57 protein-coding genes and 1 pseudogene (1 of these 58 running past the window's edge) are annotated in these 57,671 nt (G+C 43.4%); 9 read left to right on the top strand and 49 right to left on the bottom strand.

What is annotated here, in order from left to right:
• The 6 genes from hemB to hemA form a co-directional block, all read right to left on the bottom strand.
• Nucleotides 1-817: the 5' portion of a porphobilinogen synthase gene (gene hemB / locus ACPW7N_RS13955; protein WP_425651713.1), read on the bottom strand. Its footprint begins 167 nt before the window's first position; the window shows 817 of its 984 coding nt (coding positions 1-817); the start codon lies at nucleotides 815-817; the stop codon falls past the left edge of the window.
• 11 nt (nucleotides 818-828) lie between these two features.
• Entirely contained in the window at nucleotides 829-2,337 is a 1,509-nt protein-coding gene (gene cobA / locus ACPW7N_RS13950; RefSeq protein WP_425651712.1) for a uroporphyrinogen-III C-methyltransferase, read from the bottom strand.
• Nucleotides 2,334-3,278 (bottom strand): hydroxymethylbilane synthase, encoded by a 945-nt coding sequence (hemC, locus tag ACPW7N_RS13945; protein ID WP_425651711.1) that lies wholly within the window; start codon nucleotides 3,276-3,278, stop codon nucleotides 2,334-2,336. The genes cobA and hemC overlap by 4 nt, the downstream gene beginning before the upstream one ends.
• Nucleotides 3,275-3,928 carry a precorrin-2 dehydrogenase/sirohydrochlorin ferrochelatase family protein gene (locus tag ACPW7N_RS13940; protein WP_425651710.1) on the bottom strand — a complete coding sequence of 218 codons (654 nt, stop codon included), beginning with the start codon at nucleotides 3,926-3,928 and terminating at the stop codon, nucleotides 3,275-3,277. Before ACPW7N_RS13940 ends, hemC begins: the two co-directional genes overlap by 4 nt.
• Nucleotides 3,929-3,942: 14 nt before the next feature.
• Nucleotides 3,943-4,758, bottom strand: a complete 816-nt coding sequence (locus ACPW7N_RS13935) for a cytochrome C assembly family protein (RefSeq protein ID WP_425651709.1) — start codon at nucleotides 4,756-4,758, stop codon at nucleotides 3,943-3,945.
• 74 nt (nucleotides 4,759-4,832) lie between these two features.
• Nucleotides 4,833-6,206, bottom strand: coding sequence for a glutamyl-tRNA reductase (gene hemA / locus ACPW7N_RS13930; RefSeq protein WP_425651708.1), 1,374 nt, complete (start codon nucleotides 6,204-6,206; stop codon nucleotides 4,833-4,835).
• A 276-nt stretch (nucleotides 6,207-6,482) separates the two neighbouring features.
• Here hemA and ACPW7N_RS13925 point away from each other — a divergent pair, with 276 nt between their 5' ends.
• Nucleotides 6,483-7,424, top strand: coding sequence for a DMT family transporter (locus ACPW7N_RS13925; protein ID WP_425651707.1), 942 nt, complete (start codon nucleotides 6,483-6,485; stop codon nucleotides 7,422-7,424).
• A gap of 50 nt (nucleotides 7,425-7,474) precedes the next feature.
• Here ACPW7N_RS13925 and ACPW7N_RS13920 read toward each other — a convergent pair whose 3' ends face one another.
• The 13 genes and pseudogenes from ACPW7N_RS13920 to racE form a co-directional block, all read right to left on the bottom strand.
• Nucleotides 7,475-8,833 carry a protein O-GlcNAcase gene (locus tag ACPW7N_RS13920; protein ID WP_425651706.1) on the bottom strand — a complete coding sequence of 453 codons (1,359 nt, stop codon included), beginning with the start codon at nucleotides 8,831-8,833 and terminating at the stop codon, nucleotides 7,475-7,477.
• 40 nt (nucleotides 8,834-8,873) lie between these two features.
• Nucleotides 8,874-9,518 carry a ribosome biogenesis GTP-binding protein YihA/YsxC gene (gene yihA / locus ACPW7N_RS13915; RefSeq protein WP_425651705.1) on the bottom strand — a complete coding sequence of 215 codons (645 nt, stop codon included), beginning with the start codon at nucleotides 9,516-9,518 and terminating at the stop codon, nucleotides 8,874-8,876.
• Nucleotides 9,499-11,853, bottom strand: a complete 2,355-nt coding sequence (gene lon / locus ACPW7N_RS13910) for an endopeptidase La (RefSeq protein WP_425651704.1) — start codon at nucleotides 11,851-11,853, stop codon at nucleotides 9,499-9,501. Before lon ends, yihA begins: the two co-directional genes overlap by 20 nt.
• Before the next feature lie 119 nt (nucleotides 11,854-11,972).
• Entirely contained in the window at nucleotides 11,973-13,673 is a 1,701-nt protein-coding gene (gene lonB, locus ACPW7N_RS13905) for an ATP-dependent protease LonB (protein WP_425651703.1), read from the bottom strand.
• 96 nt (nucleotides 13,674-13,769) lie between these two features.
• Nucleotides 13,770-14,078 (bottom strand): YqzG/YhdC family protein, encoded by a 309-nt coding sequence (locus ACPW7N_RS13900; RefSeq protein WP_425651702.1) that lies wholly within the window; start codon nucleotides 14,076-14,078, stop codon nucleotides 13,770-13,772.
• Between the two features lie 122 nt (nucleotides 14,079-14,200).
• Nucleotides 14,201-15,466 (bottom strand): ATP-dependent protease ATP-binding subunit ClpX, encoded by a 1,266-nt coding sequence (gene clpX / locus ACPW7N_RS13895; RefSeq protein WP_425651701.1) that lies wholly within the window; start codon nucleotides 15,464-15,466, stop codon nucleotides 14,201-14,203.
• Nucleotides 15,467-15,486: 20 nt separating this feature from the next.
• A pseudogene (gene clpP, locus ACPW7N_RS13890) lies at nucleotides 15,487-16,074 on the bottom strand (ATP-dependent Clp endopeptidase proteolytic subunit ClpP); the annotation flags it as partial.
• Between the two features lie 103 nt (nucleotides 16,075-16,177).
• Nucleotides 16,178-17,470 carry a trigger factor gene (tig, locus tag ACPW7N_RS13885; protein ID WP_425651700.1) on the bottom strand — a complete coding sequence of 431 codons (1,293 nt, stop codon included), beginning with the start codon at nucleotides 17,468-17,470 and terminating at the stop codon, nucleotides 16,178-16,180.
• 220 nt (nucleotides 17,471-17,690) lie between these two features.
• On the bottom strand, nucleotides 17,691-18,215 hold the full coding sequence (locus ACPW7N_RS13880) for a metallophosphoesterase family protein (protein ID WP_425651699.1): 525 nt from the start codon (nucleotides 18,213-18,215) through the stop codon (nucleotides 17,691-17,693).
• Nucleotides 18,212-18,826, bottom strand: a complete 615-nt coding sequence (locus ACPW7N_RS13875; protein ID WP_425651698.1) for an XTP/dITP diphosphatase — start codon at nucleotides 18,824-18,826, stop codon at nucleotides 18,212-18,214. The genes ACPW7N_RS13880 and ACPW7N_RS13875 overlap by 4 nt, the downstream gene beginning before the upstream one ends.
• Nucleotides 18,819-19,622, bottom strand: a complete 804-nt coding sequence (gene rph / locus ACPW7N_RS13870) for a ribonuclease PH (RefSeq protein ID WP_425651697.1) — start codon at nucleotides 19,620-19,622, stop codon at nucleotides 18,819-18,821. Before rph ends, ACPW7N_RS13875 begins: the two co-directional genes overlap by 8 nt.
• A gap of 245 nt (nucleotides 19,623-19,867) precedes the next feature.
• Nucleotides 19,868-20,932: a GerMN domain-containing protein gene (locus ACPW7N_RS13865; RefSeq protein ID WP_425651696.1), complete on the bottom strand. Its 1,065-nt coding sequence runs from the start codon at nucleotides 20,930-20,932 to the stop codon at nucleotides 19,868-19,870.
• 127 nt (nucleotides 20,933-21,059) lie between these two features.
• A complete protein-coding gene (racE, locus tag ACPW7N_RS13860; protein WP_425651695.1) occupies nucleotides 21,060-21,875 on the bottom strand; it encodes a glutamate racemase in 816 nt (271 codons plus the stop codon).
• 149 nt (nucleotides 21,876-22,024) lie between these two features.
• On the opposite strand from racE, the gene ACPW7N_RS13855 reads away from it, so the two are divergent.
• The 3 genes from ACPW7N_RS13855 (at nucleotide 22,025) to ACPW7N_RS13845 (ending at nucleotide 23,882) form a co-directional block, all read left to right on the top strand.
• The gene (locus tag ACPW7N_RS13855) at nucleotides 22,025-22,954 is read left to right on the top strand and encodes a superoxide dismutase (protein ID WP_425651694.1); all 930 of its coding nucleotides are present in this window, start codon (nucleotides 22,025-22,027) and stop codon (nucleotides 22,952-22,954) included.
• Nucleotides 22,955-23,202: 248 nt separating this feature from the next.
• The gene (locus ACPW7N_RS13850) at nucleotides 23,203-23,499 is read left to right on the top strand and encodes an antibiotic biosynthesis monooxygenase family protein (protein ID WP_425651693.1); all 297 of its coding nucleotides are present in this window, start codon (nucleotides 23,203-23,205) and stop codon (nucleotides 23,497-23,499) included.
• Nucleotides 23,500-23,522: 23 nt separating this feature from the next.
• Entirely contained in the window at nucleotides 23,523-23,882 is a 360-nt protein-coding gene (locus ACPW7N_RS13845) for a hypothetical protein (RefSeq protein WP_425651692.1), read from the top strand.
• A 3-nt stretch (nucleotides 23,883-23,885) separates the two neighbouring features.
• Here ACPW7N_RS13845 and ACPW7N_RS13840 read toward each other — a convergent pair whose 3' ends face one another.
• The 7 genes from ACPW7N_RS13840 to ACPW7N_RS13810 all read right to left on the bottom strand — a co-directional run bounded on the left by ACPW7N_RS13840 (nucleotide 23,886) and on the right by ACPW7N_RS13810 (nucleotide 28,030).
• Nucleotides 23,886-24,206 (bottom strand): immunity protein TriTu family protein, encoded by a 321-nt coding sequence (locus ACPW7N_RS13840; RefSeq protein ID WP_425651691.1) that lies wholly within the window; start codon nucleotides 24,204-24,206, stop codon nucleotides 23,886-23,888.
• A gap of 104 nt (nucleotides 24,207-24,310) precedes the next feature.
• Nucleotides 24,311-24,931 (bottom strand): hypothetical protein, encoded by a 621-nt coding sequence (locus ACPW7N_RS13835; protein ID WP_425651690.1) that lies wholly within the window; start codon nucleotides 24,929-24,931, stop codon nucleotides 24,311-24,313.
• Nucleotides 24,932-25,028: 97 nt separating this feature from the next.
• Complete coding sequence (locus ACPW7N_RS13830; RefSeq protein ID WP_425651689.1) at nucleotides 25,029-25,499, bottom strand: contact-dependent growth inhibition system immunity protein; 471 nt, start codon at nucleotides 25,497-25,499, stop codon at nucleotides 25,029-25,031.
• Between the two features lie 95 nt (nucleotides 25,500-25,594).
• Nucleotides 25,595-25,762 carry a hypothetical protein gene (locus ACPW7N_RS13825; RefSeq protein WP_425651688.1) on the bottom strand — a complete coding sequence of 56 codons (168 nt, stop codon included), beginning with the start codon at nucleotides 25,760-25,762 and terminating at the stop codon, nucleotides 25,595-25,597.
• A 382-nt stretch (nucleotides 25,763-26,144) separates the two neighbouring features.
• The gene (locus tag ACPW7N_RS13820; RefSeq protein WP_425651687.1) at nucleotides 26,145-26,441 is read right to left on the bottom strand and encodes a hypothetical protein; all 297 of its coding nucleotides are present in this window, start codon (nucleotides 26,439-26,441) and stop codon (nucleotides 26,145-26,147) included.
• 47 nt (nucleotides 26,442-26,488) lie between these two features.
• Nucleotides 26,489-27,262, bottom strand: coding sequence for a tetratricopeptide repeat protein (locus ACPW7N_RS13815; RefSeq protein ID WP_425651686.1), 774 nt, complete (start codon nucleotides 27,260-27,262; stop codon nucleotides 26,489-26,491).
• Nucleotides 27,263-27,718: 456 nt separating this feature from the next.
• Nucleotides 27,719-28,030, bottom strand: coding sequence for a hypothetical protein (locus tag ACPW7N_RS13810; protein ID WP_425651685.1), 312 nt, complete (start codon nucleotides 28,028-28,030; stop codon nucleotides 27,719-27,721).
• Nucleotides 28,031-28,862: 832 nt separating this feature from the next.
• Between ACPW7N_RS13810 and ACPW7N_RS13805 the strand changes: the two genes are divergently transcribed.
• From ACPW7N_RS13805 to ACPW7N_RS13790, 4 genes are all read left to right on the top strand, one after another.
• A complete protein-coding gene (locus ACPW7N_RS13805) occupies nucleotides 28,863-30,551 on the top strand; it encodes a cytochrome D1 domain-containing protein (RefSeq protein ID WP_425651684.1) in 1,689 nt (562 codons plus the stop codon).
• Nucleotides 30,552-30,768: 217 nt separating this feature from the next.
• Nucleotides 30,769-31,953, top strand: a complete 1,185-nt coding sequence (locus tag ACPW7N_RS13800; RefSeq protein WP_425651683.1) for an aminotransferase class V-fold PLP-dependent enzyme — start codon at nucleotides 30,769-30,771, stop codon at nucleotides 31,951-31,953.
• A 98-nt stretch (nucleotides 31,954-32,051) separates the two neighbouring features.
• Nucleotides 32,052-32,222, top strand: coding sequence for a hypothetical protein (locus ACPW7N_RS13795; RefSeq protein WP_425651682.1), 171 nt, complete (start codon nucleotides 32,052-32,054; stop codon nucleotides 32,220-32,222).
• Between the two features lie 228 nt (nucleotides 32,223-32,450).
• On the top strand, nucleotides 32,451-33,197 hold the full coding sequence (locus ACPW7N_RS13790) for an SDR family NAD(P)-dependent oxidoreductase (RefSeq protein ID WP_425651681.1): 747 nt from the start codon (nucleotides 32,451-32,453) through the stop codon (nucleotides 33,195-33,197).
• Between the two features lie 49 nt (nucleotides 33,198-33,246).
• Here the strand turns inward: ACPW7N_RS13790 and ACPW7N_RS13785 are convergent, their stop codons facing one another.
• Entirely contained in the window at nucleotides 33,247-34,263 is a 1,017-nt protein-coding gene (locus ACPW7N_RS13785; protein WP_425651680.1) for a copper amine oxidase N-terminal domain-containing protein, read from the bottom strand.
• Between the two features lie 159 nt (nucleotides 34,264-34,422).
• On the opposite strand from ACPW7N_RS13785, the gene ACPW7N_RS13780 reads away from it, so the two are divergent.
• Nucleotides 34,423-34,587 carry a hypothetical protein gene (locus tag ACPW7N_RS13780; RefSeq protein ID WP_425651679.1) on the top strand — a complete coding sequence of 55 codons (165 nt, stop codon included), beginning with the start codon at nucleotides 34,423-34,425 and terminating at the stop codon, nucleotides 34,585-34,587.
• Between the two features lie 68 nt (nucleotides 34,588-34,655).
• Here the strand turns inward: ACPW7N_RS13780 and ACPW7N_RS13775 are convergent, their stop codons facing one another.
• The 22 genes from ACPW7N_RS13775 to ACPW7N_RS13670 form a co-directional block, all read right to left on the bottom strand.
• Nucleotides 34,656-35,297: a hypothetical protein gene (locus tag ACPW7N_RS13775; protein WP_425651678.1), complete on the bottom strand. Its 642-nt coding sequence runs from the start codon at nucleotides 35,295-35,297 to the stop codon at nucleotides 34,656-34,658.
• A gap of 155 nt (nucleotides 35,298-35,452) precedes the next feature.
• Complete coding sequence (locus ACPW7N_RS13770; protein ID WP_019120228.1) at nucleotides 35,453-35,674, bottom strand: helix-turn-helix domain-containing protein; 222 nt, start codon at nucleotides 35,672-35,674, stop codon at nucleotides 35,453-35,455.
• Between the two features lie 283 nt (nucleotides 35,675-35,957).
• Nucleotides 35,958-36,881: an ABC transporter permease gene (locus tag ACPW7N_RS13765; RefSeq protein WP_425651677.1), complete on the bottom strand. Its 924-nt coding sequence runs from the start codon at nucleotides 36,879-36,881 to the stop codon at nucleotides 35,958-35,960.
• Nucleotides 36,874-37,740, bottom strand: coding sequence for an ABC transporter permease subunit (locus ACPW7N_RS13760; RefSeq protein WP_425651676.1), 867 nt, complete (start codon nucleotides 37,738-37,740; stop codon nucleotides 36,874-36,876). Before ACPW7N_RS13760 ends, ACPW7N_RS13765 begins: the two co-directional genes overlap by 8 nt.
• A gap of 142 nt (nucleotides 37,741-37,882) precedes the next feature.
• Complete coding sequence (locus tag ACPW7N_RS13755) at nucleotides 37,883-38,341, bottom strand: chemotaxis protein CheX (protein ID WP_425651675.1); 459 nt, start codon at nucleotides 38,339-38,341, stop codon at nucleotides 37,883-37,885.
• A 46-nt stretch (nucleotides 38,342-38,387) separates the two neighbouring features.
• Complete coding sequence (locus tag ACPW7N_RS13750) at nucleotides 38,388-38,789, bottom strand: hypothetical protein (RefSeq protein ID WP_425651674.1); 402 nt, start codon at nucleotides 38,787-38,789, stop codon at nucleotides 38,388-38,390.
• 29 nt (nucleotides 38,790-38,818) lie between these two features.
• Nucleotides 38,819-39,154 (bottom strand): hypothetical protein, encoded by a 336-nt coding sequence (locus ACPW7N_RS13745; RefSeq protein WP_425651673.1) that lies wholly within the window; start codon nucleotides 39,152-39,154, stop codon nucleotides 38,819-38,821.
• A gap of 42 nt (nucleotides 39,155-39,196) precedes the next feature.
• Nucleotides 39,197-43,036, bottom strand: coding sequence for a S8 family serine peptidase (locus tag ACPW7N_RS13740; protein WP_425651672.1), 3,840 nt, complete (start codon nucleotides 43,034-43,036; stop codon nucleotides 39,197-39,199).
• A gap of 130 nt (nucleotides 43,037-43,166) precedes the next feature.
• Complete coding sequence (gene sdhB, locus ACPW7N_RS13735) at nucleotides 43,167-43,916, bottom strand: succinate dehydrogenase iron-sulfur subunit (RefSeq protein WP_425651671.1); 750 nt, start codon at nucleotides 43,914-43,916, stop codon at nucleotides 43,167-43,169.
• A 2-nt stretch (nucleotides 43,917-43,918) separates the two neighbouring features.
• Complete coding sequence (sdhA, locus tag ACPW7N_RS13730) at nucleotides 43,919-45,682, bottom strand: succinate dehydrogenase flavoprotein subunit (RefSeq protein ID WP_425651670.1); 1,764 nt, start codon at nucleotides 45,680-45,682, stop codon at nucleotides 43,919-43,921.
• 21 nt (nucleotides 45,683-45,703) lie between these two features.
• Nucleotides 45,704-46,312 (bottom strand): succinate dehydrogenase cytochrome b558 subunit, encoded by a 609-nt coding sequence (locus ACPW7N_RS13725; protein WP_425651669.1) that lies wholly within the window; start codon nucleotides 46,310-46,312, stop codon nucleotides 45,704-45,706.
• A gap of 772 nt (nucleotides 46,313-47,084) precedes the next feature.
• A complete protein-coding gene (locus ACPW7N_RS13720) occupies nucleotides 47,085-48,284 on the bottom strand; it encodes a TerD family protein (RefSeq protein WP_425651668.1) in 1,200 nt (399 codons plus the stop codon).
• Between the two features lie 10 nt (nucleotides 48,285-48,294).
• A complete protein-coding gene (locus tag ACPW7N_RS13715; protein WP_425651667.1) occupies nucleotides 48,295-49,317 on the bottom strand; it encodes an ATP-grasp domain-containing protein in 1,023 nt (340 codons plus the stop codon).
• 174 nt (nucleotides 49,318-49,491) lie between these two features.
• The gene (locus ACPW7N_RS13710) at nucleotides 49,492-50,178 is read right to left on the bottom strand and encodes a TerC family protein (protein ID WP_425651666.1); all 687 of its coding nucleotides are present in this window, start codon (nucleotides 50,176-50,178) and stop codon (nucleotides 49,492-49,494) included.
• A 24-nt stretch (nucleotides 50,179-50,202) separates the two neighbouring features.
• Nucleotides 50,203-51,441, bottom strand: a complete 1,239-nt coding sequence (locus ACPW7N_RS13705) for a TerD family protein (protein ID WP_425651665.1) — start codon at nucleotides 51,439-51,441, stop codon at nucleotides 50,203-50,205.
• An 82-nt stretch (nucleotides 51,442-51,523) separates the two neighbouring features.
• Entirely contained in the window at nucleotides 51,524-52,108 is a 585-nt protein-coding gene (locus ACPW7N_RS13700) for a TerD family protein (RefSeq protein ID WP_425651664.1), read from the bottom strand.
• Nucleotides 52,109-52,188: 80 nt separating this feature from the next.
• On the bottom strand, nucleotides 52,189-52,770 hold the full coding sequence (locus ACPW7N_RS13695; protein ID WP_425651663.1) for a TerD family protein: 582 nt from the start codon (nucleotides 52,768-52,770) through the stop codon (nucleotides 52,189-52,191).
• A gap of 72 nt (nucleotides 52,771-52,842) precedes the next feature.
• Nucleotides 52,843-53,439 carry a TerD family protein gene (locus ACPW7N_RS13690; RefSeq protein ID WP_425651662.1) on the bottom strand — a complete coding sequence of 199 codons (597 nt, stop codon included), beginning with the start codon at nucleotides 53,437-53,439 and terminating at the stop codon, nucleotides 52,843-52,845.
• 176 nt (nucleotides 53,440-53,615) lie between these two features.
• Nucleotides 53,616-54,425, bottom strand: coding sequence for an HAD family hydrolase (locus ACPW7N_RS13685; RefSeq protein WP_425651661.1), 810 nt, complete (start codon nucleotides 54,423-54,425; stop codon nucleotides 53,616-53,618).
• Nucleotides 54,422-55,570, bottom strand: a complete 1,149-nt coding sequence (locus ACPW7N_RS13680) for a cysteine protease StiP family protein (protein WP_425651660.1) — start codon at nucleotides 55,568-55,570, stop codon at nucleotides 54,422-54,424. Before ACPW7N_RS13680 ends, ACPW7N_RS13685 begins: the two co-directional genes overlap by 4 nt.
• Nucleotides 55,571-55,669: 99 nt before the next feature.
• Complete coding sequence (locus ACPW7N_RS13675; protein WP_425651659.1) at nucleotides 55,670-57,052, bottom strand: phosphoribosyltransferase family protein; 1,383 nt, start codon at nucleotides 57,050-57,052, stop codon at nucleotides 55,670-55,672.
• On the bottom strand, nucleotides 57,003-57,671 hold a 669-nt coding region (locus tag ACPW7N_RS13670), incomplete at its 5' end, for an HpcH/HpaI aldolase/citrate lyase family protein (protein WP_425651658.1). The genes ACPW7N_RS13670 and ACPW7N_RS13675, both read right to left, overlap by 50 nt.

Genomic DNA, 57,671 nt, shown 5'->3' with positions numbered 1-57,671 from the left:
CATTATAGACAACAACAGGCAGATCAAAGCTTTCTTTGAGACGCAACACCATATCCATATAAGCAAGACCAGGCTTCACCATCAGGAAGTCTGCTCCCTGGGCAACGTCAGCATCCGCTTCACGAAGTCCTTCGCGAGCATTGGCTGGGTCCATTTGGTACGTTTTCCGATCGCCAAACTGAGGCGTCGAATGAGCCGCATCACGGAATGGTCCGTAGTAAGCTGAAGCGTATTTCACCGCATAGGACATAATCGGAATTTCAGTAAAGCCAGCTTCATCCAGCGCATCACGAATCGCTGCTACGAATCCGTCCATCATGTTAGACGGGGCAATAATATCCGCCCCTGCTTTTGCTTGGGAAACAGCAGTCTGGGCCAACAAGCGCAGTGTCTCGTCGTTTTGTACATAGCCTTCATGAATCACACCACAATGTCCATGGTCAGTATATTGGCACAGACACGTATCGGCGATCACCACGAGGTGTGGATGGCGTTCCTTGATCATGCGGATAGCTGCTTGCACAATCCCTTCATCTGAATAGGCTTGTGAACCAACATTATCCTTATGCTCAGGTACCCCAAACACTAGCAATGATTGAATGCCTGCTGCTACAATTTCCTCTAGCTCCGCTTCAAACAGATCAAGAGAAAAATGATAGACACCTGGCATGGAAGGAATCTCTTCCTTAATACCGGTTCCCTCTACAAAGAACAATGGATAGATCAAATCTTCCACGCGGACATGATTTTCTCGAACAAGCTTCCGCATCGCATCGCTTGTACGCAAACGACGATGTCTGTCAAAATGCAAAGACATGTTACTCCTCCTTACCCACGTGTAATACTGTCAACTAGCCCTTGAATTGTATAGTCTTCGGCAACCATATCAACGGTTAAGCCAAGTTGTCGTGCTGTGTCAGCAGTGATTGGTCCGATACAAGCAATCTGAACTCCCTCCAAGAGTTGCGTGAGGTCCTGATCACCCATTGCTTGCACAAAGTTTTTCACTGTAGAAGAACTAGTAAACGTTATCACATGGATCGCTTTCTCTTTTAGCAGGTCGACAGTTTCTTCGACGTTGCCTGCATCTATAACCGTATCATAAGTATCGACTTCCGTCACTTCCAGTCCGAGAGTTTGCAGTTCTCGTGGAAGTGTCTCACGGGCAATGTCAGCGCGAGGAAGAAGTACTTTTTCACCTGCATTCAACTGACCAGTAAGGCTGTTCAACAAGCCTTCTGCACGGAACTCCCCAGGGAGCACATTCACAGTCAGCCCTTTTTCTTCTAAAACTTCTTTCGTTTTCGGTCCAACAGCCGCAATCTTTGCTTTCATCGTGCGGATGTCTACCTTCAACTCGCGCAGTCGCTTGAAGAAGAATTGAACCCCGTTTGGACTGGTAAACATCACCCAATCAAATTTGCCAAGGTTTTGCAAGGCATCATCGAGTGGTTGACTCTCTTTTGGTGGAAGCATTTTTACAAGCGGGAACTCGTAAGCCTCTCCGCCCAGTTCACTGATTTGCTCAGACAAGTCGCTCGCCTGACTTCTTGCACGGGTAACAAGCACACGTTTGCCGAACAACGGCTTTTTCTCGAACCATTGCAGCTTGTCACGAAGGCTGACTACTTCACCTACAACAATAATGGCCGGGTTGGTAAGCCCGATTGCTTGACGTTTCTCTTCGATATCTTCGAGCGTACCGACAAGTGTCTCTTGATCGATCGTGGTTCCCCAACGCACCAAAGCAACGGGCGTCTGTGGAGAACGACCGTTTTTGATTAATTGTTCACGAATAAACGGAAGGTTGCCAACGCCCATATAAAAAATAATGGTACCTACTGCCGTAGCAAGCTTTTCCCAGTTAATGCTTGACTCTGTCTTCTCCGGGCGCTCATGACCTGTCACGATCGCAATGGAAGAGTTGAAGTCACGGTGTGTTACGGGAATACCTGCATACGCTGGCGCTGCGATGCCGGAAGTAATACCTGGTACGATTTCAAAAGGAATATCGTTTTTCACCAGTTCTTCTGCTTCTTCTCCCACACGACCGAAAATGGAAGGATCGCCACCTTTGAGGCGGGTAACCACTTTGCCTTCCAATCCTTTTTCCACCAACACTTGGTTAATCTCTTCCTGTGTCAGGGTGTGTCGGTCTGGCAGCTTACCGCAATAGATCAATTCTACATCCGGTTTCGCATAGGCCAACAGGCGTGGGCTGGCAAGACGGTCATATACAATACAATCTGCCATTTTAATCGTTTCCAGTCCTCTGAGAGTAATCAGCTTCGGATCTCCGGGACCTGCCCCAACCAAATAAACTTTCCCTTTACTCATGAGCGATTCTCCTCCAATACCTTCGCCAGCACTTCGCCAGCACCGCTTGCCAGTAATCGTTCAGCCACCGAAATTCCAATGCTGACCGGATCATGTCCTGTTGCGGTCTCTTTAAAAATCTGTTTGCCATCAGGTGAGCCGACCAAGCCGGTTACTGTGATCAGCGGTTGTTCTGAATCAGCAGATTCCTCAACCGTCGCATACGCACCGATTGGCACTTGGCAGCCTCCCTGCATCTTGTGCAAGAAAGCTCGCTCAGCCGTTACAGCCAAGCGTGTAGGCAAGTGATCGAATTTCTGTAATAACGCTAACATTTCTTCATCATCAGAGCGACATTCAATGGCAAGTGCGCCTTGTCCGACCGCGGGAAGGCTGATTTCCACTGGCAAGAACTGCGTGATCTCGCCATCCCAGTTCACTCGCTCCAAACCTGCAGCGGCAAGAACAATCGCATCGAAGTTATCCTCTTTGAGACGACGGATGCGTGTATCGATATTTCCCCGGATTGATTCAATTTGCAAATCAGGACGATAGGCGAGAAGCTGTGAAGAACGGCGCAAGCTGCTTGTTCCCACAACGGCACCCTGTGGCAGCTCATCGAGTGTCTTTCCGTCTTTGGAGATCAGCACATCACGTGGATCAACACGCTTTGGAATCGCTCCGATCACCAGACCCTCTGGCAATTCAGAAGGCATATCCTTCAAACTGTGGACAGCCATATCTGTCTCATTATCTAGTAATGATTGCTCGATTTCCTTGACGAACAATCCTTTTCCACCCACTTTAGAAAGGGTCACTTCGACAATTCGGTCACCTTTCGTGACGATTTCATGTGTCTTGAAAGAGGAATCTGGATCAAGTGCTTTTAACTGATCAATGACCCAATTCGTCTGTGTCAAAGCGAGCATGCTTCTGCGTGTTCCAACTACCCAGTTTTTCATGATTGCCTCCCTGTGCCCTCTTGCATATTTGAATCAAGTAAGGCTTCTATCATTCTTTTACGTTCCTCATCAGTTGCGTATACATATTCATCATCCAGCATTTGACGAAAGATTTCCCTGCGCTCTTTGGCATCACATACTTCAAGTAACACTCGTTGTCTCATTTCTGCCAAAAAGTCAACATATCCTTCATATTCGGCGCCATAGTCCTTTTCAATTTTTCGCTTGATCTTGCTGGCCAAGCCGGGGCTCGCTCCCGATGTGGACACGGAGATCACTAATTTGCCACGATGAACAGTCGAAGGAACAATGAAATTGCACAGATCGGGACGGTCCACAATATTGATCCACCCGTTGGTTCTCTTGACTGCCTGATAGACGGTCATGTTTACGTCTGGCTGATTTGTTGCTGCAACGACAAGATCATAGGCGTGGACATCTTCATCGGCCTGAAATTCGGTCTGTTTCCAGGTGATTCTTCCTGACCTCGCCCAATCTTCCATGCCAGGCATCACATGAGGAGCGATCACAGTGACATTTGCTCCTGCTTCCATTAGTGATTCTGCCTTGCGTGTCGCTACTTCTCCGCCCCCTACGACCAGACAAGAACGCTCTGTCAAGTCCAGGATGAGGGGATAGTAATTATGCACGACCAATTGCCCCCTTACAACCAATAATGAAATCTAGACAAGTCAGTCAATAAGAAGTTAATGATTAGTGCTGCGCACGCAATCACATTCCAGGTAGCCAATTTCCGACCTTGCCATGCATTGGTAATGCGTTTATATAACCAGAAGGAATAGAACAGTAACACGATCACAGACATCCAGACTTTCGGATCAAGCCAGAAACTGCCATGCAGAACGATATGACCCCAAATCGCTCCGAGAATAATGGAGAGTAAAAGTAAAGGAACTCCCATCATATTCATTCGATGAGCAAAGACCTCGAGCTTCTCCAGACTCGGCAAACGCTGCATCAGTGGAGACCAGCGTTTTTGCTTTAACATGTTATGCATGATGAGGAACATACACGAGCCGATCATCGACAATGAGAATGCTGCATAGCTGAACATCGCCAGCATGATGTGAATAAAGAGCAATTCTGAAGTAACAGCCTCTGGTTGCGGTGTAGCTGGACTCTGGACAAACATGGAAAATGCCAATACAGCAAAACCGATGACGTTGGTAAAGAAGACGAGCAGGTCAATCCGGAAGAAATAATTGATGATTAATGAAAGTGTTACCAGTATCCACGAATAAAAAAAGAGTGTCTCAAACAAGGTAAGCACCGGAAAGTACTCCTTGGCAGACATCTGTGAAATGAAAAATGCCGTCTGGAAAATCCAGACAACAGCAAGTAGTCCAAATGCGATCCGATTTGCCTTCTGATTACGATGAAGGAAGTCATGAAAATAAAAGAGGACACTCGCCGCGTAGAGAAAGATCGTCAAGTCGTAGATCCATCTCGCTTCCGCCATATCTGTCCCCTCTCTTTCTGTCTATTATTGGGCCCGGCAATGCTCCCATCACCGGGCAAAAATTCTATATCAATCTAATCACGAATTTGATTAACCGCTGTCTGTGCAGCCAATCCTTTGTCACGAACGGTTTGCCTTTCCTTCTCTTGATCCCAGACATTTTCTTGCTGCTTGCGCTCAAGAATTTCTTCCAGGGCAAAAATAGTTGAGAAGATATCCAAAACCTCACCGCCGCCTTTTTCAACCGCTAATTCCTTCAGACGAACGACAGGATCATGTAAAAGTTGATTAATAATTCCCTTGGTATGCTTGCGAATGATATAAAGTTCACGTTCAGTCAGATCAGGAAGCTTGTTCTCGATTTTGTGCATAGCGTCAGCATGGATATCGAACGCCTTCTCACGCAAAGCCGAGATCAACGGGACGACTCCGAGGGTTTGGAACCATTGCTTGAATGCTACAATTTCATCACGAACCATTTCGCCAATGCGTTCGGCTTCTTTGGAACGCTCCGCCAGGTTGCTGGCAACAATTCCTTCCAGATCATCAATATCGTACAGGAAGACGTTGTCCAGTTCGTTGATGGCAGGGTCTAAATCTCGTGGTACTGCAATATCAATCATAAACAGCGGACGATTTTTGCGCAACTTCATAAGCGGCTTCAAGTGTTCCTTGGTTACCACATAGCCATTGGCTCCCGTCGAACTAATGACGATATCAGCCGTCTGTAAAGCTGTAGACAACTGATCCATGGTACAGGCGTCCCCTTTGAACTTATCAGCCAAAAGTCTTGCTCTCTCCAGTGTTCGGTTGGCAACAACGACCTGAGACACTCCATTGGAGTGCAAATGCTTCGCCGTAAGTTCACTCATTTTACCAGCACCGAGGATCAGAACTTCTTTTCCTTTAAAAGAACCAAAGATCTTCTTGCCCAGCTCAATAGCAGCATAGCTTACAGATACAGCATTCTGTCCAATGGCTGTCTCTGTGTGGGCACGTTTGGCGAGTGTAATCGCCTGTTTGAACAATGTATTAAACACGGTTCCAGTCGTTTCATACTGCTGGGACAACATAAATGCATCCCGTACTTGCCCCAAAATTTGGGTCTCTCCCATCACCATGGAATCAAGTCCACAGGATACACGGAATAAGTGATCTATCGCATCTTCATTCTCTTTGACGTAAAGATGCGTCATAAAAGAGTCTTTATCAACTCCGAACCAGTCTGCCAAAAAGTTGCGAGTATAAAAACGTCCGGTATGCAACTGATCACAAACCACGTACACTTCCGTCCGGTTACAAGTTCCTAGGATCACGCATTCTACGATGCTTTTCGTCTGGGAGAGGAGATGAAGAGCACGTGGCGTACTATCGTCGCTGAAAGTAAACTTTTCGCGTATTTCGACAGGTGCTGTTTTGTAATTAAGGCCTATCAGTAGGATTTGCATAGCCTTCCTCCCAGAGATCATGCTTTTTGTTCTTTACGAAGCATAGTGGTGTTAACGTATTTCATTATAACATTATGTCCGCAAGACAGTAGTTTAAAATGTGAAAGATTTTTTAATTCCCCTATACAATAACTCTTTGTGTAGAAGAATAACAGACAAATTTCGGCATCTATGTGATAATTATCACACTTAATATCTCTACTTCTACTCTCAAATAAACACTGATATACTGGTTTATTATAAATAGAGCCCGTTTGGGAGAAAAGAGGCGGATGGTTGAAAAAGTCGTTTATTGCTGATCTCACTTTATTTTTTATCGCTTTAATTTGGGGTGCCACGTTCGTTGTTGTGCAAAATGCGGTTGAAATCCTTCCGCCAAATACGTTTAACTCGGTTCGCTTTGGTATAGCTGCACTTTTCTTATTTATTGTCTTCCTGTTATTCTCACCGAATAAACGATCACTGTTGAATAAGCAATTGGTGAAATCCGGTGCTTTTTTAGGATTATGGCTATTCGGCGGCTATGCCCTGCAAACGGTCGGGCTATTATATACTTCGCCTTCCAAGGCAGGTTTTATCACTGGACTCTGTGTTGTTCTGGTACCGCTATTTTCGTTTCTTCTATTAAAAGACAAAATCAAATGGCCTGCTACCGTTGGTGTAATCATGGCGGTCTTCGGTTTGTACCTGCTTACAACAAGTGGCTCTCTTGCCCTAAATCTCGGCGACATGCTCGTGTTTGGCTGTGCAATCTGTTTTGCGCTGCAAATTGTACTGACTGGAAAATTCGCTCCGAAGTACGATGCGCTGCCGCTCGCTATTACGCAGATCGGAAGCGTTGCTGTTCTATCATTTCTCTATGCACTCTTTTTTGAAGATTGGCAAGCGATGTTTGATCCGCAAGTCATGCTTGTACCTGATGTCGCCTGGGGGCTGTTTATAACTTCTATTCCGGCAACTGCCCTGGCGTTTTTGGCGCAAACTTCTTTTCAGAAGTACACAACTTCAACACGTGTCGCTCTTATTTTCTCACTGGAGCCAGTTTTCGCAGCGATCACTTCCTACTTGTGGATTCACGAGATTCTCACCGGGTTGCAGATTTTGGGCTGTACCCTCATCTTCTCCGGTATGATCTTTGCTGAATTGCCGATCTCCGCCTGGATTGCAAACTGGCGTGGAACTGAAAAAAACAGAGAGCGCTCGATCAACCACAGTTAAGTTGATCGTAGCACAAAGAGCCAGTCGTGACTGTGACGAATGGCTCTTTGTTATTTCCTGCGTTGTTTGCTTACTTCTTGTAAAACAGCCTCACAAAACAGCCTGACAACACTTCCGCACACTTTATGCGGGAGCTGTTCTGCTCTACGCAACCAGCGTTTTAGCCGCAGATACTGGTAACCCGCATGAAGTAGCTGACCATTTTGCCCTCTATGGATCAGCGAAACGGCCGACTGACCAACTTTGGACCAGTGCCAGTACTTCTTGAGCCAGCCTTTGATCTCATTTTGAAGCTTCTGATTCTCCATCCGATGCAGGAGATCGTTCGCATTCCTCTCCATTTCACGAAATGTATGCATCAGTCTGCTGATGGCATGCTCCCGATCCTGATGAAGGTAATGAAAGCGAAATTCATGAAATGCCTCCATCAATTGCGTTGACTCCTGATCGTTCAGAAAGGAACTCCTGACATTATCAGCAAACTTCAAGAAGGCGTCTGCATTTTGCTCCCCTGCTACTTCTCGTATGGCACGTTGCCACGATTTCTCAGGATCATAATTCTCCGGATCTCGCAGATAATCTGCGATGGTAATAAAGGGAATTTTTGAGCTCTCCGCAAGTTCCATCGCATTGGCAACATATCCGCTTGCATGACGATACAGGTGGGGATCTCGATGCAGCAGAGGTCCAATGTGCAACTCATCGGCCATGGCCAGATCATTGACCGGATAATTATCCCAATAAAGTGGTTGGCGTCCTGTATACTGCTCGAACCTCGCTGCATCCCGATCAGTCAAATACGGCGAGCAGACGAATCGTCCTGTCCAGAAAATGAGGATGGAGGTAGGTAATTGGCGCCCCAGGCGAACAATGTACGCTTCATTTCCCATGCCACAATACTGGGTAGGGCAGACAGCCAGTTTTACGTCATACGACCACTCCTGAATTCGGTTCCATACCTGCAAAACCACATGGCCATGAGCGTCTGCCAAATGCTCGAAGGATTGCCGATCTTTTTTATGCATCAAAGAAATCGGAATGTCATCAAAGAACAAGCCAAAATGACGAACCCCTTCATCGAATAATTGACGGTATTTATCCAACAGATTTTGGATATGCTTGTCGTTAGAATACTCCATCGAGAGTCCTGGACTGATACAGTAGTAAAAGTCCAATTGAAGCTCTTTGGCATGGTGAACCAATTCAGTTAGCCTCGTGAACTGTGATGATGGATGATTCTCGTTCCAGCGTTCTCTGAGATACGGGTCGTCTTTGGGAGAATAGAAGTAGGCATTATACCCCTGCTCATGCAGGAAGGACATCATTTTCATTCGTTCGGCTGATGACCATGGTTTACCATAAAACCCTTCAATTACACCCCGTAACGCAAACGATTTGGTACGTGCCAAACTACTTCCCCTCCTTTGTAGAGAAGAAAAGCAGATTTTCTTAGGTAGTCTCCTGCTCTGGGGTACGTTCTTCCTCTTTCGGCGGTGCTGTTTCTTGTCCACCACGCAAGCGACGCAAAATTTCTCCCCACAGCTCGTCTCGGCCTTGTCCAGTTTCTGATGAGAAAATAATGAGGGTGTCTCCCTCTCTCATATTCAAGGTTTGACGAATGACCTTCGTATGTTGCAGCCATCTTCCCCGGGCGATTTTATCTCCTTTGGTCGCAACGATGACAGTAGGCAAACCAATTTCCTTGCACCAGTTGTACATCGATACGTCATCCTTGCTTGGTGCATGACGAATATCAACGAGTTGCACGACGAATTGAAGCTCTTCCCGTCGTTTCAGGTAGGTTTCAATCATACTGCCCCATTGACCCTTGATTGATTTGGACACTTTGGCATACCCGTATCCTGGAAAGTCTACAAAATACAGCATTTTGTTGACCAAAAAGTAGTTCAGCGTCTGCGTTTTTCCTGGTCTGGAACTGATTCTGGCCAATGACTTGCGGCTCAGCATTTTGTTAATCAATGATGATTTTCCCACATTGGAGCGACCTACCAGAGCAATTTCTGGTAGGCCGTTCGTTGGGTACTGCTTCGGTGCAACTGCACTAATGATAAATTCAGCGGACGTAACTTTCATTCTTCTTCACCATACTATTCTTTACCAAAGCGTGTGATAGAACCTCGTCCATATGCTCCACCGGAATGAACTTCAGATCATTTCTCACACTCTCAGGAATATCGTCTATGTCTTTCTCATTGTCCTTGGGCATAATGATGGTGGTTAGCCCAGCACGATGAGCAGATAATGATTTCTCTTTGAGTCCGCCAATCGGCAGGACTCTGCCTCGCAGGGTAATTTCTCCCGTCATCCCTACATCCTTGCGTACGGCAATACCTGTAAGAGCCGATACAAGTGCGGTTGCCATAGTAATACCAGCAGATGGTCCGTCTTTCGGGATCGCTCCTTCTGGTACATGGATGTGGATGTCGTTTTTCTCGTGGAACTCGGAATCGATCTTCCATTCGCTTGCTCGAGAGCGAATATAACTAAATGCAGCCTGCGCCGACTCTTTCATCACATCGCCTAATTGTCCGGTGAGTGTCAGCTTCCCTTTTCCTGGAAGGATGCTTACCTCAACATTTAGCGTATCGCCTCCTGTTTCCGTCCATGCCAATCCAGTAACTGAACCCACCTGATCCTCTTTCTCAGCAAGTCCATAACGATAGCGAGGTTTGCCAAGAAGCTGTTCTACTGTGTTTGCCGTAATGACGACCTTCTTCTTCTCGCCACCGACGATCATTTTGGCAGCTTTGCGGCAAATATTCGCCACCTCACGATTCACATTCCGTACACCGGCTTCTCTCGTGTATTGGCGGATCACCTTAAGCATTGCTTCTTCATTGACTTGCAATTTATCCTTGCCCAAGCCGTGATCTTCCATTTGCTTAGGCAGTAAATAACCTTGCATGATTTTGAGCTTCTCCAACTCGGTATAACCGGAGATATGAATGGTCTCCATGCGATCCAAGAGCGGGCGAGGGATCGAGTGCAAGGAATTCGCTGTCGTAATGAACATGACATTGGTGAGATCATACGTTTCTTCAATGTAATGATCACTGAACTTGTCATTTTGATTCGGATCAAGTACTTCCAACAGGGCAGAAGCAGGGTCACCACGGAAGTCAGAAGCAAGCTTGTCAATCTCATCCAAAAGGAAAACCGGATTCACTGTGCCTGCCTGTTTCATTCCTTGAATGATCCGTCCTGGCATCGCACCCACATAGGTTCGACGATGACCACGGATTTCCGCTTCGTCTCGTACACCACCGAGCGAGATTCGCACAAATTCCCTCTCCAATGAACGAGCGATGGAGCGAGCCAGGGACGTTTTTCCTACCCCTGGAGGTCCAACCAGGCAGAGGATCGGTCCACGCATTTTGTTTACGAGCTTTTGCACGGCGATGTATTCGAGCACACGTTCTTTTGGTTTTTCGAGACCGTAATGATCTTCATTTAATACTTGCTCTGCATGCTTGATATCCAGATTGTCGATGGTTTTCCTTGTCCATGGCAGGGCAAGCAGTGTATCTATGTACGTGCGGATGACGCTTCCTTCCGCAGAAGTGGAAGGCATTTTCTCCAATCGTTCCAGCTCTTTTTCGATCTTGGTCTTGATGCGCTCGGGAGCGTCCGACTTGTCTAGCTGGCCTCGAAGTTCATCAATCTCGCCTGCACGGCCTTCTTTATCTCCCAATTCCTTCTGGATCGCTTTCATTTGTTCACGCAGATAGTATTCCTTCTGCGTTTTTTCCATTTGTTTCTTTACCCGTTGGCCGATCTTGCGCTCAAGCTCCAGCACTTCACGTTCATTATTCAGAATCGTCAAGAGAATTTCCAGACGTTGCTGGATATCGACTTGCTCCAGAATTTCCTGCTTGTCATCCATTTTCAGCGGCAAGTGCGAAGCAATCACATCAGCCAATCTACCTGGCTCATCAATGTCACTTACGGATGTGAACGTCTCGGGTGATACTTTTTTGGAAAGCTTGATATACTGTTCGAAGTGGTTCAGAACCGTACGCATCAACGCTTCCACTTCGTTCTCATTGCCTGGCTCTTCTTGCAGATAGGTGATGCTTACTTCAAAAAACTCTTCTTTCTGCAAAAACTCTTCGATCTTCGCACGTTGAAGCCCCTCCACCAGCACGCGAATCGTCCCATTGGGCAGCTTCAGCATCTGTTTGACACGTGCAACCGTACCTACCTTGTAAATTTGTTCTGCAGTAGGTTCCTCAATCTGTACCTCTTCTTGCGTGGCTAACAGTATATGATTATCATCCACCATGGATTTTTCTAATGCCTTAATTGATTTCTCCCGGCCAACATCCAGATGAAGCACCATACTTGGATATACGAGCAATCCGCGCAATGGTAAAAGGGGAATCTCACGTTTACCTGAACGTTCCTCCATAGCCATGCACCTCCCAGTCTCTAGTCAATTGGTTCTTTTTTCTAGCATTTTGAGGCGTTTTCGTACCATTTTAGCGCAAACGAAAAGGAAAGTCCAATGATAGTGCTCTGGTCACTTGCTCACATCGGCAAGGGCGGAGAAGCAATCGCTTCAGATTGTAATGATAGTGCCAACGATTCAATTACACTTTCCTCAGGAGCTGGAGCTTCTGTGACCGCCAGATTGATTGCTTCCTGTACTGTCACGATCGGAATCACTTCAATTCCTTCGAACTCATCAAAAATACTTTGCCAGTTCTCCTGTGGAATCAGTACCCGTTTCACTCCTGCTTGTTTGGCTGCTTCTACTTTGGCAACTACACCACCAACAGGTTTGATTTTCCCGTGAATGCTTACTTCACCGGTAAGCGCCACATAATTGTCAATCGGAATACCACGAATGGCAGAGTAGGTAGCTACTGCGATCGTTACTCCAGCAGATGGACCATCGACAGGAACTCCACCTGGGAAGTTGATATGCAAGTCGTAGTCAAACGGCTGCAGACCAAGACGTTCCAGAACCGTTAGCACATTTTCGATAGAGCCTTTAGCCATCGACTTGCGTCTGATCGTACGGGAACCGCCGCCCAATTGTTCTTCCTCCACCAAACCTGTCATGTTAATTCGTCCGCTTCCCGGTTGTTTTGCTGTAGTCGCTGTTACTTCCAACTCCATGACTGTTCCCATATTGGGACCATATACCGCCAGACCGTTGACAAGGCCGATTTGTGGTTCTTGATGTACCTGTTTTTCGTGACGGGGAGACTTCTGGCTGCTGTGCACCACCCATTCGACATCAGCCGGTTCAATCGAGGTTCGTTTCTCGGTTAGCGCAACACCAGCAGCAATTTGCAAGGTATTGATCGCTTCTCGTCCATTCGTTGCATATTTTTCGATGACAGCCGATGCATCAGGGAGCAGGTTGATACCCATCTTCTCTGCTGCAGTCGCTACGATACTGCGTATTTCCATTGGTTTTAAAGGCCGGAAGAAGATCTCCAGGCATCGGGAACGAAGCGCCGGCGGCAATTCCTCCGGGTTGCGCGTGGTCGCACCGACTAAACGGAAATCAGCAGGAAGACCCAACTGAAAGATATCGTGAATATGGGAAGGAATTTGCGTGTTGTCTTCGCTGTAATAGGCGCTTTCGAGCATGACCTTGCGATCTTCCAACACCTTTAACAGCTTGTTCATCTGGATCGGATGTAATTCACCAATCTCATCTAAAAACAACATGCCGCCGTGGGCTTTGGTCACCGCTCCTGGCTTTGGTTGCGGAACACCAGCTTGCCCCAATTGACCTGCCCCTTGATAGATCGGATCATGAACAGAGCCAATTAACGGGTCAGCAATCCCTCTTTCATCAAATCGGGCGATCGTCGCATCCACTTCAATAAATTTAGCTTCACTTTTGAAAGGTGACATCGAATTTTTCTTTGCTTCTTCCAACACAACACGTGCGGCTGCTGTCTTGCCAACACCTGGAGGACCGTAAATGATCACATGTTGTGGATTTGGTCCGCACAAAGCTGCCCTGAGCGCACGTAATCCGTCTTCTTGCCCAACAATTTCTTCTAGTTTACTTGGTCGTGTTTTCTCAGAGAGTGGCTCTGTCAAACTGATCATGCGTAGTTTGCGCATTTGATCCACTTCTTTGCGAGACTCTTTGTCCACGGAGGTTTTAGTAGTACGTTGACTTTTCAACAGGTTAAAAAAGTACGTTCCAATAATAATCCCAACTACCACTTCAATCACTGCGATTACTAACGTGGTGTACTCCATCTGTATTCCCTCCCGTTCAATTCGATGAATCCGGATTTCTCTCAAACTATATTGTGTAGTATTACCTGCTTAAGAGATGAGTAAACGATCAGGTGGCTATCGTTCCTGAATTTGGATGGACAGCAGTTTTTCACTCGCTGTGAGAAAGGTTATGGCAACGATCACGGTAAACTCTCGGTGGTCCTGCCTGAGCAACAGCCGAAACGTTTCTTTTGACGTGGAAGGAGATACTTGTGTGCGACCCACATGCAAGTAATCAATGATTTGCGCTCGGGGATAATGCTTTTGGGTTTCCTCAACGGCCATTTCCCCCCATTTGGCATAAGGAGGTTGCGCATACGCTGATGTGGTGCCAAGTACGAAAATCATGGCGACCATCCAGTTGATCCAGAGATGTCGTTTCATTTTTAATCCCACCTTTTAAAGGTAGTTTTCACTTTGGCACAGAAAAAATCCCTCCCACAGGTACACGGTTCTGAACCGAGGCTCCTACAGGAGGGATTTCCTATTGATTTACGCGATGCCTTTTATGCGATTTCGCCTTGGACAGCGTCGCCTTCTTTGTTTGTAAGCAGTGGTTTCACTTTGTCACGAACGGTTTCTTCCGTAATCATGCATTTATTGACGTCTTCACGGGATGGAAGCTCATACATCATATCAAGCATGATCTGCTCGATGATGGCACGAAGCCCACGTGCACCCGTGTTGCGTTTGATGGCTTCCTTGGCAATTTGACTAAGTGCCCCATCTGAGAACTCCAGTTCAACGCCATCCAAGCTTAACAGCTTCTGATATTGTTTCACGAGAGCATTTTTCGGCTCAGTCAGGATGCGAACCAGTGTCTCCTCGTCAAGTGGCTCAAGCGTAGCCAAAACAGGCAGACGACCAACAAATTCAGGAATCAACCCAAATTTGAGCATGTCTTCCGGGAGAACATATTTCAGGTATTCGCCTGACTTCAGATCGCCCTTGACACCGTCGACCATTTCCGCACCAAATCCAATGACTTTTTTACCGATGCGGCGTTTAATGATTTGTTCAATACCATCGAACGCACCGCCACAAATAAACAAGATATTGGATGTGTCGATCTGAATAAACTCCTGATGCGGATGCTTGCGTCCTCCTTGTGGTGGAACGCTCGCTACAGTACCTTCCAGGATTTTGAGCAGCGCTTGCTGAACACCTTCACCAGACACATCTCGTGTAATGGAAGGATTCTCTGATTTTCGAGCTACTTTATCAATCTCATCGATATAGATAATGCCCTTTTCAGCTTTCTCTACATCGTAATCTGCCGCTTGAATCAGCTTCAACAAGATATTTTCTACGTCTTCACCCACATAACCCGCTTCTGTCAGTGATGTGGCATCTGCAATCGCAAACGGCACATTGAGAATGCGTGCTAACGTCTGGGCAAGCAATGTTTTACCGGAACCAGTTGGTCCAATCAGCACAATGTTGGATTTTTGCAGCTCTACGTCTTCTATTTTCGCACTTGTGTTGATGCGTTTATAGTGGTTGTACACCGCAACGGAGAGGGATTTTTTCGCCAAATCCTGTCCGATTACATAATCGTCAAGGATCTTGCGGATTTCCATCGGCTTCGGAATCTCTTTCATGTCGATTTCTTCATCGCCACTCAGTTCTTCCTGCACGATCTCGTTACAGAGCTCGATGCACTCATCGCAGATATAGACACCAGGCCCTGCAACCAGTTTTCGTACCTGTTCCTGGGACTTGCCGCAGAACGAGCACTTGAGCTGGCCTTTATCGTCGTTAAACTTGAACATTCGCTTCACCTCTCATGCAGTTATTTTCCTACAGAAGAAATCACATCGTCAATTAACCCGTATGCTTTTGCTTCTTCTGCACTCATGAAGTTATCGCGATCGGTGTCACGTTCAACTTTTTCATAAGGCTGTCCGGAGCGTTCAGCAAGTATTTCATTCAGTTGACGTTTGGTTTTCAGTATCCAGTCAGCATGAATACGAATATCTTCTGCTTGACCACGAACCCCACCTAATGGCTGGTGAATCATGACTTCGCTGTTTGGCAGGCAATAGCGCTTGCCTTTGGCACCCGCCGCAAGCAGAACTGCTCCCATACTAGCAGCCATCCCGATACAAATCGTGGATACATCTGGTTTGATGAATTGCATGGTATCGTAAATAGCCATACCAGCCGTTACGGAACCACCCGGAGAATTTATGTATAAGCTAATATCCTTATCGGGATCTTCAGCAGTGAGGAACAGCAGTTGCGCCACCACCAAATTAGCGACATCGTCGTCGATTCCGCTGCCCAGGAAGATAATTCGATCCTTTAACAAACGGGAGTAAATGTCATACGCGCGCTCACCACGATTGGACTGTTCGATGACCATAGGGATTAGCATTTCACTTTCCTCCTTTACGTTAAATTAATAGCGGGTGGGACAAATTCCAATATGTATTGGGTGGAAAAACAAGGCACGAAAGGTTCATTCGTGCCTTGTACTTAGATTATGCGTTTACTTTGTTTTCTGCAACCAGGAAATCTACTGTTTTGCGAGTTTGGATATCGCGGTAGAGTCCCATCATGCCGTCTTGAGCAGTGAAGATTTTGCGAAGCTCATCTGCCGGACGGTTGTACATGCTAGCCAATTTGTTCAATTCTTCATTTACATCTTCTTCGGAAACAGAAATGTTTTCTGCTTTGCCGATTGCTTCAAGTGTCAATGCAGAGCGAACACGAGTTGTTGCATCTGTTTGGAATTGGTCACGAAGCATGCTCTCGTCCATACCAGAGAACTGGTAGTACAAATCGATGTCCATTCCTTGGTATTGAAGACGTTGTGCAAACTCGTTAACCATTTGGTCGAGTTCTTGTTCTACCATTACTTCTGGAAGATCGATTTCAGCATTTTCAGTTGCTTTGATTACGAGTTGCTCACGAACATGAGTGTCTTTCTCACGAGCTTTGCGCTCTTCCAATTTCTTGGTAAGGTCCGCTTTCAATTCGTCAAGTGTATCGAATTCGCTCACGTCTTTTGCAAACTCATCATCAAGAGCTGGCAAGTTTTTGCGTTTGATTTCGTTTACTTTCACTTGGAATTTTGCTTCTTTACCTGCAAGGCTTGGAGAGTGGTATTCTTCTGGGAACGTAACCGTAATTTCTTTCTCTTCGCCTTTTGCCAATCCAACCAATTGCTCTTCGAAACCAGCGATGAACGTGCCAGAACCGATTTCCAAAGAGTAGTTTTCAGCTTTACCGCCTTCGAATGCTACTCCATCCTGGAAGCCTTCGAAGTCGATTAGCAAGATATCGCCGGTTTCAACGTTGCCTTCTTCAATCACAACAAGTTCAGCATGACGGTCTTGCATGCGTTTAAGCTCTTCATTTACATCTGCTTCAGAAACGCTGAAATCTCCTGCTTCGATTTCAAGACCTTTGTAGTCACCCAGTTTTACTTCAGGTTTTACAACAACAGTTGCTTTGAATACAAGGTTTTGATCTTTGCCCATTTGTTCAACGTTTACTTCTGGACGGTCAACAGGTTGAATTCCTGTTTCACGAACTGCTTGTCCGTAAGCAACTGGAAGAATGATATCAAGTGCATCCTGGTACAAAGATTCTACGCCAAAACGCGCTTCGAACATCTTGCGCGGAATTTTACCTTTACGGAATCCTGGAACATGAACTTTTTGAACTACTTTTTTAAATGCTTGATCCAAGGCTTGGTTTACTTGATCGGCTTCAACCTCAACCGTCAATACACCTTGGTTACTTTCTAACTTTTCCCATTTTGCTACCACTTAAACTTCCCCTCCTACATTGGTTCAAAAAAACGGTCGAAACCGTTTTTTGCTGACCGCAAACGGTCACATTTAAGCCTCACGAAAATCGTCGAGACGTTTTCGCAAAATAAAGATGCGCCCCACACAGGACGACACCGCTGGGCACACCTGTATTGAGTGCATTTAACTCCCATTATAACCATTACAGTATATCACATACGAGAAGAATTTCAAGAAGTCAAGTACGTAACTGAAATTCTCCTCCCAAATCTGTGACCCGTTTACCCTGATCGTCAAAAAAAAGTACATCCACCCGAACTTCTGTGGAATTCTTCCCAATTGAATCAAGCAACACATATGTTGGACGTGAATACCCTCTCGGCAATTGCAAGCTCCCTGGATTTAAAAAGAGAACACCACGTTCTATCGAACAATGCGGGACATGAGAGTGGCCGAACAACACGACGTTTGCCCCTGTTTCCTCAGCGCGATAGTGCAATTTCAGCAGCGAACTTTTCACTCCATATAAATGTCCGTGTGTTTGATAAATATGTAATCCTTGCCAAGTCGCACGCCTTTCCTCGGGAACAGTCAAATCTGAATCACAGTTCCCACGGACAAGCTGCATCTGGGAAAATGGCTCCTGATGTCGGTTGATACAGAAGTCACCACAATGAAAGATGTGCTCTACCTGATGGCGAGAAACAACCTGCTTCACTTCGCGACACAGTCCGTGCGTATCACTCAGGACAAGAATGCTCACACATGTATCCCCCTGATTTTCTCAACTAGGTTATGCAAGGCCATGGCACGGTGGCTGATTTTGTTTTTTTGCTCAGCAGATAGTTGTGCCATTGTACAAAGCCGATCGGGAAGGAAGAACACGGGGTCATACCCGAAACCATTGGTGCCTGCCGGTTCACGGAGAATGGCTCCCTCGCAATGGCCGTTTGCAGTAATTGTTTCCTCATTAGGTCTGGCAAAAGCCAACACGCAGCGAAAACGGGCCGTTCGCTTTTCGTTCGGGACGTCTTGCATCAGTTGGAGAAGCTTGCGCCAGTTGTCTTCATCTGTTGCGTTCTCTCCCGCAAATCGTGCCGAGTAGACGCCCGGTTTGCCGCCTATCGCATCTACTTCCAACCCTGAATCATCACCAATCGCAGGTATGTTGAGAAATGCTGCGATTGTTTCTGCTTTTTTGCGGGCATTCGCTTCGAATGTCTCGCCATCCTCCACTACTTCGGGAACATCAGGATACTCAGCAAGGCTTACTGCTTCCCATCCAAATTGCTGAAACATCTCGTTGAACTCACGCACTTTTCCTTGATTGCGTGTAGCTACGACGATTTTGATTCGTTTTTCTTCATTAAACATGGCTTTTCTCCCCATTGTTCTCAGGAGTGGCCGGTTTGGACTCAGTAGTTGCCTGTTCCTTTGCCTGACCGTATAACAATACCTCACCAAGTGCTTCTTTTTGTGCGTTGATCAGGTCGGTAATACCACTTTTCGCAAGTCCCAGTAACTCTTGCAGTTCATCGTAACTGAATGGTGCCTCCTCGCCTGTTCCCTGGAGCTCAACAAACTTGCCAGAACCCGTCATCACCACGTTCATATCAACAATTGCCGAAGAATCCTCTTTATAATCCAGATCAAGCTTGCTTTCTCCTTCAATCATGCCAACCGATGTCGCTGCCAAAAAGTCGGTAATCGGCAGCTCCTTCCAGGTGCCGTTCTCCACCAATTTACGCATGGCATCGACCATAGCGATGAATGCTCCGGTGATCGAAGCAGTTCTGGTGCCCCCATCCGCTTGAATGACATCGCAATCAAGCCAAATCGTGCGCTCGCCCATTGCTTCAAGCTTCACTACAGATCGAAGGGCACGCCCAATCAACCGTTGGATCTCCATGGTACGACCACTCAGTTTTCCTTTTGCAGATTCACGAGCATTTCGAGTCTCAGTAGCACGCGGAAGCATGGAATACTCTGCTGTTACCCAGCCTTTACCACCATTACGCATAAACGGAGGAACACGGTCTTCTAATGTAGCTGTGCAAATTACCTTGGTGTCACCCACCTCAATCAAACATGAACCCTCTGCATGTTTGATGTAATTACGTGTAATTTTGACAGGGCGCAGTTGATTGTTTGCTCGTTCGTTGTGTCTCATTTCAAGTTCCTCCTACTTGCTACTTGGTAAGTAACCTATTGCCAAAAGCCTTATGTATGTGAAAAGTGATGCCTATTCCCGCCCATTATACCAAAGCACAATATCCAAATTCCAGTAAACGAGAAACGGAAAATAGAATCCACGCATAGGACGACGTGGATTCCATAGCTCCGTAATATGCTTCAGTCGGTGGGGTTGAATCCGGGGTCCCCGCCGCCAGCGTTAGCTTCTGTCGGTGGGGTTTTTTAGAACTGCATGGAGTTGATCTGTACGGGTCGTGTCACTGGCTTGGAGAAATCAAAAGGACCCGCAGCCGTCAACGGTGTACCCTCGACCATCACTTGTACTCGTTTTACACCCGTATTCTCTGTCAGTGACAGTACAAGTGACTCCATCGCTTCAGGGTTTGCTTCCTTGCCGTTGTTGAACTTCATCACGTCTTTGCTCAAATTCACTACCACTGTACCATTCTCGTTTTTTACGTCCAACACCTTGGTGGAGGGCAGAAACGAGCTATACAGTGTAGATCCCTGCTTTGGGCCACGGATCAGTTCTTCGATAACTGCTGTCGTAATATCCTCCGTCTGCGGGATCAGCCGTGTGACTGGAACAAAGTAGGAGCGATTATCGTTCAACTGCCCTTGAAAATAGAGCGTAACCGGTGTAGTACGTCCGGGCACGGCATTATCTGCCAGCTCGACATTGACCCCGCTATCCCGATTCAAGATCGAAATAGGCGTATGATCTACTGGCATTTCAGATAACGGGGTTCCATTAATCCAGATGGAAACATGTTTTACATCCTTGAACTCAGTCAAAGAACGGGTGATGGCATCAAGAATTTTCTTTTCCTCAGCAGGTGCATACTTTTTGAACTCAGGCGAGAAATCAACCGTTGCCGTACCATCCTTAATCGTCATGCCAAGAACTTTAGTTCCTTCCGGCAGAACAGCCTTGAAGCCTTGGGGCAATAACGTTTCAACTGGCCCACCCTTTACCAGATAAGAAAGGACTTGTTTTGCAGGCCCTTCCACTTTGGGCAGCGTCAATGATACAGGGACGACATAACCATTGGAATCATACAGATAAACCATACGGTCAACAGAACCCTGCACCTCACTTACTGGAAGCTCTCCCTGCGTGATACTGTTCGGATCGACAGTGCCCTCTTCCAGATTCACATCCTGCGTAAGTGGAGGTGGATCAATACTCATCGTTTCTTTTTCTGGCCCAAATAAACCACACCCTGTAACCAGCATGGCGCTTAACCCCAACACAGCAGTTAATTTACCTATTTTATTCGGTGTCATGTTCGTACCCTCCTCGCAACACTTTGTACTACCATGTATACGAGCAGGGCTTGGGTTTATGCTTTCTTTGTCCTAATGAAAAAAGAAACCACCCGACATATTACCGGATGGCTTGCCTTTGGCTCAACTAGATGTTGACGGTCTCTTCCAAAGATTGATGCACAACCTCTACCTCAAATCCTAACCACTCTTCGCCAATTTGTCTAAAGACCTCGGCATCTCCGCTGGTAAAGAATTTGTGATTGCACGAAGACAGTGACTGTTCATGCATATTGCGCATGGACAACAGCGTACTCAACTCTCTTGCTGTCTCTTCTGCCGAGCTGATAATGGTAATCGAGTCACCCATCACATCTTGAATCAGTGGGGCAAGCAGTGGATAGTGTGTACATCCGAGGATTAACGTATCCAATTCCTCATAGCAAAGAGGCGTCAAGGTTTCCCTTACGATCTCCCTGGCCTGTGGAGTGTGAATCAACTGGTTTTCTACCAATGGAACAAACTCGGGACAAGCTAGCCCCACAGCATATAAATTGGGATTAATTCGATAAAGTGCTCTTTCATAAGCTCCTGTACGGATAGTTGTTACGGTCCCAATTATGCCAATCCGTCCTGTTCTCGTCGCCATAATAGCCGCCCGAGAACCTGGCTCAATGACTCCTACGACAGGCAGTTCCAAGCTCGCTTTAACTTCTTCCAATACAACCGCTGTCGCTGTGTTGCAGGCAATGACAAGTGCCTTGAGCTGAAACTGACTCACAAACTGAATCATTTGATTGGTAAAAGTACGGATTTCTTCGGGCGTTCTGGGTCCATAAGGACATCTCGCATTGTCTCCAAAGTAGACGATCTGTTCTCTGGGAAGTTGTCTGATTACTTCACGGGCGACCGTTAAACCACCCACTCCTGAGTCTATGATGCCTATCGCTTTCCTGTGATCCATAATCAAATCCCCTTTAGGATGCTTACATGCGTGTTTTTACAATATGCTAGATTTCAAAAACTCGCAACCACTTCTTCGCTCAATTGAACCTATTTTGGGCTGTTAACATATAGTAAAGGGGAACTTTGGGTCACTGAGGAGGAATCGTGGTGGAAGAGCAAGTGAAACACCTGATTAGTTGGAGCGAATGGGGAAAACAGTGGATTCAATACCTGCAACATAAGCCTGAAATGAAGGGAGAAAACAAGCGAAATTTAAAACAATTTCATACGGCTTTCACTGAAATTGGGCAAAAAGCAAAATCCATTGATCCCGTTCATCCCAAAGAAGAAGAAATTCTGTATTTGAAGGGGAAAGCAGAGGATGTGCAAAAACAGTTCCAAGGTTTGCTGCGCCTGGTGCAAAATTCAACCATGAGCCCAACTCGCGAGCAGCAAATTCCCATCGCCCGACCTGTCCCAGTGGGAGGACACAAGCTTCCTCCCTTGCCCTACAAATACGACGCACTGGAACCATATATTGACACCGAGACAATGCGTATTCATCATGACAAGCTTCATGCCGACTATGTCAAAGGCTTAAACAAGGCGGAAATGATGCTAGCCCAGGCAAGAGCCTCCAATGATTACGAGCTGGTGAGGCACTGGGAACGTGAAGCTGCCTTCCATGGGGCTGGCCATTACTTGCACACGATTTTCTGGGATGTCATGAGTCCGTCTGGCGGAGGTGTACCCCAAGGAGAATTAGCTGAGCAAATCATTCGAGACTTCGGATCGATCGAAACATTCAAACGCCAGTTTTCCTCGGTCGCAGAAAGAGTCGAGGGACCCGGCTGGGCACTTCTTGTCTGGTCACCAAGAGCACAGCATCTGGAAATCCTCAATGCGGAAAAGCACCAATTGCTCACCCAATGGGAATCCATTCCACTGCTCGTACTGGATGTATGGGAGCACGCCTATTGGTCTTCTTACCGGGCAGATCGAAAAAAATATATCGATGCGTGGTGGAATGTCGTCAACTGGCCGCATGTTCAGGATCGTTATCTACAAGCTCGTCGGTTGCGTTGGCAGCCTTATTAAAAGCGTTTCTTTTTTGGAGGCGTTTTTTACAAAAAAGCAGATTGTCACAAGATGGCTGCCTGGCTCTCTAGCCCAAGGGCGGTCATTTTTTTTCATGATTTGCTCAGTAAAAAGAATAAGGATAGCTAAGACGTCGTTGGAACCCGATTCTTTTGGATGTTAAAATAGTTTGAAAGTCAATCTGGAATGGTACAGTTTGTGGAAGGTCGCTCACACCATCAGGGCTATTAAGAAAGGGGACAAAACTCATGATTCTAGAAGCCGTCATGCTCCAGGTGAAGGAAGGGATGGAACAGGAATACGAAGAAGCTTTCCGTAGGGCATCACACATTATTTCTTCTATGAAAGGTTACATTGACCACGAGCTGCAAAGATGTATGGAGGTTAAAGGAAAATATCTACTTTTGGTGAAATGGGAAAGCCTTGAGGATCATACCATTGGATTCAGAGAATCAGCAGAATACCAGGAGTGGAAGAAAATGCTGCACCACTTTTATGATCCATTTCCGATCGTTGAACATTTTGAAAAAGTCGATCTTTCTTGAATAGTTATTAGGGAGGTGGTTTTATGATATTCTTCCTATTCAAAGTAATTGTTCCACTTGTCGTATTTTTCTACTTTTTATATAGAAGAACGAACAGCCCCCGAAAGTATTCGACAGGAGTGCTTGTTGTATTGCTGCTTTCCATTATCTTTACTATTGCTCTTGCCCAAAACTATACCGAAAGTCTGATGCCTCCTCCCGTGAATGATGGTGTGCATATTGCTAATGACGTAGCTCTCTATATTCTCGGTTATGAGAACTGGGCTCCGCATTGGTCGAGGGAGTTGTTTAAGGAAGCGTATGAGATTTCATCATTTTGTTCGGTTGCTTTGTTGATTCTTTATGCTGGGATGCTTGTTTGGGAGAAGTCTAGGGGGGTGTAATGGTCAATCAACTATTCCAGTAGTCAAAACACGAAAATACTGATCTAGTAAATTATGAAAATTTGGTTCATCGGCAAGCTCAACTGTTTTATCCAATAATGGTCCAACTGAATCTGATTCCAACACGAAAACTTGAAAGTGCATATGCATTGAACTCCAAACAATGATACGCCCAACACATAATGATGTTTCTTGGTCAATGACCGTACTTGGGTTAATTGCATGTTCAGGCCTGTCCCATTGAAAGTTAACTTCTGTTTTAATTCCCATTTTTCTTAGTACAATCTCTCGTTCCTTTATCCATCTTAAAAATACATCATTCATTCTTTTCCTTCCTTTAAGTTCGTTATATTTACCACTTGGGGAATGGCTAGATGATCACTCACCGATTGATGCATCGGGATATGCCAGCAGGGACGTAAAATTTGTTAGTTAACAGGTTTATATTTACCATCTTTTGAATGTCCCAAAGGATGAACCTGAACAAAGATCCAACCGCTATATTTTTTATCCTCGATATTATCATTTGATACTACGATTTCTTGCATTCCTCTAAAGTCTCTTAAAATCCAATCATCATCATGATGCATAGTTAAGTCATATGGCTCCATTCCAAAATATCTCAAATTCTGATTTATCAAATCTCCTGTAAAATACTCTTCTTTCGTTAAAAAAAGTGTCACCATGTAAACACTGTCTGTATCAAAGGCAATTAAAACTCTTCCATCCAAATACGTATTTTCTTTAAAAGCATAAGCATTTCCGTCAATTTCTCCAGTATTAACTGGTGTTGAAGAATTAGGATCTCCAAGTATTTCATTCACTTCTTTCTCAGATTTTGACAAAATTTTATATATATCGAAAAACTGTTTGATTTCCGGTAACTTTGTTGTTGAAGCTGAAGAAGCTATGCTATTCAATGTTTGGGCATCTGCTTTCTGTTCAGTGACTGAATTACTATTTTTATTTGCATCAATTATGAAAAAAATTGCTATTGATAAGAGTATTGCAAAAAGAAACGAAAAACGTTTTGTGAATTTCCGGAACACTCATACCTCTCCCCTATCCTCCAAGAATTAATTTTTTCAACTAATAACAATCCAAATTTATACTAACAATAATTTCGTTTTTTTCAAAAATATTAGATTAGATTGTTAGTAAAATTGACGTCAATTTCTTTTCAAACTGCTGAATCTTCCCCAAAATTTCCTCAGGCTCTTCTTCAGTGATTATTTTAATGTTTTTTATTTTACTATCTTCCTCATTTATATTTATTAAATAATCCCGTACATCTGATGTTAAATTATTATGGTCTTTCCAAAATTGATCCTTAACCTCATTCATGCTAATTAATATTTCAGCATCATATAAATCACCTGCAAGTGGATTTTGATATAAGCGATACAATGCTTCAGGAATAATATAAGTTAAGTGAAATTTTTGCCGTATTAATCTTGCAATGTCACCATCCGATAAATCTTTTAGTTTTACATCGAGAACGCTTCCGAACCATTTTGATAAAGGAACCTTTTCATCAACGATAAATGGACTTGTAAAGCCTTCTTTAATAGCAATTTCATCAAGAGTCAAATCTCGGTTACCATAAGAACCATTCAAATCTTTTCACCTTTTCTTTACATGTTCTTTTATTTGAAATATTAAATTTCAAGTTGGCTTCATGGCCAAATTATTCTCCCAAATTATCGATGAATCTACCTTTCAACTTCAAAATATAAAACTCCACTTTCCATATCCAAGTAAAAGTTCCCAACGAAGCTAGCAGGTTTAATATAATTATTAAAATCTTCACTGTATGCCCATGAATAATCTGCTTTGTCCAAAAATGACAAATCCATTTTAGGTGCCCAATTCGTATCCATTTTGATCCACTTATATTTTTCGAATAGTAAAGGATCATTCTTAGAAAAGATTACTACCCCTCGCATCCAATAAGAGGTTAGACCTAAACTATTTGTTCGGCCTATGATACCATTTGTCCAATAACATTTCTCAAAATTACCAAGGTTCCTTGATTTGCAGGAAGCCGTTCTAATACTCAATACTATTTTGCTATCCGCCAGCGGTTAAAATAGAGTACCTCAACAGTTTAACTGCCTTTAACAACTAAGATTTTGATTATTTGCTTCTCTACTACTGCAGCTCCACCGATATTATCTACAATTGGCTTAATCCTTAAAATAAAAAGAAAATCCAAAACGAGTTTTAATTGAATGGGGATAGAATAGAAATAGAAATTTTGTGTTAGTTACAACACTCTCTAATCAAATCAGCAATGATGTCAGCCGCTTCCAATATTTCGATACGCTCCGATTCATTGTATAAATAACTAGCTGATTCCATAGATGGGTACAAATCTACAAAAATACCCACTGCTCGTTTAGGAATTGATACTTCTTTAGCCCACTGTTCTGCTAACTGTTTTAATAGGCTGCATATCTCATGAAAGAGTTCTTTTTTAAACCCTTCTCCCATTCTAAGTGAAATAAGAAGCCCCTCTTCTCCTATAAGCAAGTTTTCAAGTTTATCAAGAGTTTTCATTTACAGCCCTCTTAACATATTTTTTAGTATAATTCTGATGCCTTGTTCTAACCTCTACCTTTTAAAATCACAACGTTTTTTACTAATTTAGAAGCATTTTTATGTTTGTGATCAATTTTTAGTACCTGGTTTCCCCAGTGAATAGATTTTTCAAATTCGTTACATTTATAATAACAATGCGCAATATCGTACATTATTTCGGGATCATCTTTTTCTTGTTCATTTGCTCTCAAATAATATTTTAGAGCATCTCTATAGTTACCCATTAGATAGTGGGCTAAACCTTGATTATAAATTGCTTTGGTACAGTCACAGTCTAGGAAATAAGCCTGTTTAAATTCTTTGATTGCCGCTTCAAAATCATTTAAATTAAGATAACATAGGCCTAAATTTAAATGGACTTCTGATTGTTCATTATCAATAGATAACGATCTTTCATAATACATCTTAGCCGTCAAATAATCTTTTACTTGAAAATGGTATACACCCAAATAAAAATTAGCATCCTCACTACTTGGTTCAATCTTTAATGCTGATTCAAAGCATTCTAGGGCATCTTCAAGATTACCTAACTTTAGATTAACCCTTCCTACATTCATTATTGGTAGTTCCCAAGTATGATTTTGTACAGTCAGTTCCTTAAGAATCTTTTTCGCCTTTACTAACTCCCCTAAATTTAAATAGCAGCAAGCTATATAATTGAAACAATCCTCAGATTTTTTTAAAGACAATGCTTTCTCAAATAGTTCAAGCGCAAATTGAAAATTTCCATGTATATAATTCCTTTCTGCATCATTAAAAATCTGGTCATAACTATTCATAGAGATCCTCTCTCAGCAATTTAATTTTCAATCGCTCCCCTCTTTTAAAAGGATTACTTTTTAAAAATTGTGTAGCCACCACTGTCTGGGAGTTCCTCTTCCAAATCACATGCAGCTACTGCTTCGAACGAATCAGACCGTTTGGTCTACTTTTTTAAAGAATCATATTCTTTATTGTTGTTTCCATAAATCTCACATGTATCAGATTCGATGATTTGTCTATTGGATTTACCTGTTAATTTTTTCTTACTGTTTCTAAAAACATGTCTAATTCCATAGCAGTGTCTACAAATATTTTACAATATAAATTGCTATATTTTTTCATAATGTATCCCCTAATGGTTACGGCATTGGAATCAATGGTCCCTCATGATAATCTTTTTTGCCAATGATTGGCTTCATCCTTCCAACAAAAAGAAACCTCAGAAGATCAAGGTTCAATTACTCTCATCTTTTTTATTTGTTATTGATTTCCTCAAGAAGTTCAATCATTTCAGCTACGCTAATCTTAAATCTCGTTTGAGAAACATCGCTCATATATTCTTCTGATACAATATCAATTACCTGTATTTCTTGAGTATTAATTTTTTGGATTAGGTATTGATTGCCCTCATATTCTCCATTCCTAAAATTCTCCAACGAGATGAAACTATAAATATTCGGGAAGGTATATTCATTTATTTCCGTTCTTAGGAAATCCTCCAATTTTTTATATAAAAACGCACTATTTCTTTTGATAAACATATCTTCATTAAAAATTTTACTCATGTAAATCCTCCAATCCATTAAGGAGCTCTTATAAATGGTTGAATTTGTAACAAAATTTGCGAGGATTTATGGAATAATCCGACCCTAAAATACAATCTTCAATCTGAAATTCTATCCGAATATTGCCTACACTATTAATCCCTAAGTTAAATCCTCCTGGCGGCCAGTCAATATTCCCTCCAAGTAGATAAATGCAACTTTCAAAATCTGCTACTTTTCCCCATTTCCGCTTCCAACTTATAGGTTCTCCATTGGCCATTTTTATAAATTCACTTTCCTTCTCAGGGTTAAAAAGAGAAATGTCAAGAAACGCAGATTCAACTCCTTCAAAAGTAACTTTAGAGAATCCTGAAATATAGATATAGTCAAGGGGTGATTTTATGATCGGTACAAATCTCGCTCAATTTTGATAGGGTATGGACTTTTTGTCCTATCCAAGTTTTTTCCATTGGGTCTAAGTCATCATCAACAGCTTCTTTTACACTGTATCCACTCGGATCAACATACCTCAACGGATTGCTCGTTACGTACGTATACCGATTCAAACTTAGCGGATTATCCACTTGTCCTTTATACATATCCAATCCTCTGTAATAAACCCTCCCAGACTCAAAAATTATATAATCATCATTAATATAGAAAAATGTTTATCCGTTCTAAATCTTTCCTCGAATTATTCAAACATCTGTAACAATTGCCTCTTTATTCGGGATTATTATCACAGCGAATTAAGCTGTCATTTTGAAAAAATAGGAAGTAGATTCACAATTTAGGGAGGGGTTTATTGATAAGAATTTCAATTTTTCGACAAAAGAATAATGGAGGTGTATGTATGAATTCACGCAACCGAAAGTCAGTTTGGAGACCTCTCATGGTTGCCACATCAGTCGTAATGAGCTTTTCCCTGCTGTTTGGCTGTACCCAACAGACATCTGCTCCTGCCAATCCCAATCCGCCTTCCGATGCCGCAAAACCTGCAGCAACAACTCAAGCACCCGCTCCTGCAACAACTAACGCCACTGGCGCAACCGCTTCCAGTTCCGAAGTAGAAAAAGTATATCTGGATACCTGCGGAGGCTGTCATGGACAAACTCGCTTGGGCGCATTAGGTCCTGCCCTCTTGCCAGAACGTTTGGCTACCGTTTCCAATGAAGAACTGATCAAAGTAATTACGGAAGGACGCCCTGGAACATCCATGGTTGCTTACAAAAATGAACTAAACCCTGAACTCATCAAGGGACTCGTCGATTATATCAAAACCCCGGTTGATGAATCCAAGATGAAATGGACTCTGGATGACGCCAAGCAAACCATGACTGTCATCGCTGATGAGAAGGCACTCCCGGCAAAACCCAAGTATGAAGTAGACCCGAACGAGCTGATGGTCGCTATGGAACGGGAAACACGCAAGTACTTCGTCATGGACGGGAAAAATCACAAAGCTCTCGGACACATTGAAGGTTCGTATCGTACTCATAACATTAGTTACAATCCTAAAGATCCCCGGTATATGTACGGCATCGGTCGTGACGGATGGCTCTTCAAAGCGGATCTCTATAACATCCAGGCTGTGCGCAAAACACGGGTCGGACTCGATTCACGTGGGGTAGCCATTTCGGATGATGGCAAATGGGTTGCCGTTACTAACTACTTGCCAGGCGGCGTAGCGATTCTCAAGGCTGATACATTGGAGCCTGTGAAAATCATCCCAACCTTTGGAGTAGATCCAGATGGCAACATGGTGCATTCTCGTGGTGCTGCAATCCTTGATACTCCGGCCAAACCTTACTTTATCGTCGCATTAAAAGAAGCCGGACGTGTCTGGATGATCGACTGGTCAGCCAAAGACAAAGACGGCAACAACACCTTCCCGATCGTACATGACATTCCGGACGTAGGTCGTATTTTGCACGACGCATTCGAGACTCCGAAGGGAGACTTCTTCTTTGTTGCATCGCAGACCGATAACCACGTAGCGGTCATAGATGTCATGAATGGAAAACTGGTGAAAAAGATTCCTGCTGGTAAAAAGCCGCATCCTGGCCCTGGCGCAACATGGACTACCAAAGATGGTCGTGTGCTTGCGGGAACTCCTGCAATCGGTCAAGGCTTGATCACCATCTGGGACACCAAAACATTCGAAGTGGTCAAACAGATCAAAACGAATGGACCGGGACTCTTCATCCGTTCACATCCGAACAGCCAATATGTATGGGCTGACATCGTGTTCAAGAATGAAGACGGTTCTGATTTCCGAGATGAAGTCGTGGTATTCGACAAAGACAGCCTTGAGCTAGTCACCAAAGGTGCTGCGAAAAACGGTTCGATTAAGGCCGGTCCGGTTTCCGTTCACCCTGAGTTTAACCTGGATGGCTCCGCTGTGTATGTTTCCTTGTGGGAAGGCGAAGCGATCAAAGTATACGATGCAAAAACACTGGAAGAAATCACAACCATTACTGGCACCAAAACTCCTACTGGTATCTTTAACGTAGGATTGCGATTGGAAGAGCCAGGAGCATAATAGAGAAGAACTTCGAGTTGTCTGCCCCGCCAGGTAGACAACTCTTTTTTTATGCAAACAGGAACGACCGCTGTTCATAAACGAATACGGTCATATCCGTCTTATTTGTACTAATTTTTCAGACAAAATTCTGTGAGCAAAAACACATTCAAACAGACTACATCTTACTTTGTCATGATATATTCAAAATGAAAAGAATTTCTAGGGGGAGTAAAAAATGGGATTCGATTTGCGCAAAGCAAGACAAGATACGCCTGGCTGCGAACACGTGCTTCACTTGAATAACGCAGGGGCTTCACTAATGGCAAAACCAGTGTACGATGCAATGACAGAACACCTGAAACAAGAGTTACTTACTGGTGGCTATGAAGCGGAGCATGCTGCTGTTGAGAAAACGGAGAATACATACCGAGCAGTTAGTCGAATGTTGGGCTGTTCTTCCCGGGAAATCGCTCTTGTTGAGAATGCAACCACAGCATGGGATATGGCGTTTTACTCAATTCCTTTTCAACCTGGCGACCGGATCCTTACCAGTATGACGGAGTATTGCAGCAACTATATTGCGTTTTTGCAAATCTCCCTAAAGACAGGGGCAGTTATTGAGGTCATTCCGAATGATGAATATGGTCAAACATCTGCAAGTGCTTTACGGAACATGCTCGACGATCGTGTAAAACTCATCGCAATTAATCATATCCCAACTAATAGCGGCCTCATTAACCCTGCTGCCGAGATTGGACAGGTTGCCAGAGAAGCCAACGTCCTCTACCTGCTGGATGCGTGCCAGTCTGTTGGTCAGGTTCCGATCAATGTGAAAGAAATCGGCTGTGATTTTCTAACGGCTACCGGGCGAAAATATTTGCGAGGCCCTCGTGGCACAGGCTTTTTGTACGTACGGGAGGAGCGCATTGAACAAGTAGAGCCACCATTCCTGGATTGCCATTCTGCTACTTGGGTGGAAGCTGACAAGTACATTATTCGGGGAGATGCCAGACGCTTTGAAAATTGGGAATCCAATCAGGCTGCCAAAATCGGTCTAGGTGTGGCTGTCGATTACTTTTTGAAAACAGGTATGGAAGAATCCACTTCTCGCATCGCAAGCCTTGGTGATTTACTGCGAAATCACCTGGGGAGGATTTCTGGTGTAGAAGTTACGGACATTGGAAAGAACCGTGGCGGAATTGTCACTTTCACTTGCCATACGAAGGACCCTCGCGAAGTGAAACAGAGCTTGTCCGAACAAAACATTAACGTCCACCTTGTCGGCCCCAATTCAGCCAGACTTGATATGGAACAAAGAAAATTAGAGTTGCTCATTCGTGCATCTGTTCATTACTATAATTCAGAAGAAGAACTCGAGCGCTTCGCCTCAAGCCTAGACAGCATCCTCACATCAAAATAAACAGGCATCGCCTCCTATGATAACTGTCCCTGTCACCTAAAAGTTGTCTGCATATTTATAGTAGTGTAAGGACAATTCATTCCAGGAGGTGATCCTCAATGAACATGGCTTACTTTGGTGGACTTCTCGGAGGCTATGGTTTACTCCAAATCCCGGTTGCTACAACTTTCTTGGCAAGTCTGGCACCAGTGTTTACAATAGTGGGTGTAGTTGCAATGACTGTTTTCGCAGGCGCACTGATCGTAAAAGGAGTTCAGGCATTATTCTAATTCATCCAGAAAAACGATGATGACTGTCAGTAAGGTGGAGTCCCCCTTCATCTTTCAGTATGATATTTTTTATAAAACTTGCAGCGAAACACTTGCTACTGATTTCCCAAATATGGTAATCTAAAGGTGCGAATTGTTTTTTTAAGCTCTTGTTACCGTCTGTAGTTTACAGACGGTCTTTCTTTTTTTCGGAGTACTTTCTTCATTCTTGGCAAGAGGTGAACAAAGATGAAATTTGCTTCCAAAGTGGCTGTCATTACTGGTGCTGGTCGTGGAATCGGCAAACATCTGTCGATTCGTTATGCACAAGAAGGCGCTCAGGTGATTGTTGCTGAAAAAAACACAGTTGATGGAAACGCAACTGTCAGCGAAATCAATGAAGCTGGAGGACAAGCTGTATTTTACCGCACGGATGTTAGTGATCCGGCGAGTATTATTAATTTGTTTCAGAATGTGCAATCTCAATATGGTCGTGTCGATATCCTAATTAATAATGCGGGGTTTGGCATCTGGAAATCGCCCTATGACCTTTCCCTGGATGAATGGGATTCCGTAGTAAATACGAACCTGCGAGGCACATTTCTCTGCTCACGGGAAGCTGCACGGATCATGAAAGAAAACGGAGGCGGCTCAATTGTTATGCTTTCCTCGACCCGTGCTCATATGTCAGAGCCTAATTCAGAAGCGTATGCAGCATCCAAGGGAGGCATTCTATCCTTAACCCATTCGTTAGCTGTATCACTTGGCCCTGACCGGATACGTGTCAACGCAATTTCTCCCGGATGGATTGAAACTGGTGATTATGATGCATTGCGCACAGAAGATCATCTCCAGCATCTGGCACAAAGGGTGGGCCGCCCCGAAGACATCGCCAAGGCATGTTTTTACCTGACTCATGACAACAACGATTTTGTCACAGGAACCGAGCTGTTCGTAGATGGTGGCATGACTCGCAAAATGATTTATATTCCTTAAAACCTCTCGAAGCAAAAGGACCTCCACATGTGTGAAGGTCCTTCTCTGCTTATTGTTGAGTTGTTGTTTCAGTTTCTTCTGTTGAGCTGGATTCAGTAGTTGTTGTAGTTGTATCTGTCGATGCTGCAGTGTCTGTAGTCGCTGCTGTATCAGTTGTCGTTGTTGTATCAGTTGTCTCTGTAGTTTCAGTCTCAGTTGTTGGCGTTGTTGCATCCTCGATGATTACAATTTTGCCCTCTTGTTGGTAATCAACTGTTGCTTGCAGGTTCTCACTTACAAAGCGTAGCGGCAAGAACAGACGGCCTTTTTTAATTTCAGGCATGGTATCGAGTTTAATGGTTTTATCTCCTACTACCGCCTCTTGCTTGTCCAAGAACAAAGTAATTTTTTGTTCCCCACGAGTAATGACAACGGAACGAGTTTTTTCATCATAGTTTACCTCTGCCTTGAGAGCAGCACTAATGGCACGAATCGGAACCAATGCACGTCCATTCTTGATGAACGGCGGAGCGTCAAATTGTGGTTCTTCCCCGTTTACAAATGCTTTTACCTCATCTTTGCCTGTTTTTGTATACAATTCGCCAAGTTTTTTGAATTGCTCTTTGTTCCCTTTTTGGTACACACGAGCAAGAAGTTCTTTTTGTACTTCGATGGCTTGTCCGAGGTCTTTACCCTCCAGAGATTTTACCAGCTCTTCGTATGTAGCCTTTAATTCAGGCGTTACTTCTGAGGATTTTTTCAATTCTTGACGAAGCTCAATGATTTGTTTTTTTGTTTGAACGGCTTCTTTTACTTTTGTTTTCACTTTCAAAGCTTCCTCGGTAGAAATCTCCACTTCCGCCTCAGCTTCGGTTTCAGTTTCAGCTTCTACATCTGCGTTATCTACAGTAGAGTCATCCAGTTTAGTTTTATCTGTATTTCCATTGCCTTTGCCTTTTTCTCCCTGATCTTTACTTACCTTTTCAACCGATGCATGAGTATCTACGTCTACACTTTTTGCAAACGTTCCTTGTGCGCTTACTAGTAAGAGGGCGACTGCCAGAGATGCGGATATTGCTTTTTTCATTTTGTAATGCCTCCTTTGATGTTTGTACACTCTAAACGTAACTTACATTCAAAAGGTTGCATGATTAGACATTTTTTTTTGCAACTACATAAACTTCCGTGTATACGAAAAAGCTATGAAAGGTGCTCACTTATCTAAGTTGAAAGGAATGAACCAGTCTTGACTAAGCAGAATCCAGCATCTTCTCCTGCGAATGAAGAGGTCCAAAAACTGGGTACACACGCAACGGGATCACCTGATCAATTCAAAACTCGAACGACATCGACACCACAAAAAATAGACCCGCCAGAAGTGCCTAACTCTGGTTCAACAGGGGCTTATTAAATGAAAAGAAGTAGCACTCAATGATGAGGCTACTTCTTAAGAGAAATGTCATAAAATTAGATGTTGATTCAATTCTTTAACGATATGGTAACTACTAATGCCCACTTCACTTTTTGTAAACCTTCAGGTGTGAGTTCAACAGTTTCGATCACGTTTTCGTCAGTAGCCTGCATTCCCCAAACGGCAACCTTGCTATTCTCCGAGACATCCATGCTTTTGTTTAATGGAATGGAATTTAGTCCGGTCAGTTTTTCAACACGGTCCACCAAATAAATAGTGGAAGCAGTTGAGCCGTCTTTATCCACGATGGCAGAAGTTACCTCGAAGTGAGGTTTGTTTTCATTCACTTGTTCTTTTTTTATCGAAACAATAAATTCCCCTTCAAAACTCTGTTTCCCCTCCTGCGATCCTTGTATCAACGAACCGACTGAGCCGAGCGTTTTTGTTCTGACCCCATTCTCCCAAAGCTCTACTTCAGCTTGAATTTCCTTTTTGTCGCCGGTGTATTTTAGTTTAACGGCTCCTGCCATTGTACCGAGAAATGGTTTGAATTTGGCCGCTTCTCCTGCAAATAAATCAATTGGCTCAATATGCAGCATATTTTCTTCTGGCTGTTTCTTTACAATGGGTTGACTCGGATCAGTTACGGAGCAGGCAAGGGTTGCCAGTGTCACAAGGAACAGGATGCATGTGAAAAGCATTTTTTGCACGTTGAAGACCTCATTTCTTTGACTTGATGCTACGCTCTCTCCGATGCCTTATTTACATATTTTAACACAATGATTATCAGCTACGATCTTTAATCTGATCAAAATAAAAAACCCTCCCTTCCTTACCGAAGAGAGGGGGTGTGGATGAGCACGGCTCAAATTTTAAGCTCTCCAAGTCGAACCAACTCGACAACAGCTTGAGACCGTCCTTTCACGCCAAGTTTTTGCATGACATTCGAGATGTGATTTCTAACTGTCTTTTCGCTGATGAAGAGTTGTCCGGCAATCTCTTTTGTCGTTTTGTCTTGTACCAGGAGCTCAAATACTTCTCTTTCCCGATTAGTCAATAACGGTTTGGTTTGGTCGCTACCCTTCAATCGTGCCACCCCTCCTTGTGGGCTCTACAGGGACAAGGTCGAGGGATTTTTTACAGTCACCTTATCCTATGTCGGGGGGCGGGTGGTGGTGTCGGTGTTGAGGGGATTTTAGGCTTTTGCCTTACAGTCTATTCGTGGAATTTTTAATCGGTTCCTCCCTAACTTGGGCTTTTTATTATTTTCCTCTCCGCATTCATGGGAATGTGTATGGCGTGCTCTCCCATGTCTTCCACACTCCAATTAAAAAAGCCCTTACTTGGATAATAAAGGCTTCTCTTCTGGTTTACATATATGGTGTTCGTGAATACGTTTGCTGATAGCGGTCTCTCAGGCCTTTTGCCAGGATACTGAAGGAAGCGATTGCCAAGACAAATGCACCGAGTGGCATGAGGAAGATCCATGTATTTCCGTAGATATGTCCACGTGCCTGCCCAACCAGACCTGCCCATTCATTCGTAATCGATGCGTAGAGAATCGGGTCGGTTGTCATGCTCGTTCCACCGATAAACAGGTTGAACAGACCTAATTGCCCCATCAAGGCCATAGCTGCGATAATTTCCGTAACAAAGATAATAATGACCTGTTCTTTCAACTGAGGGAGGATGTGCTGGAAGATCAGTCGATTCTTGCTGGCTCCAAGTGATACAGCAGCCAAGATATACGGCATTTCTTTCACTTGCTCCGTCTTTTGGCGAATGGATGAGACTACGCTTGGTGTGCCGAGTACAGCAACCAGACAGACAAACATAGTCACGAGCTCCGCTGTTGATAACGGTGAATTGATATTTACCCCCAACAGTATGAAATAAACGGGAAGAACCAACGGAATATGGCTCCATGCATTTTCCAGAGCAAGCCACCAATTCTGCTTTCGCTCTGCCATCCCGATATAAAGACCGAGCCAGGTTCCTAGCAGGATACGCAATGCGGCAATCAAAATGGTGAGGAACACGGTGTACTTGGCGCCGTGCAAAATCAACGTCAGCAAATCGTACCCCCATTTATCTGTACCCAACCAGTGAGTGGATGACGGTGGCAATGGTGGATTGATGATAACTGTCTTGCCGTTCACTTCCACATTCTGGACTTTTTCCTTAAATGTTACATCATACGGAGCAATATACGGTCCGATTACAGCGATAACAAGCAAAAATGATACGAGGATGAAACCCAAATAAAGAGTTGCTTTGTTTTTGAACCTACTCATAGATGAACCCTCGCTCAAACAAGTATAGTATCAGCCAAATCAACATATAGACCACCAATGAAATCACGAGAAGAAGCATGAGTCCGATCGCTGCGGTCGAGAATTGATACTCCCCAAAAATAAACCGTGTCACTCCTACTACGTTCAGTAGATACTCAACAACAAACAGATTTGCAATCGTGATCGAAATCGCCTTTTTCATGTCAGCAATTAAAAAGGGCTTCACATTCTTGAAGACGTGGTGCAAGATGATGTAGCGAACATTCATACCTTTAGCTAAGGCTGTCCGAATATAATCTTCACCACAGGTCTGACTGTACTTCAAGCTGACAACCTTCATCAGGTAAAGAGTAGGACCTACCGACAGAATCAATGTAGGGAACCAGTTATTGTTGGCCTCACTAAACGGTGAAAGTGTGATAAGACGAATGTCTGTCATTTTGTAAAAGGCAATCGCTGCCAGCATGAAAAACAATACCTGCACAAAGTCAGGCACCGTCGAGATGATGTCGAGGATTCGCTGATAAATGTGAACCACGCGATATCTGTGCAGAAACATGCCAAAAATGATACTAATCGTAACAGCAATTAAAAGAGCGAAAAATAGCAACAAGAATGAGTTCTCTGCGAAAGGCAAAATGTCTCCAGCAATGTCTCTTTCATTTCGCCCCAACGTGTACGTGCCAAGTGTACCATCCGAAATGTTTTCGACAAGCAAGGCTGCATGAGCAATGAACCTCTCAGGTTGGAAGTAAACCTCTTCCCCACGCGCTTGCAGTATGAGCGGTGCGCCAGCAACCACCAGAACAAGAAAAAATACCGCTACGACTTGTTGTAAAATTTTGAACAATTCGCACACCTCCTGCTAAACCAAAAGATACTACAAGACGCATGAAAGATTCTATAAAATAAAGAATAATTTATCAATTTTTATTTTTTGAAAAAGTTGTTCCTTCACAAAAATAAAACCCCAGACCACAACGGAATGGGGCGGTTTCCATTTATTGAATTACCACTACCTGAATCTCTAGTTTACCCAAATCTCCCAATTCGAGGGGAACTGTCAGCGCCTTGCCGTTAATTTTCAATACTTTATGATCGTCTACCAACTCGGGAGGAGTGATGTCAATCGCTACTCCTTGATTAAAGAGGATCGTACTCGCATTGCCGGAAATCATGTTTCCTAATTCGGATATGGCACTCCTTCCCATTTCATCAATCTCTGAAATCGGAAATCCACCCATCATTGCGGAAATAATCCGAATTGCCACTTCATTGTGTAAGCCAAAAATGACGTCGCCTTGCATTTGACCAGTTAACCCAATTTTGATCCAGATGTGATCATCTCGCAATTGTACATCTTTTACTGCTAAATCACCACGAGTTGGCGCAACATTACACATCTGTTCAATGACGGAAGTGGCTGACTCGAGAAACGGGTTAAGATATTGAGCTTTCATGCAACACTTTTCCTTTCCGTGGTGATGTTTATTACACTTATGGTAATTATAATGTCGGAATTTGGCAGTGACAAGGACTAATTTGAATAAGAGAGGAAGGGAAGTAGGAGGTCAGTATGTCATCGAATGAAGCACAATACACCGTATGTGCCTGGCGCACGTCCAGAACGAAAACCCCTACTTCATGTTTGCTTAATTGCCAAACTGGATCTGGGAGAGCAGTAAATTCCAAAACAAGGTCTCCGAACTCCATGCATTCCTCGATACATGTTGCTTTTGGATAGTCATCACTTGATTGTAGTAAGTGGATCGGTTCTATCCCGAATTGATCGATCAGATGTCGACGGTCTGATCGCTGCTCCCTGTTTTTGTGAGAAACAGTTCTGCGGGGGGATAGAACAGGGTATTGTTGGTACACATATTCCCTGTTAATCCCATGATAAAACATAGTAAAGTCCCCCAAATGATGGAATTTTTTTATTCCGGCGAGTACCCCTCAGACGTTCCCAATAACCCACGAAGTTGATCAACGGCTGAACGAAAATCCTGTCTGTTCTGACCCGCCTCTCTAGAGACCCGTGACAAATCATCGTAGATTTCTACTAATTGCATCAATGGTTGATCCGGGGCAATCATCTGCTGCTTGGCTTCCACGGTGACAACTCGGTCATTTTGCAAGGAAAAAACATCTGCAGGGACATGACTGATTTTCTCATTAACTTGACGCAGTGTTTCCTGAACGTGAGCGGGAATGATGTCATTGTGGCGCTCTAATGATTGAAGAATCCCAAGTACGTACTCTTTTTGCGGCATCTGGTTTGCACTCCTTCGAAAGGTTCTTGTGAAAAGGGAATGCTAATTCGCATTCCCTTTATGTCCTGTTTGTTTTCCTACGACATTGGCAACAACTTTACTTTCTCTGCCAAGGAGGTCGGTTACTACCAAAGTGACATTCTCCTTACCTGTTTTATCTACGGTGAGCGGAAGTCTGAATTCACCCTGGTCATTGACATCTGCCATCAGTCGGTTTTCTCCATAGTAAATAGAAAGTTGCACTGGTAGCGGGGAGTTGACTCGGCCTTCTGCTATGATGGTTTGACCTACCTCTCCTTCATACGTTGCTTTGGTAAAACCGATTGAGGGAAGTGGGATTGGCTTCGCTTTGTAGTTGGTATGACTTTCTCCATTGTAGAGAACGAGTGAGCCTGCACTCGGTTCTGCATACACATGCAACGAAAGCATGGCGTGATTACCTGCCTCATCCTTGCCCTCAATCAACAACTTGTTATCTCCCTGATGCAGCGAGACGAGGTGTGTAAAGCTTCTGCGGACAGGAAGCTCAAGCTGCTCTTGTTCCCAGTTTGCAAGCGATTCCCCGTTTACACTGACGTTGCCCTTGAAGTTGTTGTCTTTGTAAAGGAAACGAACAGGCAGAACCATCTTGTTGGCATTTGCATCAACCATGACTTCCTCTGCTCCATCGTTCAATAATTGCAGTTCTGGCATGGTCATATCCACGATCACTCGCTGGGTGAATTGCCTGGTGTTTCCATACGCATCTGTTGCCTGATACGTCACATATTGCAATCCTTCCTGCAAAGTGAGCAAGGTCTGGAAGCTGCCGTCCGCATCGAGTGCGACCGTCTGACCTGCAACAGTAAAACGTACCCGATCAATCATATCTTCACCGGTAATCCGTCCCTTGATCGGTACATGTGGTTTATTGGTTACCAACACCTGATCATAAATGTCGTTGGGAAAATGAATATAAGGAGGTGTTGTGTCGCTTGCCCGATTGACATGTTTGATCGAAATGTTTCCGGCAAAATCGTAGGCAATCAGCGTGATTCCTTTGTGTGTTTGATTCACGATGGCACTTTTCTGGTCAGATGAGTACGGGCCGCCTACTTTTTTACCATTTACATAAAGAATGAATCCCTGTACATCTTTGTCTCGTGTACTCCAGGTAACCCTATTGCCGCTTATGGATGCAGATAGTGTCGGAGCTTTGATGTCCACGAGAATCGGCAAGGAAACAGACTGCCAATTTCCCTGTCTGCCATCATTTTTCGCTCGCACCACAAATCGATACATCCCGTCCTGTGCCTGCACGTACTCCCCTTTTTTTGTGTCAAATATCTTGCCGTCCCAGCTCCACTCTTTCTTCTCGGTGTAGTAGTAGGGGACACCAAGCTTCGACTGGTCGAATTTGGTGATTTTTTCGTCTCTCACCAATGGCCGGACAAGCTTACCGCTCGAATCCACAATATCGATGGTTACCTGCTTGGCATTTCGTAAAAACGTAATGGACGGAGAAGCCGTATCATAATGTCCATCCTGATTGGGAGAGAAGGCTATTCTTTCTGGATCCACTTTTACATTTCCGTTGTCGTCTACCCCTGCTACCCCCAAATAATCACGGAATTTCCACTTGTCATTCTCCTTGTCCCGATACCAGGTGGTTTTGATCCCTGTCCGTTTCTCCTGGCTGTTGTCCTCCCACATCGGAGCATCAATCACACGAGGTTCTTCCCAGTTGCCATAGAAGCCGAAATACGGCACATGCAGTACAGGAGCTCCCTCCTGATCAGGGCGAAGGGCAATATATCCTTCGGCAAATAGATTTCTCTCACTGGACTTTGGAATGAGCAAGGTAACCTTTACCTCTTGCTTCTGTCCGGGGGCTACCGTTACTTTGGGTGTAGAAAAGCTTACACCAGCTCCTGGAATTTGTATATTTTTCAGCAGGTTTTGCCCTTCTTGACGCATATCTGTCATTACGCCAAATTCATCTGAAAGCATATAGGTAATCGGATTTTTGCCAAATTTGTTGTCAATAAAGAGTGAGAAAGTGGTTGAGTTGCCGATCTCCCCTAGTGACACGCCTGCTTTTCCTTTGCGATCCGTGACAATGGCAGGGGTGTTGATCGCCTTGGCAATTTGCATCATTCCAGCCCCTTGCACACGGACAGAATAAGGCAATTCTTTGCTCGAGACTTGCCTTCCAGCATTAGCAGGATCAATTTCCCGAGGGTCAATAATCGGTTCTGCCGTATTCATAGCTGCTGCCTTGATGGTATCAACCAAATCTCGTCCCTGGAGTTTGTAGCCTTGCTTCCGATAGGCTTGCTTGATCAGCGCCACCCCTCCTGCAACATGCGGTGTGGCCATTGACGTACCGCTTTTTACTGAGTAATCATCTTGCAGTACAGTGGAAAGAATTCCGCCACCAGGTGCAGTGATCTCTGGCTTAAACTGCAAATCCGGTGTAGGCCCCCAGGAAGAAAAGGGCGAGATGATACCGCCGTTTGGATAAGGAAGTGGATTTTGCGCATATTCACCATCAAAAGTAACAGATACCTTTTTGCCCTTGCGTAACTTGGTCGCCAGTTCTTCACCCATTTGACGAAGGATGGATACAGAAGGAATGGTTTTGGTTTCATTGGCACTCATTACGAGTGGACCTGACTGGTTATTGTAGATAATCGCACCTGCTGCGCCTGCTTCTTTGGCAAGCTTCAGCTTCTCATCAAATGGAATATCTCCTCGTTCGATTAATACGATTTTCCCTTTGACAGAAACGTTATAATCCTCTTTTTTCCCTTTGCCGACAAACACCAGCTCATGCTCTTCTGTCAAAGACTGAACAGGATTCAAAGCTTCTCCTGAGGAAGGACGCCCAGTGATGTAAACAATCCGATCCAGCTCACTTACACCCGTTACCGCAAAGCTGCTTCCCGCAAGGACTGTCGCATTGGCGGAGGCCACTGATAACGCATCCGGCGCAATTCCTGGAGAGCCAACCATCGCATAGTCTGGATTTTCTGCTTTTACCTTGTCACTACCGAAATAAGCGTCATTACCTGCTGCTGCTACGACGACGATTCCGTTGTCAACCGCCTTCTTGATCGCAAACTGCTCTACGGTGGTATCGTCTACATAGCCAGCCGAAGAACCTAAACTAAGATTGATTACGTCCGCTTTTTTTGTAATGGAATCATTGATCGCAAACAGGATGGACTCACTTAGTCCGGATACTTCACCCTGATAATTGCTAAACACTTTCTGACTTAGCAGTTGAGCCTCGGGAGCTACCCCTTTGATTTTGCCGTTCGCTGCAACGATTCCCGCTACATGCATGCCGTGCTGTGATTCACCTACGTCCTGTGTCTGCTGATTCCTGTCAGCCCAGTTATAGCCGTTTAAAACCTTGTTGGAGCTCCCCGACTTCTGAACGGCCTGACGCTTGTCTTTTGGCGGGATCATATCAGGATGCTTGGGATTTACCCCGGTATCAATAATGGAAACGAGCATGCCTTCTCCTTTGACACCTGCATTCTCCCATGCCCTTTTGGCCTCTATCATATCGAGAGTAGAGGAAGACGACGACTCTCGAACCTGCTCTCTTTGAATAATAAAGTCCGGTGCAGCCCATTCATCCGAACCTAGCATTCCTACACCTTTGGCGACATCCTGTGTAGCAGGCCTATTTTTCTCTGAATTTGTTTTTTTCGCTTCATATAAATCAGAAATAACCTGTTTACGAATGAGTTCATCTCCACCAATCGTATTTTCTCCACCTGTGGCATTCATCGCCTGAACAGACTTCTTCCCTGCCAGTTCGATACCTTCTTGCGTTTTGCCCGAAAAAATCACGATCGATAAAGCCAAACAAATCATCACTGTTTTGCGCAATTTCGGCCCCCTCCTGTTGCTCTTCATACTCTTTAGTTTTCCATGGAAAGAGAGAGGGTATACATTTTCTACCGAAACGAAAAAAAGAACCTGGAACAAGTCCAGATTCTTTTACACTTATTTCTAAATATTAGGAGAAGAAGAAAGAGCGGATCGCATGTCTGGTTGTCTCTTTGTTCATGTGTGCGATCGATGTGGTAAGCGGAATACCTTTCGGGCAAGAGCGTACGCAGTTTTGCGAGTTACCGCAATCACCGATACCACCATCTCCCATGAGAGCTTCCAGACGCTCATGCTTGTTCATTTGTCCAGTAGGATGTTGATTGAACAGGCGAACTTGGGAAATCGCAAAAGGTCCAATGAACGGTGATTTTTCATTCACGTTCGGACAAGCTTCAAGGCAAACCCCGCAAGTCATGCACTTGGACAATTCATACGCCCATTGACGCTCAACTTCCGGCATGCGAGGTCCTGGTCCGAGGTCATACGTACCATCGATTGGAACCCATGCTTTCACACGTTTGAGTGCATCAAACATGCGGTTACGGTTAACAGACAAGTCACGCATAACCGGGAATGTACTCATTGGTTGGATTCGGATCGGCTGCTCCAGCTTGTCAATCAGTGCCGAACAAGCTTGGCGTGGCTTCCCGTTGATCACCATGGAGCACGCTCCGCACACTTCCTCCAGACAGTTGGACTCCCACACGACTGGCTTGGTGTTTTGTCCTTGGGAGTTTTTCGGATTGCGTTGAATCTCCATCAAGGCGGAGATTACGTTCATGTTCGGACGATAAGGGATCTTGAATTCCTCTGTGTATGGTGCACTCTCAGGATTGTCCTGACGAGTGATAATCAGATGAACGAGTTTTTCTGACATGATCAATGTCCTCCCTTCTTATTCTGTGTGTAGTCACGTTTACGAGGCGTGATCAAGGAGATATCTACGTCTTCGTAATAGATTTCGGGAGCTGTCGTTTCTGCGTTGTATTTGGCCATTGTTGTTTTCAGGAATTTCTCGTCATTGCGATCAGGGAAATCAGGTTTATAGTGAGCTCCACGGCTTTCATCACGCTGCAATGCTCCCAGTGTCATCACACGGGAAAGAGCGAGCATGTTCCAGAGATGACGTGTGAAAGATGCGCCAGAGTTGCTCCAACGTTGTGTATCGTTGATGTTGATGCGCTTGTAACGCTCCATAAGCTCCTGAATTTTATCATCTGTTTTCTTCAGACGATCATTGAAACGAACAACGGTAACGTTATCCGTCATCCACTCACCAAGCTCACGGTGAATCACGTATGCATTTTCATTGCCGTCCATCTTCAGGATGTTATCGTACTTGTCTTGTTCTTTCTTGGTTGCGCTATCGTATAACGAGCTAGACAGATCACTGGATGATTTATCCAGATCGTTCATGTACTCAATTGCTTTTGGTCCTGCTACCATACCGCCGTAAATAGCAGACAAGAGAGAGTTAGCACCAAGGCGGTTTGCACCGTGTTGGGAATAATCGCACTCACCCGCAGCGAACAAGCCTTTGATGTTTGTCATCTGGTTGTAATCGACCCACATACCACCCATGGAGTAGTGAACAGCAGGGAAGATTTTCATTGGTACTTTGCGTGGGTCTTCACCCATGAACTTCTCATAAATCTCGATGATACCGCCGAGCTTAACGTCGAGCTCTTTTGGATCTTTATGAGACAAGTCAAGGTAAACCATGTTTTCTCCGTTAATACCCAGTTTTTGATCTACACACACGTGGAAGATTTCACGTGTAGCGATGTCACGAGGCACCAGGTTACCATAAGCAGGGTATTTATCTTCTAAGAAGTACCAAGGCTTACCATCACGGTAGGTCCAAACTCGACCGCCTTCACCGCGTGCAGACTCGGACATCAAGCGCAGCTTATCATCGCCAGGAATTGCAGTTGGGTGAATTTGAATGAACTCACCGTTTGCATAGATAACGCCTTGTTGGTATGCAGCAGAAGCAGCAGTACCTGTATTGATAATGGAGTTAGTCGATTTACCGAAAATAATACCAGGTCCGCCAGTTGCCAAGATTACTGCGTCTGCTACAAACGATTGGATTTCTCCAGAGCGCATGTTTTGAGCGGTAATCCCACGACAGGTACCTTCATCGTCTTGGACAATTCCAAGGAAATCCCAATATTCATACTTTGTTACCAGACCCTCTGCTTCAAAACGGCGAACTTGCTCGTCCAAAGCATACAGTAATTGTTGACCAGTTGTAGCACCAGCAAATGCCGTACGGTGATGCTTTGTACCCCCGAAACGACGGAAATCAAGCAAACCTTCCGCTGTACGGTTGAACATGACACCCATGCGGTCCAGCATGTAGATAATACCAGGCGCTGCGTCACACATTGCTTTAACAGGCGGTTGGTTAGCCAAGAAGTCGCCACCATAAATCGTGTCATCAAAGTGTTCCCAGGTAGAGTCACCTTCACCTTTTGTGTTAACTGCACCATTAATGCCCCCCTGCGCACAAACCGAGTGAGAGCGTTTCACTGGTACAAGGGAGAATAAGTCTACTGGTACCCCTTTTTCTGCCGCTTTGATGGTAGCCATTAAGCCTGCAAGACCACCGCCGACGATTATTAATTTGCCTTTGGCCATGATTGCTTCCCCCTATTCCTATTAAACGAATGCCGCTAACGCACGTAAACCGATAATAGATATAACAACGAAAAGTGCCATTGTGAAATAAGTTGCAAGGCGTTGCGAACGAGGACCTACAGTGATACCCCAGTGAACGAGGAACGACCATACACCATTCGCAAAGTGGAATACTGCCGATAAAATACCGATCGCATAGAAAATTCTCATCGCAGGGTTTGTGAAGATATCGTGCATCATATCGTAGTTGACTTCTACACCCATTGCCTTTTGAATTCTTGTTTGCCATACGTGCCAGGAAATAAAGATCAGCGTGATTACACCCGTAATTCTTTGCCACAAGAACATATGATTGCGGAAATAACCATAGTTGTTTACGTTATGCTTCGCTTGGAAAGCATAGTGTAAGCCATAAACCGCGTGGAAAAGAAGCGGTATGTAGATAAGTCCGAACTCAAGAAAGATAAGAAATGGAAGTTTTTCAATTTGTCCTACTGCTTCATTGTAAGCTTCTGCTCCTCTTGTTGCTTGGAAATTCGCTACTAGGTGAAAAACCAAGAACAATCCTACGGGAAATAAACCTAGTAAAGAATGAAGCCTGTGCTGTAGAAATTGCCGGCTGTTAGCCATGCATGGGTCCCCCCTCAATTGTCTTTTTCCAACATGCATTATTCGATACTCTTTTCTCCAATATCCTGTCCCAATTGTTAAGTGGTTAGACACATCCCTTCTCTGTTTGGTAAGAAGCTAAAAGACAACATAAGCACCATTATAAACGGATGCGCTTACAAATCGGTTGCTTCTTCCAAAAAAATCTGTAGAAATGTGTCGGATTCCGGAAAAAAGAATGTCAATTGTGTGACCAAAACTATTGTACTCCTGTCCAACAGGAGCGTCAAGCAAATGCTAGACTAAATCCATCGATAGAATCATCTAATTGATAGGCAGAATCTCCATCCTGTAAACACTAGCCTATCTACATAGAAAATAACATGAACATTGCCAACATCGAACGATGCGCTGAGCAAAAATCTAGTAGGAGTCTTCTTACTTACAAAAAAACCGAGCCATTTTAAACTGCCCCCCATTTGTTAGGTATTTCACAAATGGCACTGCAATTCAAAAGTCGGTTTTCCACATCAGATTTCCATCATCTTTTGTAGTCTGATTTCTTTTTTATCCAGGTATAACAATCCAAAAGAATCAACACTAAAATTGCGACTCCAACCATAATCGAAACCAATAAATCACGTTTTGGCAGCATTAGTAAGGTCTCAATGTTTAGGATTATTAGGATTAGTATGCAGAAGAAAACAATCAAGGAAAAGATCGGTCTAAACGAGTGAATAGCATTTTTACTGTTCAAAAGATCCCCCTCAGTAATCAGCGAAAATACACTAGTTTACGATTTATTTCCGCCAAAGATTGAACCAAAAATGGAAGGAGTCTTAAACTCGACCGGGCCTTTATCCATTTTAAAAGAACCGTCCGAATATAACTTAGGAGAATTTTCAGATCCACTCTTTGAATAAGATTCTACATGACTGACTTTCATCTTGTTCATATCAGAGAAATCAATATGAGCAATTGCTACCCAGTAAGCATACCTGTTTTCTTCAAGTAGTCGCGCAATTACCGTTTGCCCTTCGTGGTTGTCTACCACAGCTCGAGCTTTCATTGATTTAAAGCTTCCTATTCCATTAGATACAGCACTGTAAGCTGAGAATAAGACAAATTTCAACTCATCTGGCTTATGAATGACAATGGTTTCACACCCTGCTTTTTTTGAATCGCCATCGAGGGTGATAAATGGCGATACATTCGGTTTTCCAAGATTTTTATAGTAAACCTTACCTTCTTTTCCGTCCTTAGTTACATAAAAACAATACAGATCGAGATCTTTTTTGCTTTCCCATTCCAACTTTGCCGTAACTCTCTCTGATTTTTTTATTGATACCGTTTCCCGCTTCTTTAATTCTACTTTCGAAAGATTAACCGGGGGTTGTTTCGGTACAGGAGCAGGCTCAGGTTTTGGAAGAGGTGGGGCTTCTTCTGCTTCTATTACTTCAATTCCAAAGTTTTTGCATAAGGCAGCAAGCCCCCCATGAAATCCACTGCCAATTGCGTTGAATTTCCATTCCCCATTATGTACATATAATTCTCCAGCTACGATAGCAGTCTCTTTTGTGAGACCCTCACCCATAGGAAAAGTCAAGATAACTTGATTCGTATCAAGGTTACTGATTTGTACTATTGGATCTTTTACTCCCCCGAAGACGTGATCGAATTTCTCTCCTTCGTGAATAGTTAGGGAAAAGGCAATTCGTTTAACATATGAAGGTAACTTTGAAGTATCCAGAGATAAAACTTCCTGATTTCCTGTTTCAGTACCTTTTGCATGCATAATCGCAGAACCAACACTTGTTGGATTACCGTAAAAAATAAAATCTTCGTCGTTTCGGCACTTCCCCGTTTCATCTAATAAAAATGCAGCACCATCAATATCAGCACCTGCTGGTAACGATGACCATCCTAAGCATACCTTTAATTTAGCTGACCCGTTATTGGTTACAGCCACTTTTTGACCTTTTTGCAACTGCATACATTCCCCCCTAAAACGCCCGCACAAGACGGAGTTCTTTTTCAAAGTGCGTTGCCAAAATATTATAGTTTGGAGCCGGAACATCCGCTTCTCCAGATAATAATAACTTTACGGCCAGATATGGAAAGTTAATTCCAGTTAAGCATGAGACAAATAATCCCCCAGATGTTCGTGGATTAATTTCTAATAACTTTGGAATGCCATTTTTGTAAATTATCTGGATGTTAAAATTATAAGGAAGTTGTAACTTGTTATGGATAACGTGGGCTAGAGTAATTAATTCATCATTCTCTTCTAGTAAACGAATTCGCCCCTCAACTTTTTTTCGTGGAACGGCAGCAAGCAACTTTCCATTGAAAGCTAAGCAATCGATACTGTATTCGAAACCATCCAAATACTCCATCACCATTACATCATCAAACGAACGTTCTACAGAGAGTATTTGGTACGCCTCTTCAAGGGATATTCGATTAGAGAGCGGGCCAAGAAGTGAGCCAATGGTATTTTTCTTTTTTTCAATAACACGAAACCCAACTCCCCCTTCCCCGTTCGCAGGTTTAAAACAAACCTTATAGCCCTTTTCTTGCAGTTCAATCACTGATCGTAAAAAAGAACCGGAATCATTTACAATGCGATATTCAGGTAATTCAACTCCTTGTACGGATCGTAAGGAGTCAAATAAAGTCCCTTTGTTTGAGATCCTTTGCAAGAGGTCATAGTCAGAACTCACCAATACCTTGGTGCCAATTTCCTCGAATCTGTTAACATGCTTTGCGATTTCTACCAGATGTAAATTCGGGACGAATACATCAATCTTGTGCTTCTTACAAAAATCCAAACAATATTGAATATAATCTTCAACATCTAATGATGGTTCAATTTCTGCATAATCCGCTGCCTGCAGCACTATTGAATGTTTCTTGGGGTGGGTAGCGAAAAATTCAAATTCATGACCATCTGGATTGTTGCGGATCATGTCGATAAAATGAAATGCAGTGGAAAATGTCCGGTTAAACCAGATTCTCGTCTTCAATTGGATCAAAATCCTTTCAAGTACAAAGTATGATACTGGAAGGTATATTCGAAGAAGAGCGAGAGTCACCTTGACCTCGCTCCTTTTAGGTTATGTGATATTGGTTTTGTAAGATTGAGAAAATCACAGTAGTGAAACTGGTCGGTGGTGAAGTTCCAGTATTATAGATGAGATTTATGCTGCCACCTCAGCAGACTCCTCATTGCGTGATTTTCTGTTTTTCAGCCAACCAGCAACAATGACTATGACTGTAACTGCAATAGTAAAGATTAGCCCCATCTTCCCGCTGATGTAGCTTTGAACCCATTTGTCTCCGACGATCATACCCCCGGCAGTCCAAGCAAGAATCCCTGAACCAATGTATGTGATAATAGGAAACTTCTCAATCATACTGAGAATGATAGCAGAGCCGATTAGAATGATTGGAATGGAAATCAAGACACCAATAGCGATGAGAAGAATATTGCCGTGGCTCACTCCGGCAACTGCAAGAACGTTATCAAGACTCATTAATACGTCAGCATAGATGATGGTACCAATTGCTGCCATGAGTGTTGCTCCACCTTTTATGTCGCCTTCCTCATCACCCTGAATAAGTAGCTTGTACGCAATGTGAAGTAACAATAACCCGCCAACAGCTTTAAGAAGTGGAATTTTAATCAAGAAAACAACAATTCCCGCGAAAAGGATACGCATTGCAATAGCTCCAAATGTCCCGAAGAACATAGCTTGCTTTTGCTTATTTTTTGGAAGGTTTCTAGCTGCCATCGCAATAACAACAGCATTATCCCCGCTCAAAATCATGTCGATAATAATAATACCTACTAAAGCACTCCAGTTTGCCGTTAACCATTCCATCATTAAGTACCTGTCCCCTTTACTGTGTTATTTTGAACCTGCTCGCCAATTCATGTTCCAATCGTAATGTCGATCCATTGGTTCATGTCCGCTAAAGTATTCGACCAAGCGTTTAATCGAAAAGGTATCTCCTTGACGCTCAATCATAGCAACTGCACACATGATTTTTCGTGGGTCATGTACATCCATCTTCACTTCAATATCCGGATTATCAGCCTGTTTAATAGTTACTACTCCATCGGTTTCTGCCCATTTTGCAACTCCCTCGTAGATATAGGCATAGATGAGAATTCGACGGAATTCATGAACCTGCTTTCCGTTTATTCGAAGATTTTCACCACCTGTTTTAGAACCAGTACGATCGTCTCCATCAAGGGCGATATAAGGGAAATCATGAAAGTACCCAAAGTTGTTCCCTAATGCTTGGATACAGCCTTTATATCCGTCCGTTAGCTCATAAAGGCACCCGAGGTCCAAGTCGATTTTTTCTGTCTGCAGCAAGAAGCCTATTCCATGTTTTTTGGGCTTTTGATTCCAGTTTAAATTAACTAAAACCTCACCAAGACTTCCAGAAGTTTTCTTCAAGCTGACTACATCGCCTTTTTTCTTCAACTCAATTTTGGCAAGATTGATTGGTGTTGGAGGTGGTGGAGGCGGAGGGGTAGGTGGTTGATTTACTGGAGCGGGAGGTAAGTTGGATTGCTCTTCCTCTACTTCAACTCCAAAGTTATTACATAACGCTGCGAGTCCACCGTTAAATCCGCTACCAATTGCATTGAATTTCCATTCTCCGTTATGACGGTAAAGCTCTCCGACAACAATCGCTGTTTCTGTAGATAGGCTATTACCTAGATCAAAGCGAAAGAGTTCGGCACCGTTAAGAGCACTGACCCTAATGTATGGGTTTGAGACTTGTCCAAAGGAGTGTCTTCTATTCTTCGCATCATAAATAGTAATGGTAAATGCAACTTTTTGAATAGTACTTGGGACTCGCAAAAGATCAATTGAAATTTGTTCTTTATCGGAGCGGTCCCCGCCTGCAATATTCGTACTATGCACTACCGATCCCTGTCCACCAGAAGGATTTGAATAGAAGACAAAGTCATTTTCCTGAAGAACTTTCCCATTAGGTCCAAGTAAAAATGCAGAAGCATCTAAATCTATTCCGTCCATGTTACTCCATCCTAATCTCACGACTATGTTGGAGAGGCCAGGGACTGTTTTTGTTACATCAACTTTCTGTCCTTTTACTAGCGTGATACTCATGCCATCAAGTCCACCTTTTAAAAGAGTTGATTATATCGAAGAAAAAGGATGCTAGCATGGGGTAACTAGCATCCATGGATGTTTAACCTGCTTGAAGGCCAAAGTTTGCGCAAAGTGCTTGTAATCCACCGGAGAATCCTGAACCAACAGCAGAAAACTTCCATTCTGCACCATGACGGTAGATTTCGCAAACTACGATCGCTGTTTCAATCGAGAAGTCTTCACCTAAATCATAGCGAAGGATTTCACGTCCTGTTGCATCATCCAATACACGTACAAATGCATTGGAAACTTGTCCAAAGTTTTGATTTCGAGCTTGTCCATCATGGATAGTAACAGTAAAGGCAATCTTTTGGATGTCAGCAGGAACTTTGCTGAAATCTACTTTAATTACCTCGTCGTCACCGTCACCTTCTCCAGTGAGGTTATCTCCTCTATGAATAACGCAGTCGTTGATGCCTTTTAAATTGTTGTAGAATACAAAATCTTGAATACCGGTTGCTTTATCACCCGTACGAAGTAGAAAAGCGGCAGCATCGAGGTCAAATGCATGTTGTCCGGAGTATTTGTTGGTATCCCAACCAAGGCCGACATGAACTTTGGTCAAATTCGGATTCCCTTTTGTTAAGTCAATTTTTTGACCTTTTGTCAAGCTAATAACACTCATGCCCAAACTTCCTTTCTTTATAGGGATAAAAAAGGTCCCTCTCACCTACAAGGTTGAAGGACCTTGAAGAAAATAAGAAATTAACCGATATTTACACCGTAATCACGAGCAAGTCCAGCTAAGCCATCTTTGTAGCCGGAGCCGATCGCACTGAATTTCCACTCTGAACCATGACGATACAGTTCTCCTACAACAATAGCTGTTTCAATAGAGAAATCTTCGCCAAGGTCATAACGGATCAATTCTTCACCTGTAGCTTTGTTTAAGACACGAGCGTAGGCATTAGAAACTTGTCCAAAGTTTTGATTTCGAGCTTGTGCATCGTGAATGGTGATGGTGAATGCAATTTTTTCGATTCCCGCTGGCACGCCAGGTAGATTGATATTTACCGTTTCATCGTCTCCATCACCCACACCAGTACGGTTATCGCCTGAGTGAACTACTGCGCCTGCTGCTCCGGTAGCATTGTTATAGAAAATGAAGTCGGTATCAGCACTTACTTTTCCTTGACCGTTTAAGAGGAATACGGAAGAATCCAGGTCAAAATCATTTCCTCCGTCATATTTTTTAGTGTCCCAGCCAAGACCAACGACAATGTCGGTAAGCCCCGGATTTGTTTTGGTTAAATCTACCTTTTGACCTTTTTGCAAACTAACTGCCATTTTGAAAAACTCCTCTCAATTTAAAAGATTGGTATTTTTATGTAAATAAAACGAAACATCACGAGCTGAATTTTAGTAACGGTCTTCAATACCCTCGATGGAGGTGTCTTTTGTGCCTTCACCAATCGCATTGAATTTCCATTCTCCACTATGACGATAGATCTCAGCAACGATCAAAGCAGTTTTACCAGAGTAATCGTCTGTTAAGTTGAAACGGCACATTTCTTTTTTATCTGCTTGGTTTACGAGTCGAATAAAGGCATTTCTTACTCGACCAAAGTCTTGTCTACGAGACTCGCAAGCAAAGATATTTACTACAAATAATATCTTGTGGATGTTTTCGGGAATTTTTTTGAGGTCAACAAATATTTGCTCGTCGTCCCCATCACCACCACCAGTGAGGTTATCCCCTTTGTGAATGACACTACCGCATGGACTTTTGAGATTACGGAAGGAAACAACGTATTTTTGTCCTCCCATACCAAGGAATCCACCGGACTTAGCAATCTTTCCATTCTGGTCTAGCATCAACACAGACGAGTCAATGTCGATATTTGGACCGTGCCCTTGTTGCGGATCCCAACCTAAACCAACGAGAATATTTGTTAAGTTTGCGTTCCCTTTAGTAAGGTCAATTTTTTGACCTTTTTGCAAACTAATCACTGACAACACAATCCCTCCCCATATAATTTATGTAATTAATAAAATCTATCTCTCCTAGATATATAGATCTATGAAAGACGGACTATCTACAGAAAATATTACCACAAAACTGCAAATTACTCTCAAATTTTACAAGTTTTTTATTTTAGACAAAACTTATTTTTTATTAAAAGCAATATCACTTAGGAGAATAAAACTTCATTGGAAGTGATTCGTTCAAGTATGCGATCAAGTATTTCCTCTGATGCTTGTGGGCCCGCTTCATTGGTAAAGGTAACGGAGTAACTATCTTTGTTATCGTATAACTCTCCTTGAGACGGAGCGATTGCAAAGTCAGATTTAAATAATAAAGGTGCATCTAATAGAGAATCTCCCGAAGAACAAAGATAGGTTTTATTTTCTTTCTCTTTGATGTGTAGCACTGCATCCGCTTTATTAACAGCATTGGGAACTAAATACACCTTTCTTCCTTGAACGGATAGATTCCAACCATTGTCGTTACACCAGTCGCCAAAGGAACGGATCTCGTTTAAGGGCAGTTGCTCTCTTTCGACAATGCAATAATAGAATAGATCATCAGCCATCCTGCCATTTTTGAACCAGGCCTCACTCTTTATTTCATCAAAACGAGCAAGAATAAGATCGACTTCGATCGAAGTATCTTCAATTTTTCTCTTGATATACTTACTCCAATATTCATCGATCTTTCCATCGATAAGAATGTTTCCCCCGTTACTTGTAACTACATATTTAGGGACTATCTCTTCATGGAAGATAGTAATTCTAGAATATTGCATTATCGTTCGGGTAGTGACTGGAACAAACATAACCTGACTTGCAATTTTCTTTAACTTCTTTATGGCCTCTTCTGTCATATAGGAAATTTTTTCGCCATCAAGAGTTTCAACTAGTCGTTTTTTGTTATTGTCCGTCTCTAAAAAGTGTCTGGAGGAAAACATTAGAGTTTGGTCTAAATCACTCGCAAAAATCATGCATTTGCCTCCATTTTCTTTATTTGATTGATGAGTCCGCAACAGGAATATGTTAAGTCTGGAAATACTTCCACAGGTACTTCACGGTCCCGTGCAAGTAACAGGATATGTTCTAAATAAGGATTATCTTCTCGATCTATGAGAATCTTCCAAGGAACCCTCCTGAGTAGAACCCTTGTTGTTTCTCCTACTCCTGGTTTGATTAGATTCACATCATCAATACTGAATTCTTGTTGGATCGCTTTGATATCACGTAATCCTTTCCAGGGAACCTGTATGTCTGTGGTATATAATTCTTGAGCACGTTTCTTAGCTTCAACTACAACAGATGGGAAATAGTTGCAAACCGATTCGATAAAGTGTTTGGATACATCTTCATTAGCCCATTCTGAATAATATTTGGCACCATGGTAGTCATTTTCACCTATCAAATCTTCTCGATGAACAGTACGGCTTACCAAACCAGACACAGTCGAGTTTAAGCATGCACTAGGGATAATAAAATCCTCTCTTGTCCCGAATGTAGCAACACAATGACCAGGATCTGCTAGTACAGCTAAATCATCAGAAAGTTCGTAACCAAATTTATCTTTGAAAGCCTTGCATGCCTCTTTCAAAACTAACGAAATGGCTCCTTTACCGGTCCAGCCATCAACGAACTGAATAAATGCTGTTGGATGATTTTGAATCATGTAAAGTATGGCATTTTCATCAATTCCTTTTCCTCGAATGATGGAAATGCTGTAGTGAGGAACAACTATTTTATATGCGAATGAAAGGTACTTTTTAAGCAATACACCGATCGGTGTACCCGCTCTGGCAAGAGATGCAAGTACAATATTTTCCCCTCTCTTCAAACGGATGAGTTCTGCTACAGTAGCTGCAGCAAGAGCTACCTTTTGGGCATTCTCTTTTAGTGACTTATGGAAAAGCTCAAGATAGGCTGGGGAAGGTTTATATTCTACTGGAAGCATTTCTGAATAATGAATTCCGTTCTGAATCTTTTCCTCTCGATCTTCAGTATCAACTTCCAATTGAATGCTGCTGATATCTTTAAATAAGAACACAACATCATCATAATCATAACTACCCATTTTAGAGGGTTTCGGTAATTCTTTGGATTGCAAGATTTCAGCAAGTATCATCTTGTAATCACTCCTCTTTCATTGTGTACAATGCTACAAATGACAAAACATTTAACAAAAACAATATCAATCCAACGACTCTTATCCGTCTGGTTACTTTCATTTGGATGAGCACACCACCATACAAATGTGAGGGATGCCTAATGCACTAAGCTGATTTTTTAAGGAATGAAACCGTTCGTCTGGTAAATCTCTTTCGAAGAATATAAAAGCACTATCATATAGTTTAAATGGAACATTGTAGAAATAATTAATTATGTTAGGATCATCTGGACTATTAAATACATATGCATTTTTTGCTCCATATCCCTTTTTGTTACATGGATAAATGGGACTTCTTGTAGTTGAATGATAAAACAAGTTTTTACCCATGTAGTGAGAGATCAGCATTGGTAAATACATGAACTCTCCAGTACCAAGTGAAAGAGTTGGCCCAGATCCTCTTCTGTAACTTTGCAAGAAAGAGCCAATTTCTTTAGCTATTCTTTGTAATTTGTCTGTGTTTTCACAATGGATTCCAAATCTACCCGTTTCAAAAATATATGGAGTATTAACCTCAAAGCCAGATGAATCACTTGAGGTATAAGCGATTTTTTTAAAGAAGTGGTTTGGTAAGTAAATCTTTTCAAATGTTGTAGCCACACTACTTGTTCTATCAAGATCAATTCCATTTGATTCAGAAGGCTGGCCATGAACTGTGATTCGCCCTTCGAGTAATGAGATTGTATGGATGGTTGTACCTAATTCTTCTTCTGCTTGAGAGAATGCCTTTCTGTCTTGGTCTGATCTCCAGTCAAGCAGAGAAGCAAGTACATATTTTTTTCGCGGGAATTTTTGATGTAATTCACGGATGATATTTAACGCAGTCTTTCCCGTAGTTATTTCGTCATCGACTAACACAACCGTCTCGTTACCGGAAAGAAATGATTCATTATCTGCGTAGCAGCGATGAGAGGTTGCATGTGAATGTTCTTCTTCAAAGTTGATTACAGACACTTTATTCGTTAGAAGTTCTCTTGTTGTATGTATGTAGCGGGCATTTTCTTTAAAAGAAGCAAACATGCTTTGACCCAATGCTGTTGCAGTTTCGGCAAAACCTATAAATAAGGTTTCTTCAGGTAGTGGCAAACGTTTATGTATAAACTCATCGAAAATTTCTGAACTCATTTCAACATTTTTTATGCCTTCGATTAGTTTTGGGGTCTGTGTGAAATTTACGTTATGTATTTGAGATAAGAAACTTGCAGCAAGCGCAGCACCTCCCAAATGACCTACCGCTGGAATAATAGGGAGATGCTTCCCTAGCACCTTACTTACGAATAAAAAACCTCTTTTTCGGTTGATCCTCGAAGCCATCGTAAACAAATGCTCTAAGGAAAAGTTAAAAGGATTATTCGTGATTTCAATGTTTACAGATAAATCACCAAGTATGTTAAACGTGTGCCTTTTCGAAGAGTAAGTTGGTGAAATTGTTTTGCTCATGGTACACCCCATATATTTTTGCTCGTAATAGAATCTTTTCTGCCCAGTTTTGGTGAGGCTTTATTTCATTCATTTTGTTACCGTATTGACTATTAACTACTCCAATCTCCCCATCGTTTTTAGCGATAATTGAACAAGCGTCTGTATATTCCTCATGACTGACAACATAAAGGGACTGGACAGGACGGATTTGTGATGGATGGATGATTGTTTTTCCGATCAATCCATTCTCTTTATCAAATAAGATTTCTCTAACTAAACCTTCTTCGTGAGTAGCACGAGTAAGCTGATTTGTCCTGGACTTCCAAGAAGACGAGCTATTGAAGTATTCCCATACAGGACCTGATATGACATATCCATGATCTTTTCTGTTAAACATGTTTACAATATCTGAGATGCAATCACGAATGACTGTTAAGTCATAAATTGTCACGGAAGGACTTCTCCGTAGTCCAAATAAACTTGAGAAGTCAGTTGCCCCAATTCGAACATTTAAAACATAATCCTGGTACCGATCTAAAATTTCTTTAATTGCAACAAGAGAGTCGATTCGAGTTTCTTTAAAAATAATGCTTGAATGCTCCAAAATCGGCATTCCGTAAAGTTTTGTATCCAAGAG

It is taken from the genome of Brevibacillus nigriterrae (assembly GCF_049846925.1).
Taxonomy (GTDB): domain Bacteria; phylum Bacillota; class Bacilli; order Brevibacillales; family Brevibacillaceae; genus Brevibacillus_H.
The sequence above is the reverse complement of the archived record's forward strand: the minus strand, read 5'-3'. Positions and strand labels throughout refer to the sequence as shown.

What these genes read in the sequence shown, in the direction of transcription:
- clpX (WP_425651701.1), bottom strand. Translation starts at nt 15,466, where the DNA reads ATGTTCAAGTTTAACGACGATAAAGGCCAGCTCAAGTGCTCGTTCTGC.
- yihA (WP_425651705.1), bottom strand. Translation starts at nt 9,518, where the DNA reads ATGAAAGTTACGTCCGCTGAATTTATCATTAGTGCAGTTGCACCGAAG.
- ACPW7N_RS13820 (WP_425651687.1), bottom strand. Translation starts at nt 26,441, where the DNA reads ATGAAAACTCTTGATAAACTTGAAAACTTGCTTATAGGAGAAGAGGGG.
- ACPW7N_RS13705 (WP_425651665.1), bottom strand. Translation starts at nt 51,441, where the DNA reads ATGAGTATCACGCTAGTAAAAGGACAGAAAGTTGATGTAACAAAAACA.
- ACPW7N_RS13750 (WP_425651674.1), bottom strand. Translation starts at nt 38,789, where the DNA reads ATGTTTTATCATGGGATTAACAGGGAATATGTGTACCAACAATACCCT.
- ACPW7N_RS13680 (WP_425651660.1), bottom strand. Translation starts at nt 55,570, where the DNA reads ATGATACTTGCTGAAATCTTGCAATCCAAAGAATTACCGAAACCCTCT.
- ACPW7N_RS13875 (WP_425651698.1), bottom strand. Translation starts at nt 18,826, where the DNA reads ATGTTTAATGAAGAAAAACGAATCAAAATCGTCGTAGCTACACGCAAT.
- ACPW7N_RS13695 (WP_425651663.1), bottom strand. Translation starts at nt 52,770, where the DNA reads ATGGCAGTTAGTTTGCAAAAAGGTCAAAAGGTAGATTTAACCAAAACA.
- ACPW7N_RS13710 (WP_425651666.1), bottom strand. Translation starts at nt 50,178, where the DNA reads ATGATGGAATGGTTAACGGCAAACTGGAGTGCTTTAGTAGGTATTATT.
- ACPW7N_RS13805 (WP_425651684.1), top strand. Translation starts at nt 28,863, where the DNA reads ATGAATTCACGCAACCGAAAGTCAGTTTGGAGACCTCTCATGGTTGCC.
- ACPW7N_RS13815 (WP_425651686.1), bottom strand. Translation starts at nt 27,262, where the DNA reads ATGAATAGTTATGACCAGATTTTTAATGATGCAGAAAGGAATTATATA.
- ACPW7N_RS13935 (WP_425651709.1), bottom strand. Translation starts at nt 4,758, where the DNA reads ATGGCGGAAGCGAGATGGATCTACGACTTGACGATCTTTCTCTACGCG.
- ACPW7N_RS13850 (WP_425651693.1), top strand. Translation starts at nt 23,203, where the DNA reads ATGATTCTAGAAGCCGTCATGCTCCAGGTGAAGGAAGGGATGGAACAG.
- ACPW7N_RS13745 (WP_425651673.1), bottom strand. Translation starts at nt 39,154, where the DNA reads ATGCCGCAAAAAGAGTACGTACTTGGGATTCTTCAATCATTAGAGCGC.
- lon (WP_425651704.1), bottom strand. Translation starts at nt 11,853, where the DNA reads ATGGAGGAACGTTCAGGTAAACGTGAGATTCCCCTTTTACCATTGCGC.
- ACPW7N_RS13755 (WP_425651675.1), bottom strand. Translation starts at nt 38,341, where the DNA reads ATGAAAGCTCAATATCTTAACCCGTTTCTCGAGTCAGCCACTTCCGTC.
- ACPW7N_RS13810 (WP_425651685.1), bottom strand. Translation starts at nt 28,030, where the DNA reads ATGAGTAAAATTTTTAATGAAGATATGTTTATCAAAAGAAATAGTGCG.
- ACPW7N_RS13700 (WP_425651664.1), bottom strand. Translation starts at nt 52,108, where the DNA reads ATGAGTGTTATTAGCTTGACAAAAGGTCAAAAAATTGACTTAACAAAA.
- ACPW7N_RS13685 (WP_425651661.1), bottom strand. Translation starts at nt 54,425, where the DNA reads ATGATTTTTGCGAGTGATTTAGACCAAACTCTAATGTTTTCCTCCAGA.
- racE (WP_425651695.1), bottom strand. Translation starts at nt 21,875, where the DNA reads ATGGATCACAGGAAAGCGATAGGCATCATAGACTCAGGAGTGGGTGGT.
- ACPW7N_RS13720 (WP_425651668.1), bottom strand. Translation starts at nt 48,284, where the DNA reads ATGCAGTTGCAAAAAGGTCAAAAAGTGGCTGTAACCAATAACGGGTCA.
- ACPW7N_RS13725 (WP_425651669.1), bottom strand. Translation starts at nt 46,312, where the DNA reads ATGGCTAACAGCCGGCAATTTCTACAGCACAGGCTTCATTCTTTACTA.
- ACPW7N_RS13765 (WP_425651677.1), bottom strand. Translation starts at nt 36,881, where the DNA reads ATGAGTAGGTTCAAAAACAAAGCAACTCTTTATTTGGGTTTCATCCTC.
- hemC (WP_425651711.1), bottom strand. Translation starts at nt 3,278, where the DNA reads ATGAAAAACTGGGTAGTTGGAACACGCAGAAGCATGCTCGCTTTGACA.
- ACPW7N_RS13845 (WP_425651692.1), top strand. Translation starts at nt 23,523, where the DNA reads ATGATATTCTTCCTATTCAAAGTAATTGTTCCACTTGTCGTATTTTTC.
- cobA (WP_425651712.1), bottom strand. Translation starts at nt 2,337, where the DNA reads ATGAGTAAAGGGAAAGTTTATTTGGTTGGGGCAGGTCCCGGAGATCCG.
- sdhA (WP_425651670.1), bottom strand. Translation starts at nt 45,682, where the DNA reads ATGGCCAAAGGCAAATTAATAATCGTCGGCGGTGGTCTTGCAGGCTTA.
- sdhB (WP_425651671.1), bottom strand. Translation starts at nt 43,916, where the DNA reads ATGTCAGAAAAACTCGTTCATCTGATTATCACTCGTCAGGACAATCCT.
- ACPW7N_RS13840 (WP_425651691.1), bottom strand. Translation starts at nt 24,206, where the DNA reads ATGAATGATGTATTTTTAAGATGGATAAAGGAACGAGAGATTGTACTA.
- ACPW7N_RS13900 (WP_425651702.1), bottom strand. Translation starts at nt 14,078, where the DNA reads ATGAAACGACATCTCTGGATCAACTGGATGGTCGCCATGATTTTCGTA.
- ACPW7N_RS13675 (WP_425651659.1), bottom strand. Translation starts at nt 57,052, where the DNA reads ATGAGCAAAACAATTTCACCAACTTACTCTTCGAAAAGGCACACGTTT.
- ACPW7N_RS13825 (WP_425651688.1), bottom strand. Translation starts at nt 25,762, where the DNA reads ATGGATACGAATTGGGCACCTAAAATGGATTTGTCATTTTTGGACAAA.
- ACPW7N_RS13785 (WP_425651680.1), bottom strand. Translation starts at nt 34,263, where the DNA reads ATGAAAAAAGCAATATCCGCATCTCTGGCAGTCGCCCTCTTACTAGTA.
- ACPW7N_RS13800 (WP_425651683.1), top strand. Translation starts at nt 30,769, where the DNA reads ATGGGATTCGATTTGCGCAAAGCAAGACAAGATACGCCTGGCTGCGAA.
- rph (WP_425651697.1), bottom strand. Translation starts at nt 19,622, where the DNA reads ATGAGACACAACGAACGAGCAAACAATCAACTGCGCCCTGTCAAAATT.
- ACPW7N_RS13865 (WP_425651696.1), bottom strand. Translation starts at nt 20,932, where the DNA reads ATGACACCGAATAAAATAGGTAAATTAACTGCTGTGTTGGGGTTAAGC.
- ACPW7N_RS13790 (WP_425651681.1), top strand. Translation starts at nt 32,451, where the DNA reads ATGAAATTTGCTTCCAAAGTGGCTGTCATTACTGGTGCTGGTCGTGGA.
- lonB (WP_425651703.1), bottom strand. Translation starts at nt 13,673, where the DNA reads ATGGAGTACACCACGTTAGTAATCGCAGTGATTGAAGTGGTAGTTGGG.
- hemA (WP_425651708.1), bottom strand. Translation starts at nt 6,206, where the DNA reads ATGCAAATCCTACTGATAGGCCTTAATTACAAAACAGCACCTGTCGAA.
- ACPW7N_RS13795 (WP_425651682.1), top strand. Translation starts at nt 32,052, where the DNA reads ATGAACATGGCTTACTTTGGTGGACTTCTCGGAGGCTATGGTTTACTC.